Consider the following 56,134-nt stretch of genomic DNA (forward strand, 5'->3'; position numbering starts at 1 on the left):
CCGAACTTCGCCGGGGCGGTCGTGACCGGAGGGTTCGGTGCTGGTTTCAACATGACGTGACCCCTCCTTACGCGACCGGCCCGGTCGAGGGCTCGATATTGACAAGGAACGCCTTGAACTCGGGCGTCTCGATGTTGGCGTCACCCACATAGGGGGTGAGGACGTTGGCGGGGAAACCCTTGCGGGCCGCGCCGACGAAGCCCCAGTGGATGGGGATGCCGACCACGTGCACAGCCTTGCCGTCGCAGATGATGGGGCGGATGCGCTTGGTCACGTAGGCCTTGGTGTAGATGAAGCCACGCTTGGACGACACCTTTACCCAGCCGCCATTGGTGATGGACTTCTCCTTGGCGAGTTCTTCCGAGATCTCGACGAAGGATTCCGGCTGGAGCACGGAGTTCACGTGGTTGTTCTTGGTCCAGTAGTGGAAATGCTCCGTGAGGCGATAGGAGGTCGCCGCATAGGGGAATTCCTTGGACGCAGGTTCCGCGAACTGGGCGAAGTCGTCCTTGAACACGCGGGCCACCGGATTGCCCCGGACCTTGGGGGCGATCAGATTGACCATCGGGCTCTCGAACGGCTCGTAATGCACCGGGAACGGTCCCTCGCGCATCATGCCCCGGGCGAACAGGCGCGAGACGCCTTCCGGGTTCATGATGAAGGGGCCGACGTCCTGCGGCTTCGCCGTGGGGGCGATGTCGGGCACGTCGTATCCGGTCCACTTGGCCCCGTCCCACCACAGCAGCTTGCGGGTTTCATCCCACGGCTTGCCGTTGATGTCGGCGGAGGCGCGATTGTAGATGATGCGGCGGTTCGCCGGCCAGGCGAACGACCACTTCAGATACGCGCCGGTGTCGTCGGGATCGGAATTGTCCCGGCGGGCCATCATGTTGCCGTCCTCGGTGAAGGAGCCGGCATAGATCCAGCAGCCCGAAGCCGTGGAGCCGTCGTCGCGCAGGGTGGCGAAGTTCGCCATCTGCTTGCCGGCGGTCAGCAGCTTCTTGGTGGGATCGTTGGGATCGAGCACGTCGGAGACGACGTAGCCGTTGAGCTCCTTGGTGAGCTCCTCGGCGGTCGGCTCGTCCGGGTTCTTGTAGTTCCAGGACAGGTTGAGGATGGGGTCCGGCAGGGCCCCGCCTTCCTTCCGGTACATTTCCTTAATGCGCAGATGAATCTGCGACATGATCCAGGCGTCGGTGCGGGCCTGCTCCGGGGGCGAACCGCCGGGCCAATGCCACTGCAGCCAGCGGCCGGAGTTCACCAGCGAGCCCTCATCCTCCGCGAAGCAGGTGGTGGGCAGCTGAAGCACTTCGGTCTGGATGTCGGCCGACTTCACGTCGTTATAGACGCCATGGTTCTCCCAGAAACGGGCAGTCTCCGTTTCCAGCGGGTCCATGACGACCAACAGCTTGAGCTTGGACAGGGCCGCCGACAGCTTGTTCCGGTTCGGGAACGCCTGCATCGGGTTGAAGCCCTGGCAGAAGTAGAGGTTCATCTTCCCCTGCTTCATGAGCTCGAACGCGCGCAGGATGTCGTAGGCCGGGACATCCATCTTCGGCAGCCAGTCGAAAGCGAAGCTGTTCTCGGCCGTAGCGGCCGGTCCCCACATCGCCTTCAGGAAGCTCACCATGAACTTCTTGTAGTTCTGCCAGAAGCTCATCTGGTTCGGCCGCAACGGCTTGAAGCCGCGGGTCGACATATAGGTGTTGAAGTCCGGCTCCTTGTCCGTGGCCAGCGTCAGATAGCCGGGGATCATGTTGGACATGAGCCCGATATCGGTGAGGCCCTGGATGTTGGAGTGACCACGCAGGGCGTTCATGCCGCCGCCACGCACACCGATATTGCCCAGGATGAGCTGGAGCATCGCCATGGAGCGGATGTTCTGGGATCCCTTGGAATGCTGGGTCCAGCCAAGCGCGTACATGGACGTCATGGTCTTGGTGGGCGTCGAGCACTCGCCGATCATCTCGGCCACCTTCAGGAACTTGTCCTTGGGCGTGCCGGAGATGCGTTCCACCAGTTCCGGGGTGTACTGGGCGACGTGCGCCTTCAGCAGGTTCCAGACGCAGCGGGGGTGCTGGAGCGTGTCGTCCACCACGGCATAGCCGTCGGGGCCGATCTCATACTCCCAGGTCGAGCGGTTATAATCCCGCTTTTCCTCGTCATAACCCGTGAACAGGCCGTCATTATAGGCAAAGCCCTCCTTCACAACGTAGCTCGCGTTGGTGAAGGCCTTCACATAGTCCCACTGCACCTTGTCGTTCTTGATGCAGTAGTTGATGACGCCCAACAGGAAGGCGATGTCCGAACCCTGACGGATCGGAGCGTAATAGTCAGAGACCGCAGCCGAGCGCGTATAGCGCGGATCGACCACGATAAGCTTCGCGCCGCGGTTGGCTTTCGCCTCCACGACCCACTTGAAACCACAAGGATGCGCTTCGGCGGCATTGCCGCCCATAATCACGACGAGATCCGTGTTCCGAATGTCGGTCCACGAATTGGTCATCGCGCCACGGCCAAAAGTTGGGCCCAAACTGGACACCGTGGGGCCGTGTCAGACTCGCGCCTGATTGTCGAAAACCACCATACCGAGGCTGCGGACGACCTTGTAGGTGGCCCAGGCAGTCTCATTGGTCGTTGCAGATGCGGCGAGGAAACCGGCGGTGTTCCAGCGGTTCACAGTCACGCCGTCGGCGTTCTTGGCGATGAAGTTCTTGTCGCGATCGTCCTTCAAGGCGCGCGCGATCTTGTCGAGCGCAGCGTCCCAGGAGATCGGTTCGAACTTGCTCGAGCCGGCGCGCCGGTACATCGGCTGCTTCAGACGCTGCTCGGACTTCACGATATCGAGGAGCGCGGCACCCTTCGGGCACAGCGTGCCGCGATTGGTCGGATGATCAACGTCACCCTCGATATGGGTGATGTCCGCCTTCTCGCCCTTCTTCAGGTCGCCCTTGGAGAAGATGAGAATGCCGCACGCCACCGAACAGTACGTACAGGTGTTGCGAGTCTCTGTGGTATTGAAGAGTTTGAAGGGACGAATCGCAGCTGCGTACGCCTCCTCAACTCCGCCGAAGCCGAGGGCTCCAAGCGTCGTTCCCGCGAGACCCGCACCCGCCGTTCCTAGGAACTGGCGCCGCGAGAGCTCCATATTCATCGAGTTGTACTCCGACACGTTACCCCCGTGTGGGGGACCGGAACGGGTTGTCGCAGCCAGCGACAGCCTGCATTCCGGCTTGGTGCCAAATTATTTTGGAACTGGAACTATGTCAAACTGGAGCGCGACATCAGATGCACTTTTGCATCGTTCTGCAACCGTGGTTGGCGGATAAGCCAATCGCGTGTCTTCCGTAGAGGAATGCCAGTAAATGCGCGTGCGTATTTCTGCATTGCGTGCAGCTGTTTGTTGCGACGCAACTTGAGGATATCACGCCCTCGTGTTGTTGACGCCAAATGCGAGGCGGGCGTAGGTTCCGGCCGTGATCTTGAGCACCGCTCCCGAGGCTCGGGGCAGACATATGCGGAAAAGCTGTGGTGAGGCTGGTAGCGCTTCCCGCAGGCGCTTGTCCGTGCGCCTTTCACGTGGGTTGGTGGGCTTCTCCCTCCATGGTTTCGCGTTACTGTCCGCCTCGGTGCTGCTGGCGTGCAGTTTGATCCTGTGCGCATCAGCCGAAGCTGCGGATTCGGATACGCCTGCCGCCACTGCCATGCTCACGCCATTCGCCGATGATCCGGCATTCAGTTCGCACGGCGTGCCTTCTGAAAAGGCGTTTCCCGAAAGCGGGGCATCCAAGGCGATGGCGGCCCGCGCCGCCGATCTGCCGCCGCTTGCGCCCCTGCCGGTCCTCGATGCCGCGCCGCTCGATCCAGCCACGCTGAAGGGGCGGGTGGTGCTGGTGCATTTCTTCGCCACCTGGTGCGAGCCTTGTCGGGAGGAACTACCAGCTCTGACGCGGCTCGCTGCCGATCATCCTGCCGACATCGCTGTGGTGGCAGTGGATGTGGCCGAGGTGGATGTGCGCGTGCGCCGCTTCTTTGCCGAGCATCCCGTGCCCTTCCCGGTGGCGCTCGATCGCGACCGGGCCTTCACCCGTTCCTGGCAGGTCTCGGGCCTGCCTTCCACCATCGTCCTCGATCGCGCCCTGCGTCCCCGCCTGAAGGCTGTGGGCGAGGTGGCGTGGGATGCTCCTGCCGTGCGCGTGCGCCTCGGCGGGTTGCTGTCTGAACCTTTCCCCGAACGTCCCGCCGCTTCCGTGGCGGGCAAGAAGACCATATCTGGAGACCTATCCCAATGATTTCCCGCCGCCACTTCCTCTATGCGGGCGCCGCCGCTTCCGCCGCGCTCACGCTGCCGGGCCTTGCGCGCGCGCAGAGCGCCGCGAGCCCCTCCGCTGCTGCGGTCTTCGCGCCCAAGCCCGGCGACTGGCGCACCTTCCAGGTGGTGACGCGCCTGGAAGTGAAGGCTGAGGCCGGCGCGAGCCAGGCCTGGGTGCCGCTGCCCGCCTTCGCCGCGCAGGACTGGTTCAAGCCGCTCGGCAGCACCTGGACCACCAACGCCGCTTCCGTTGAGACGGTGAAGGATGCGCAGGGCGCCGAAATCCTGCATCTGCGCTGGAAGGCCGGCGAGCAGCCGCCGGTGGTGGAAGTCACCAGCCGCTTCTCCACCCGCGACCGCGCCGTTGACCTGACCAAGCCCGGCACCGTCGCGCCGCTGTCGGATGCTGAGCGCGCGCAGTATCTGGCCGCCACCGACCTCATCCCCACCACCGGCATCGTGAAGGCCACGTCAGACAAGATCACCGCCGGCAAGGAAGGCGATCTGGCCAAGGCGCGGGCCATCTATGAGTGGGTGGTGGACAATACCTTCCGCAATGCCGCCACCCGTGGCTGCGGTACCGGCGATGTGGCCGCCATGCTGGAAAGCGGCGCGCTGGGTGGCAAGTGTGCGGACCTCAACGCGCTCTATGTCGGCCTGGTCCGTGCGGCAGGCATTCCGGCGCGTGACATCTACGGTGCGCGCGTGGCCCCGTCCAAGTTCGGCTACAAGAGCCTCGGCGCCAATTCCGACATCATCACCAAGGCCCAGCACTGCCGTGCCGAAGTCTTCCTGTCCGGTTTCGGCTGGGTGCCGGCGGACCCGGCGGACGTGCGCAAGGTGGTTCTGGAGGAGCCCCCGGCCAAGCTGGAGGTGAATGACGCCAAGGTGCTCGCCGCGCGGGCCGCGCTGTTCGGCTCCTGGGAAGGCAACTGGATGGCCTATAACACCGCCCATGACGTGGCGCTGCCGGGCTCCAGCGGCCCGAAGGTGGGCTTCTTCATGTATCCGGAAGCGGAGACCGTGGCCGGTCGCCTCGACTGCCTCGATCCGGACACCTTCAAATACACCCTGCGCTCGGCCGAAATTTCGGCCTGATCTGCGTTCGCGCCGGGGTGGCTCGTCTGCCCCGGCGTTTTCATATCTGCCTTTTCAGCCCCTTGAGATCTGTCATGTCCGCATCCTCATCCGACCAGCCTTTCCGCCTCACCAGTCTTGCCCATGGCGGCGGCTGCGGTTGCAAGCTCGCACCCTCGGTGTTGCAGGAACTGCTGGCCGGCGCGCCCGCCGCGCAGCCCTTCTCGCAGCTTCTTGTGGGTACCGAAACCGGCGATGACGCGGCGGTGTGGGATCTGGACGGCGACACCTGCATCGTTGCCACCACGGACTTCTTCATGCCGGTGGTGGACAATCCCGACCATTTCGGCCGCATCGCCGCTACCAATGCCATTTCCGACGTCTATGCCATGGGTGGCACGCCCATCATGGCGCTGGCCATCCTTGGTATGCCGCTCGGCAAGGTGGACACCGCCATCGTCCGCGACATCCTCCAGGGTGGCACGGCCGTATGTGCGTCGGCGGGCATTCCGGTGGCTGGCGGCCATTCCATCGACAGCGGCGAACCCATCTATGGCCTCGCGGTCATCGGCACGGTGCGCAAGGCGGACATCCGCCGCAATGCGGATGCGAAGGCAGGTGACGCGCTGATCCTCACCAAGGGCGTGGGGGTTGGCGTCTATTCCGCCGCCTTCAAGAAGGAGGCGCTTTCCGCCGACGGTTACGAGGAGATGATCGCCACCACCACCCTTCTCAACAAGGTTGGCGCCACGCTGGCGAAGGACGCCGCCGTGCATGCCATGACCGATGTCACGGGCTTCGGCGTGCTTGGCCATGGGCTGGAAGTGGCGCGTGGCTCTGGCCTGTCGGTGGAGATCGAGGCCGAGCGCCTGCCTTTGCTGGCGCATGCGGAGGCTCTGGTGCGGCAGGGCTTCGTCACTGGCGCCTCGGGCCGGAACTGGGCCAGCTATGGCGCGGGCGTGAGGCTGCCGGCGGATTTTCCGGACTGGCGCCTGAATCTGCTCACCGATCCGCAGACCTCCGGCGGCCTGCTGGTCTCCTGCGCGGCGGACGAGGCTGACCGGCTGGTGGCCGAGATTAACGCCGCCGGTTATCCCGCTGCCTGCCGCATTGGCGCGGTGGTGGAGGGGCCGGCCGAAGTGCGGGTGATCTGACCTTTCGGAACGTATGGGCGGCAAGAGGCGTTCTTCGGCAAACGGAGGACTGCGTCATGCGCATTTTTGCGACCAAGCCGACCCTGACGGCGACCGCGCCTCTGGCGCTCATCGGCCTGTGGCTGGTGGCCGCCATCCCCATGGGTGTCACCGTCAGCCAAGCGGCGGAGCAGGGCACGTCTGCGGCCTGCGACACGTCCAAGGACGATGCGCCGGGCAACCATGCCGCAACGCCGCAGCAGACCGGCTCCAATTCCGGCACCGCGCCCGGTAATACGGGCAATACCGGCTGGACCAATGGCAACGGCGGCACGTTCGCCGGAACCTCGCCGCATGCCGAAACGCCAGGCTCTCCCACCAGGCAGCCGGAGACGGTGACGAACGCCAATCCCGGATCAGCGGAGCAGCCGCGTAAGCCCTGCTGAGCGGGTGCTCGGCAGAACTTTCACTCTTTCCGTATGGTCTTCTGCCAAGAGGTGACGACGGCCTCCGCCGCCTCGGAGTCGCGCGAGACGTCGATTTCCTGCCACGTCATGGGGCCGAGGTCATAGGTCATCTGTTCCGTGATGACGTCCGGCGTGGCATCGGATGCATCGTTGCTGCGGGCGGCCACGCGAGCTTTCAGGGTTTCAATCGCAGCGGTGAGCCAGAGGCCGAGGAACGGTCTCGTTTCGGCGATGTCTTCGATCGCCTTGCGTTCCTGCGCTCGCGCATGCACCGCGTCCACCACCACTGCCGCGCCTGCATCAAGGGCGATGCGCGCCCTGTGACGCAGGCGGGCATAGACGGCATCCGCACTGCCGGGCCCGTAGGCCGAGGGTGGCAGTCTCTCCATCTCACCCACGCCATTGATGAGCTTTCGCTCCACATCGCTGCGCAGAACGACCGCGCCGGGCGCCCTGCCGAGGGTTGGGGCCAGTCGTGCGCCCAGGCGGCTCTTGCCGGTTCCGGATAGCCCGCCCACCGCGACAAGCACTGGCGGAACGGGTGTAAGAAAGGCACGGGCGGCATCGAAATAAGCACGCACCTTGCCTTCGGCATCGGCGCGGCTTTCCCCGGTCAGATGGGCGAGGGTGGGGACGCCGACCTTGGCGCGTATGCCGGCGCGCAGTGAGATAAACAGCGGCAGAGCCGCAAGCCCCTCGTAATGCGCTTCATCGTCCATGGCCCAGAGATAGCGGTTGAGCACCAGATTGGCGTCTGCGTGCCGTTCGCGCTGCCACAGGTCCATCAACAGAAAGGCGAGGTCGTAGAGCAGGTCGCAGGTGGCAAGCTGGGGGTTGAACTCAATGGCGTCGAACAGCACCGGCCGGCCCTCGATGAGGGCGATATTGCGCAGATGCAGGTCGCCGTGGCAGTGCCGCACGAAGCCGCTTTCCTCCCTCCTTTGCAGCAGGGGGCGATAGGTGGAGAGAGCTGTCAGCGTGGCGGCTGTGAGGGCTTCGACTTCGGCCGGCGGGAAGAGATCCGGTGCAGCGGAGAAGCTGGCAATATTGTCGGCCGCGATCTCCGCCAGCGCCGCAAAGGCATCGAAGCCGTCCGGCATCGCGGGTGCGCGCCGATGTGCTTGCGCCACGGCACTGGCGAGGTCGGAAAGCGTGGCGAGGTCGAATGGGCCGGCTTCCGCCAGCCGATCGAGGGTCTGCGCCTCGTCGAAGCGGCGCATATGGACCAGCCATTCAATCACGCGACCGTTGCCGCCGATGGCGAGGTGGCCATCCGACTCGGTGACGGGGAGCGCGTCCAGATAGAGATCCGGCGCGTTGGGGCGGTTGATGGCGATCTCGCCTTCGCAAGCGGCCCGGCGTTTCTCCAGCGTGGAGAAATCCATGAAGGGAAAGTCTACAGCCCTCTTCACCTTGAAGGCGTGATCACCCGCCAGGAAGACCGCTGCGCCGTGGGTATCGATACGGGTTACAGGCGCCTCGCCGCCATGGGTGGCCGGATCGGCCAGGAAGGCGAAGACCGTGCTCTGGTCCTCAACCACATGGTCGTCGCTCATGGCCGCCTCCGCGGGAGGATCATTCATTCCCTTCTACCCCAAAGCGGAGTTCGGCGATTTGATCCGGAGCGGCCGGCCCGCCGATCCGGCATCGCTTCCGCCTCAGACGCCGGTGGGCTGTTCCTGACGAAGGGGGGCGTGCTGTGGCTCGTGCAGGGCAGGCAGACGCACGGTAAAGACTGCCCCCTCGAAGGCATTTTCCACGCTCAGCGTGCCGGCATGGTCGCGGATGATGCCGAAACTCACGGACAGGCCAAGGCCGGTGCCCTGACCCGGCGGCTTGGTGGTGAAGAAGGGCTGGAACACCTTGTCGAGCACATGGTCCGGGATGCCGCCGGCATTGTCCTTCACCGAGATGGACACCATGGGAGCGTTTGTATCACCGTGCTCCAAGGTGATTTCGATGGCAATGGCGCCCAGATAGTCCATGCCCACGGAGCGCCGACGGTCGCGGATGGCGTCACGGGCGTTCTGAAGCAGGTTGATGATGACCTGCTCCAGCTGGTCCTGCCGGCACAGCACGCGCAAATCATCGCTGGCGCCGGAGACGGAGATGGAGACGTTCTCCAGCCGCAACTGGGCACCGACCACCTGCAGCGCGCCGTCGATGGCCTCCATCGGGTCGGAGGGTTCGAGACGGAAGCCGCTCTTGCGGCCGAAGATGCGCATATGGTCGATGATCCGGCTCATGCGCACGGTCTGCTGGATGATGCGGTTGAGCTTGGCCTCCATATGCTCGTCCGGCATGTTCTTGTGCAGGCCGGTGAGCGCATTGGTAGCGGCGAGCCGGATGACGCCGAGCGGCTGGTTGATCTCGTGCGCGAGGCCGGTGGCCACCTCGCCCAGCGAGGCCAGCTTGGACATCTGGTAGAGGTTGTTTTCCTCGATCCGCTTGGAGGTCTGGTCCACGGCGAAGACCACCAGATCGCTCGGCTTCTGAGGCGCGCCCTGGGCGCCGCCGTCGATCTCCTCCAGCGGGGCGATCATCAGCTGGACCTCGAACTCTTCACCGTCCTTGGCGAAATATTCCACGCTCACCTGAGGCCCGGTGAGATTGCGGGTGGCGGCCAGGAAACGCGGGCTGGCCACATATTCGTGGATCAATTCCGGCAACACGCTGCCGGACGTGTCGCCGATCTGCCGACTTCCATCCGCCGTCACATGCACCACGCAGACGCCTGGAACGCCGGCCATGGCTTCCAGAAAGTGCACCTCGCGCTGACGCGCGCTCTCGCGCAGCACGCTGGCGCGCACTTTCTGCTGCAGCCGATGATAGCTCAGGGCCACATAAGCCAGCGCCAGCAGCACCAGCCCGAGCCCACCGGCGGTGATCCAGATGGCAAGGCGGAAATCCTCACCCTGCGAGCGGATATAGACCTTGTCATAGGCCACCAGCATGATGACCGGATATCGCTCAGAACGAACGTAGTAGCCGATGCGATCTATGCCATCGATGGCACTGACCTGCTGATAGGGCGCTTCCTGGTTTTCAAGCAGGCGGCGGAAGTTGGGTTCTTCGCCGATATTCTCTCCGAAGCTCACGGTCGCAGCGGCACGCGCGCGGACCACGCCGTCCGTCCCGATGAGAGAGATGAGGGAATTCGGATCGATGCGCAGGCGGTTATAGAAGCTGATGAAGTCGTAGACGTTGTAAGACGCCACGATGATGCCGCGCAGCTCGCCGCTGTGGTCGTACCAGGGGCGGGAAAACTGGATGGTCCAGCGCTTGGTGATGCGTCCGAGCACCGGCTTGGAGATGTAGAGGCCCTTGAAAGGGTTTGCTCCGAAATGGACGCGGAAGTGTTCGCGGTCCGCCACGTTGATGGGCGACCCACCCGGCGCGGCGATGCTGGTGGCGACGATGAAGCCTTCCTTGTCCACCACGGAAAGCTGGACGATGGGGGCGGGGATGCTCAGGGTTCGGAGGAAATCGTAGATTTCCGTCGGGGAACTGCTGGGGTTCAGCTGGTTCGCCAGATTGAGCATGAGGGATTCGACCGGCTCGATGGTCTGGTCGAAATTGTGCAGAAGAATGTAGGCGGTCTTCTGGGCGTTGATTTCCGCCTCGCGATACTCCGCCCGCGTGTTCAGCTGCGTCAGCACCCATGCAGTGCCCAGCGGAATGGCTTCCACCAGCAGGATGATCGCAATGATCTTGAGGACCCGGTCGAGGAGTGGGCCTCCCGGGAACCATTTCGTACTGTCCAGGGCCGTGGACAGGCGCATGATCATACCGGCAGGGATCTGATGGCGCGTTGCAGGGCTTCCACGGCCAGGGGCTTGGACAGGCATTCCCGCGCGCCGGCCGCCTTTGCACGATCCACGTCGATCTTGCTGCCGTGGCCGGTCACAACAATGAACTGGAGGTCGCGTCCGTCGAATTCGGATCGAGCGGCCTGGATCAGCGCGATACCATCCATCTCCGGCATCCGAATATCCGTCACCACGACGTGAATATCAGGATGGTGGCGCAGCATCTCGACTGCCGCCAACCCATTGGCTGCGGAAAAGGCTGTGAAGCCCTCGAAGGCCAGAGCCTCCAGAACTTCATCCAGATATTCTGGCTCGTCGTCGACGATCAGAAGTGGGCTCGCTGCTTTCACACGGGCGCCCCCTGGAAACGGCGAGGCCTGAGGCGAAAAAGCCGTCATGCCCATGGACAGGTATTCGTCAGTTTGTGATCTGCATATGGCGGGTGACTCAGTGAAAAAAGCGCTCCCGACATTGCAGAATCATTCTTCACCGTAGGGTTGAGAGGACCTATTCGCAGCCGCCACGTCAAGCGAGGATACCTCCAATTCGGAGCCAATGACCGCATGAGTCGTGCGGTCTCAAAAACATTCTACGCAATCAATTCTTTTGGCGCCGAGAAAAATCGGGTGCCGGAGATGTCATTCCATCGTCTCGGGCTGCAGGTCAACGGTCAGCGGCTGGTGGCCCGTTGCGGCGAGGAAGGCTGTGAGCCCCGCGGCCGACAGACCGGTGGTCTTGTCATTGGTCAGGGGATGGCAGTTGATGATGTCGGAGGCCATCAGTGCGTCGTCGATAACCACGCTGACGCGGTGCTCCGGATCGTTCATAAGCGCGAGAAGGGAGACCGATCCCGGCCGTACGCCGAGGTGCTCGTAGAGGGCTTCCGGCGTGCCGAAGGACAGGCGGCCCCGGGCCCCGATCCGGTGGCGCAGGGCCTTCAGGTCCGCCGGCCGGTCATCGCCCGGCGGCACGAGGATGCTGACAAGGAAGTAGGTCTTCTTGTCGTCGCGCAGGAAGAGGTTCTTGGTATGTGCGCCGGGAATGTTGCCGCGAAGGGCCTGGGATTCGGCGACGGTGCGCAGCGGCGGGTGAGTATGAGTCCGTGCCGCGATGCCGTGGGCATCAAGAAAGCGCAGGACATCATCGGGCGACAAGGGCATGGCAGACCGTGTGGGCGAGACGCGGCGCAGAAGGTGCCGCTCAGAGGAAGGCGTGTGTGGCCTCGGTGAGCATGTCCTGAACATACGGGCCAAGCTTCCGCGCGCACTCCACGTAATATAGCGCTTCCGGCCCCGGCCGGACCAGCACCACGTCTGCCGAGCCAAGCAGGGCGAGGGTCGCCGCGCCGGCGGGGAAGGCGTTATCCGACAGGTCGAGGAGGATAAGGTCGTTCAGGATGGCACGGGCGTTCGGGCCGGATATCTGGAAGGAGACGTTGCGTCGGCTGATCTCCACCAGCGAAGTGACCACGCCGCCAAGGTCGGACTGGATTTCCGCCACCATGTGCCGGGTTTCGGATGGCGGGGCAATCAGGCGCCACTCGTGAAGAGAGAGGTGCAGGGAGACGCGGGCGCCCATCTTGCGGCAGCTTCCCACGGGGCCGGAAAGGTCGAAGCCGCCGGCTGAGGCGGTCGGTACGGCCTCGACCCCGAAAACATGCAGGGCGAACCGCGTGGCGGGGCCAAGCGGTATGAGTTGCGTTAGGTTGGCTTCCGCAGGGGTCGGCCGAACAAGAAGCAGGGCTTCAGACATAGACTAGGCTTTCGGCTGTGCCGTTCACCGGCCGTGCATCACCCGGGAGGGCGGCGGCAGTGCCACGCACGGGGGCACAAAAGCCTGAGAGCGTGGGAGGGCGCGGGGGAAGACGCAGGGCCGGGAAGGGGCGGCTGTGGCTCGCCCGACCATTCTGCGTGCTGCGACAGCCGTGAACGGCGCGAAAAGGCGATCCGTTATCCACAGCCGCCATATTGACGGGGGTGTCATTCTTGGCGTGATAATAGGCGGTGCCCAACTGCTGGGCGCTGCTGCCGGTTGCTGCTTCCACCAAGCAGTAACGCGGCTGTACTGGCCTGGTTTGGCGCAACACATCCAGACAGGCGTTAAGGCCTCCCTTGCGGGGAGCTTTTGGCGGTGTGCGGCGCATGGGCCTCAATGTCCAGCTGCGGGGTCGCATGCTGGCGCCTGAAGCGCGGGCATGCGTGCAATGCACAAAGTGCACTGTGCGACGCACAAGTGCATCATGATGCCGCTGTCATCTCGTCATCATGCGACCTTGGCGTGGAATAAATCCGACATTTGATGTTTTACCATTCGGCTTGAGCGTCACCGAGCGGTCCCGCAGCGCGTTCGAAGGTCATGGAATACCCTGGCGCTTGGAGCGGCGACCTCAATCGGCGTAGCGGACCCCAGGTCGTCGACTCGATATCGGAGCCGAAATCCTCAAATTTGATGGGCTCGACCTCGAGCGATGTCGAACTCTTCGGAAGGCTCAGGAGCAGGGTGGCCACGCGGGCGAGGGAGGTCCGCCAGATGGACCCGAGACCATGGCACCGCCTCAGGGCGAGACCGCGCAGGGCGGCCGTGGCCAGCACATATCCGGTGGCGTGATCGAGAGCCTGGACGGGCAACGGCACCGGCCGATCGGCTCCCGCCGCGCGCATGCCGGCCTCGGCGATGCCGGTGCTCATCTGAACCAAGCTATCGAAACCACGCCGCTGAACCCACGGACCCGTCCAGCCATAGGCGTCCAGCGCCACATCCACCAAACCGGGGCGGATGTTTTGTCGCTCGGATGCGCTCAGCCCCAACCGATCCAGCGCGTCCGAGCGATAGCCATGAACCATGACATCGGCCTTCTCCATAAGGCCGATGAGCCGTGCACGATCTTTGGATAGGGTCAGGTCGAGCCGCGCCCGCCGTTTGCCAGGTGTCATGTCTGGCAGCAAAGACGGTTCGTCCCAGAAGGGCGGGTCGATCCGCAGCACATCGGCGCCATAACCGGCAAGGAAGCGCGTGGCTGTGGGGCCGGCGAGGACGCGGGTGAGGTCCAGAACCCGCAAACCCTTGAGGGGGAGGATTCCATCCGGCGTTGGCAGCGCCCCGGTGCCGAGAGCGCCATCCATATGGTGGATCAGCGGTTCCTCCGCCACCGCGCGACCCTGCGGGTGGCTCGCCCACTCTTCCGCGCTCCGCATGTGCGCCGCGCAGCCACCTGCATTCACGATGGCGCTTTCGAGGGCGGTGCCGGGCCAGCGCGCCACCGCCTCGGCGACGGCTGTCCGATCCTCTGCCGTTTCCAGCACTTTCAGGGCAGCAGCGCGATGGTGAGGCGCATTGGTGTGCAGGCGGATCCATCCGTCGGCGCAGCGATAATCGCCGGCTATGGCATCCCATGCCGGTGGAGGCGTCCAGCCTTCGCTCCGGAAGGATGAACTGAACCACAGTCCCGCCAGCCGCCGGTCGATGGTGACGTCCGGCGCCGGCCCGTCATGGGCCGCATAGTCCGCCAGCGCCAGCCCTGCCGCGCCGATGCTGGCGCAGGCAAGGTCGCTCACTGGAAACACGGATGGCAGATCGCCCACTCCCTTCAGCCGGAGGCGGCTCGGCCAGTGCTCCTCTGTGCCGAACGCTTCCGCAATGGCCGAGAGGGCGCTCGCAAGGGGCGGAGGCAGAGGAGACGCGGCGGGGGCGTGCATGGACTTCTCCGGTGCGGACATCCGAGCGGTCGGGCCTCACCTGAGGCGAATCGGCCATGCCGCTTTTTCGATGGTGAGTGTGCCTCAGCACTCGGGCACGTTCACCGCCAATCCGCCCTGGGAGGTTTCCTTGTATTTGGACTGCATGTCGAGGCCGGTCTGCCGCATGGTCTCGATGACCTGATCCAGCGAAACCGCATGCACGCCATCACCCCGCAAAGCGAGGGACGCGGCGGCGATGGCCTTGTTGGCGCCGAAGGCGTTGCGTTCGATGCAGGGGATCTGCACCAGCCCGCCGATGGGATCGCAGGTCATGCCCAGATGATGCTCCATGGCGATCTCTGCGGCATTCTCAACCTGCTCGGGACTGGCGCCGAGCACACTGGCGAGCCCGGCCGCCGCCATGGAGGCTGCAGACCCCACCTCGCCCTGGCAGCCCACCTCTGCACCGGAGATGGAGGCGTTGCGCTTGATAAGCGCGCCCACTGCGGCGGCGGTGAGCAGGAAGGTGCGCAGATCCGCCGGGCCGATGCCCTGACAGAAATCGCGGGCATAGCGCAGCACGGCCGGCACGATGCCTGCCGCTCCGTTGGTGGGGGCGGTCACAACACGGCCGCCGGCTGCGTTCTCCTCATTCACCGCAATGGCGTACACTGACACCCAGTCCATGATCTCATGCGGTGGGCGCTGGTTTCGGGCGCGGTCGGCCTCCAGCTGCTCCCGGATGTCCTTGGCCCGCCGCCGCACGCGAAGCCGGCCCGGCAGGCTGCCGCCCGTGGACAGGCCGCGGTCGATGCAGCCGAACATGGCTGTGACTATGGCGTCGAGCCCGGCTTCCACGTCCGCGCGCGGCCGCAGCGCGCATTCATTGGCCATCTGGACTTCGGCGATGGTGAGGTCCGTTCGGTGGCACAACGCCAGCAGGTCGGCGGCGCAATTGTAGACGTAGGGCACGCTGTCGACGGTCGCGTCCGCCGTCTCGCCTTCCTCCACCACGAAGCCGCCGCCGATGGAATAGAACAGGCGTTCCACCAGCAGGCCTCCGTCCGCCGCGAAGGCACGCAGACGCAGGGCATTGGTGTGGAACGGCATCATGGTCTTGAAGTCGAAGATCAGATCGCGTTCGGGATCGAACGCGGCACGTCCACCGTCCGGCGTGTCGATGGCCTTCTCGATGGCAAGCCGGGCGATCATCACCGATACGTCGTCGGGATCGAGCGAGGCCGGCGCGGCACCCAGCAGGCCAAGACAGACGGCGCGGTCCGTGGCGTGCCCCTTTCCGGTCCAGGCCAGGGAGCCGAACAATTCAGCGGTGACATGCCGTGTGCCCTCGGGGAGGGCATCGCGGAACCTCTTGCCGGCCACCATAGGGCCGACGGTGTGCGAGGATGAAGGGCCGACCCCGATCTTGAACAGGTCGAAAACGCTGATCATTACTTGTCTCTCGGCCCCCGGCAGGGCCTTCGCGTGACCGTCGGGCTTTTGCGTCGACGATCCCCCCATCGCTCTTCTAGACCGTTTCAAGCCGGGATGGGGAGGGTATTGCCGCTGCTGTCCCCTTTTGGCTGACGGGATGTGAAGAGCCGCACGCGTGACGATGGGACAGCTTGCCCGCTTTGCGTGTGGCAAAGGGCAGCATAGCATGGTGCCGGCATGCGCATGGTCCGTCTCTTCCCCCATTCCCACATCCGGTCCCGTGTGCCGGCTGCCGTGTCCCATGGCGGCCTTCGGCAAGGCCTGGTCCCCAGGGGGGAGGGGGCGGCATGAAAATGGGTGGCCCGCAGACCGTGCGGGGATCCTCGCGACGGTCGCAGGGTGGGGCGCGGCTGCGCGTGGGTTTCCTGCTCATGCACAATTTCACCCTGACCGCTTTTTCCAGCTTTGTGGACGTATTGCGGCTGGCGGCGGACGAGGGTGATCGGTCCCGGCCAATCGCGTGCTCGTGGCAGGTCATGTCGCCCGGTTGCCGGCCGGTGCGGTCATCCTGCGGCGTGGAGATCCAGCCGAATGCGGATCTCATGGACCCGGCGAACTTCGACTATGTGGTGGTGGTGGGCGGCCTGCTGCATGGCATGCCCCCTCTGCCGCGTGCGATGGCACCCTATCTGGAGCGCGCGGCGTTGGCGGGAGTGACGCTGGCGGGTGTGTGCACCGGCTCCTTCGTGCTCAGCCGGCTGGGGCTCATGGGCCAGCGCAAATGCTGCGTGAGCTGGTATCACTATCGCGATTTTCTCGACGAATTTCCCGCCCTCGTTCCGGTCGCCGACCGGCTGTTCGTGGAGGATGGCGACCGCATCACCTGCTCGGGCGGAGCCGGGGTCGCGGATCTGGCGGCGCATCTGGTGTCGCGCCATCTTGGTGCGTCGGCCGCGCAGAAGGCGCTTAACATCCTGCTGATCGACCGGCCCCGGGCGGCGGAGAGCGCGCAGCCCGCGCCCCCCATAACGGAAGGCATCGGCCCGGACGACGACCGTGTCTCGCGGGCGCTGCTGATGATGGAGCAGCATCTGGCCGAGCCACTGGCGGTGGCGCGGATCGCCGCCCGGCTCGGCCTCTCGACGCGGCAGTTGGAGCGCCTGTTCACCGCCCGCCTTGGGGAGACGCCACAGGAAAGCTATCTGGCGCTACGCCTGCGACACGGGCGCTGGATGCTGGCGCATACCGTGCTTCCGGCGGCGCAGATCGCGGTGGAATTGGGGTTTGCCGATGGCTCCCATTTCGGCCGCGCCTTCAAGGCGCGTTACGCGATGACACCCACCGCTTTCCGTCGGACCCACACCGAAACCGTTGGAGCGGGTGCTCCGGATGCGGTGCCGCGGGTCTACGGGTGATCGGGACGTTCCGCCGGTCCGGTCCAGCGCGCAATATCGAATGCCTCCAGCGGCACGTCGGTGTGCCCATCCGCCACCAACTCGCTCAGGATGGCGCCGATGGCGGGTCCCAACTGGAAGCCGTGGCCCGAGAAGCCGAAGGCGTGAAGCAGGCAGGGCGTGGTGCGGCTCGGCCCAATGACCGGGATATGGTCCGGCATCTGACCGTCTATGCCTGACCAGGAGCGGATGACGCAGGCGCCGGCGATCTCCGGCACGAGTTCTGCGGCCAGAGCCATGGCGGCGCGGGTCTCGTCAGCGCGTGGACGGGACCAGGGCACGGCGGGATCGCTGACCCCGTAGCCGCCACCGATGATGATGTTGCCGCGCGGGATCTGTCGCAGATAGACATTGCCCCCCACCACCCCGAGATTGGGCTGGATGAAATAGCGCATCGGCTCCGTCACCATCATATTGGGATTGAGCGGGCTCACGGGCACGCTTTCTCCGAATGCCTCCGCTACCGCGCCGCCCCAGAAGCCGGCGGTGTTGAGGAGCCAGCGGGCGCGATAGAGCCCATACTCGGTCTCCACCTCGAACATTTCGCCATCGAAGCGCAACGCGCGCGCCCTGGTGTTCTCGCGGATGTCGGCCCCGGCATCACGTGCAGCGCGGGCCAGTGCCGGCACCAGCAGGCGGGGATTGGCGGCCCCGTCCTCGGGCGCCAGTGAGCCTGCGATCACTTTCGGGCCGAGCCAGGGATAGTCCTCATGCAACGCGTTGCGGCCCACGAGGCGCAGCGGCAAGTCGTGCTCACGGGCGACGTCCAGATAGGCGACGAGTTCCGCCTCCTCTTCCAGCGTGCGGGCGAGCTTAAGATGGCCGGAGACGGTGAACTCCGCATCCGTGCCGACGATCTCGGTGAGGCGCTGCCAGAGGGTCATGGCGCGGCGCGCGATGGGAAGTTCGGCCGGATGGCGGCCCTGCTGGCGCACCCCGCCATAATTGACGCCCGAAGCCTGCCCGCCCACCAGCCCGCGTTCCAGTAGCACGCAAGGAATGTTTCGCTGGGCAAGATGCAGCGCGGCAGACGTGCCGGCTCCGCCGGCGCCGATGATGAGGACTTGCGTCTCGGTGAGACTCATTCTGCCGCCTCTTGCACGGTGGCGGAGGCCAGCGGCACAGGCTTCACCGGCGGCTGGCCGCGCAGGCGGCCGATGGCAGCCACGTCACGGCCGAGCGCGGTTGCCAGTATTTCCGCCCCCGCCGGCCCGCATACACGGCCCTGGCAGCGGCCCATGCCGAGGCGGGTGAAGGCCTTGGCCCGGTTCAGTTCCGGTGCGGCACCGGTGGCCGGCCTGCCACCCACCGCGCGCAGGTCTCCGGCCGAGATCGCCTCGCAGCGGCACACCAGCGTGTCGTCCGGCATCGCGCGGGCAAGGTCTGCCGGGAAGGGGAAGGCACGTTCGAGCGTGGCGCGGAAGCCGGAGAGACGGGCCAGCGCGCCGTCCAGCGTCGCGGTCAGAGGGCCGGGCACGGTGCGGCCGGCATCTTCCAACAGGGCGAGCGCTGCGCGGGCGCCGGCCATCTCCGCAGCATCAGCTCCGGCGATACCGGCGCCATCCCCCGCCAGATAGATAGCGGGAACCTTGGTGCGCCCGGTGGCATCCTTCTCCGGAACCCAATTGTGTTGTGGCTCATCAAAGTGGAAAGGCACGCCTGCCAGATCGGCGAGCTGCGCCTCGGGCTTCAGCCCCCAGCCCAGCGCTACCGCATCGCAGGTGATCTGGCGTGTAGCGCCGGAGGCGGTCTTGAAGGTGATCGCCTTCACCTCGTCGCCACTGCCTGTGATGGCGACGGGCCGGGCACCTTCGAAGACCGGAGTGCCTGCGGCGCGCACGGCGGCCATATACCAGAGCCCCTTCCAGAACACCGTTCCGCCGGGCAGCAGGGCTGCCGCATGGCGGGCTTTGTGGGCAAAGGATGTGGTGTCGATGACGGCGACGGGGCGTGCGCCATTCTTCAGATACTGATAGGCGAGCAGCCACAGCAGCGGCCCGGTGCCCACCAGCGCCACGTGTTGGCCGATGGCGCAGCCTTGGGCTTTCAGGGCGATCTGGGCGCCGCCCAGGGTGGTGACGCCGGGCCGCGTCCAGCCCGGCAGCGGGATCACCCGGTCCATGGCGCCCGTGCAGAGGATGGCGTTGTCGTAGGTCAGTGTGGCCTGCTGCCCGGCGCAGAGCGTCTCCAGCGTGCGGTTGTGCGGGTCGATATGCCAGACGAGGGTGTTGGGCCGCCAGTCGGTGCGTGATTTCAGTGCGTCCAGCGTGTCGTGCACGGCGCGGGCGCGGCCCGCTTCCATGCCGTAGAGTTGTCTGTGGTCGCGGGTGAGGCCAAGGGGCGGACGCTGGTAGATGCGGCCGCCGCCATCGGGGGCCTCGTCGATCCACACCGGGCGCAGCCCTGCCGTCACCAATTGCTCCACGGCCCGCACGCCGGCCGGGCCGGCTCCGACCACGATGGTCCTCATAGCCGCCTCACCACCATGCCGTCCGCCGCCTGCGTAGCGCAGGCACGCACGCGGCCCAAACCCTCCACCATCACCCAGCAATCCTGACAGGCGGCCATGTGACAGAAACCGGCGCGCGGTTCCTGTGCGAAGATATTGGGGGAGAGCGCGCCAGCCCCGCCCGCCAACAAGGCCGTGAGTACGGTGTCGCCGGTGAGCGCCTGCACAGGGGTGCTGTCCAGGGTCAGGTTGATCTGCGGCCGGTCGAGGTCGCGCAGCCGTTTCAGCCTCACAGCATGTCCTCCTTCTGGCAGTTCACCAGAAGCTCGGCCACGCTCGCCGTATTGGGCAACTGCACGAGGGCTTCCACCAGCAAAGCGATGTCTTCCGGCCGGCTCATGGCGGCGCGGGGCACCTTGGTGACGGTGGCGGTCATGTCCGTATCGACGAAGCCGGGGCAGAGCGCGGTGGCGCGGATGCCATGCTCCCAGCCATGCTGGCGCACCGCATGGGTGAGCGCCACGAGCGCATGCTTGCTCATGGCATAGCCCACATTCTCGTTGCGCACGCGCTTGCCTGAGAGCGAGGAGATGTTGATCACCCTGCCGCTACCCGAGGCTACGAGATGTGGCCAGGCTGCACGGATCACCCGTAGCGGCCCCATGCTGTTGATGTTCCAAAGATCATCGAACGGAGTTTCGTCCGCATCCAGAAGGCGGGCTTTGGTGTTGATGCCAGCGGCATTCACCAGCACGTCGATGCGGCCATAAGCAGCCTGCGCCTCATCTATCCAGCGCTGCGCGCTGGCGGCTTCGCCCGCGTCATAGAGGCTGGTGTGGATCCCCTCCGGCAGGTTCGCGTGTTTGAGGTCGCGTACGCCAGCGGAGATGCGGAAGCCGCTCGCCTGCAGCCGCTCGGCGACGGCGCGACCGATGCCACGTGAGGCGCCGGAGACGAGCGCAACGCGGCGGTGCGGATCAGGCATGGGGCGCCTCGGGGATCTCGGCGAGCACCGGCGGGCAGGCAAGCCGGCGGCCGGGGCCGGCATGCAGCAGTTCGGGCAGTTCTTCCGCGCAGGCCGGCAGCGCGCGCGGACAGCGGGTGCGGAAGGCGCAACCGGAGGGCGGATTGGCCGGGCTCGGCATTTCCCCCTTCAGAGGCTCGCGACGGTCGTCGACGGCGTGCATGGAGGGCGTCGCTGCCAGCAGCGCCTGCGTATAGGGGTGATGGGGGGTGGCGAACAGTTCGGCGGCGGGGGCTTCCTCCACCACGCGGCCCAGATACATCACCACCACCCGGTCGCAGAGATGGCGCACCACATGCAGGTCGTGGCTGATGAAGATGAGGCCGAGCCCGAGGCGGCTGCGCAGATCCTTGAGCAGGTTCACCACTTGCGCCTGCACCGAGACGTCCAGCGCGGAGACCGGCTCGTCCGCCACCAGCACGTCGGGATCAGTGGAGAGCGCGCGGGCGATGGCGATGCGCTGGCGCTGGCCACCGGAGAATTCGTGCGGCAGGCGGCCGGCATGGGCCGGGTCCAGCCCTACCTGAGCCAGCAGTGCCGCCACCTTCTCCTTCGCGCCCTCCCGAGTGGCGAGGCGGTGGATCAATATGCCGTCGGCGATCTGGTCGCCGATGGGGCGGCGGGGATCGAGGCTGGCGAAGGGATCCTGGAACACCAGCTGCATGCGCCGCCGCAATGCGCGTAATTCGCGCTTGGGCAGGGCACCGAGATCCTTGCCGTCGAAGGTCACGCGGCCGGCAGTGGCGGGGGTGAGGTGGAGCAATACGCGAGCGAGCGTGGACTTGCCGCAACCGCTCTCACCCACCACGCCTACGGCCTCGCCGCGCGCGAGGGCGAAGTCCACGCCGCGCAGGGCGAGCACCTCATGGCTGCGGCCGAGCAGGCCGCCGCGTCCCTTGAAGCCGCGCTTCAGCCCTTCGGCCCGCAGAAGTGGACGACGGTCCGGAAAAGCGAGGGGTGGGGAGACGTGCACGTTCATGCCACCTCCATGGGGCGGATGCAGCGGGCGGTGCGGCCGGGGCCGACCTCAACTGCGTCGGGATGGGCGGTCGCGCAGGCCTGTGTGGAGAGGGCACAGCGCGGGGCGAAATGGCAGCCCGGCGGCAAAGCGGCGGGAGAGGGGACGGTGCCGGGAATGGCCGCCAGCTCTTCGGCCTCACTTTCCGGGGCCGAGGCGAGCAAAGCGGCGGTGTAGGGATGGCGGGGATGGGCGAAGACCTCTCCCACCGGGCCTTCCTCCACGATCTCACCCGCATACATCACCACCACCCGGTCGGCGATCTGGCGCACCACTGCCAGATTGTGGGTGACGAAGAGGAGGCCCATGCCGCTGGTCTCGGCTCCGCTTTTCAGCTCCGCGAGAAGATCGAGGATCTGCGCCTGCACGGTCACATCGAGCGCGGTGGTGGGCTCGTCGGCGATGAGGAGGCGGGGAGTGTTCGCCACTGCTGCCGCGATCATCACGCGCTGCTTCTGCCCGCCGGAGAGCTCATGCGGGAAGGCATTCGCTCTCCGGGCGGGGTCGGGCAGTCCGACGCGGCGGAACAGCTCCACCACGCGGTCTCGTGCTTTGCGTGCCGATCCGCCCCCATGGGCGAGGATCGCCTCGGCCACCTGCTTGCCGCAGCGATGGACGGGGTTGAGGCTGGACGAGGGATCCTGGAACACGATGGAGAGATCATTGCCGCGCAGGCGGCGCATGTCGGCTTCCGGCAGTTGCAGCAGGTCGCTCACGGTGCCGTCGCGGCGGGTGAAACGGATGGAGCCGTCGACCGGCGTGATGACCGGCGGCAGAAGACCCATGACGGCGAGCGCGGTGAGCGTCTTGCCGGAACCGCTTTCGCCCACCAGCGCCACCGTCTCGCCGGGAGCGATGCCGAAGGAGACGTTGCGCACCACCTTGATCGGCCCGGCAGGCGTCTTCAGGCTCAGCGTCAGATTGTCGATCCGCACGAGGCCAGGCGCAGGTTCGGTGGTCGCCTGCGGCAAGGCCGCGGCGCGGGACTTGCGCAGAAAGGCGGGGATGACACCCACGGCAGCTCCGCGCGGGTCCAGTACGTCGCGCAGCCGGTCGCAGAAGACGTTGAGCAGCAGCACCGTGCCGGCGAGCGCAAGGCAGGGCCAGAGCAGCAGCAGCGGAGCCTGCTCCATCACCGAGCGGGCGGCGCGGATCATGAGACCCCAGGAAGGAGAGGGCGGCACCACGCCAAGGCCGAGGAAGGAGAGCCCGCTTTCGAGCATCATGGCCGCGGCCACCGTGAGCGAGAACTGCACGAGGAGGGGCGGGGCGATGTTGGGCAGCACGGTGCGGAACAGCACGCGGCTGGAAGTGGCGCCGAGCGCGGTCTGCGCCGTCACATAGTCCAGCGTCCGGGCGGAGAGCGTCTCGGCATAGGCGACGCGGGCATAGGCAGGCGTGAAGAGAATGGTGAGCACCAGCACCAGCGTCACCGCGCCGGGGCCGAGCAGCGTCACCACGAGGAGTGCCAGCAGCATGGGCGGAAAGCATAGGATGACTTCCGCAAGGCGTACGCTCATCAGCTCCACGATGCCGCGGAAATAGCCGCCCACAAGGCCCAGCAGCGTTCCGATGACACCGGCGCAGAATGCGGCGAGGAAGGAGACGGTGAGCGACACGCGCCCGCCCCAGATGATGCGCGAGAGCACGTCGCGGCCGTATTCGTCCTGCCCCAGCAGGTGGCCGGGAGAGGGGGCGGCGAGCCGCTGGTTCACCATCTGCTTGACCGGGTCCGCCAGCGGCAGCAGCGGGGCGGCCAATACCGTGAGTACGATCAGAGCCAGCAGGGCTCCGGGCAGCGCCAGCTGGTTGAAGCGGGGAGAGAACAGCGCCTTCATGCGTGGCGCACCCGGGGATCGAGGGCGGCGTAGGCGAGGTCTACCAGCAGGTTCAGGAAGACGAACAGCACGGAGATGGAGAGCACGATGCCCAGCACCTCGGGATAATCACGGGCCTCCACCGAACGCACCAGATAGCCTGAGAGGCCGGGCCAGTTGAATACATATTCAACTAGAACCGTGCCGCCGAGCAGAGAGCCCAGATGCAACGCCACTACGGTGAGGACGGGCGAGAGGGCATTGCGCAGCACGTGACGCAGAATGATGAGGCGAGGTCTGACGCCGCGCGCCTGTGCGGCGCGCACATGGTCGCGCCCCAGCACTTCGAGAACCGCGCTGCGGGTGACGCGGAACACCACCGCGCCGAGGCCGACGGCGATGGTCGAGGCAGGCATGAGCAGCAGAATGAAATGGCGCACCGGGTCTTGTGCCAGTGCCACATAGCCGCCGGCCGAGACCCAGCCGAGCTTCTGCGCGAAGACGAGGATGGCCAGCGTTCCCACCACGAACACCGGCACGGAGAGGGAAATGCCGGCGATCAGGCTGGCGATACGGTCTAGCCGGCCACCGGGTTTCAACGCTGCCATGGTGCCGAAGGGCAGGCCCACGGACAGGGCAATCACCGCCGCCGCGCCGATCAGCTCCAGTGTGCGCGGCAGGCGCAGGGCGATCTCGGACGCCACCGGATGCTCATCCTGGAGCGAGACGCCGAAGTCCCCACGGAACAGGCCGGCCCAGTAGTTCAGATACTGGGTATATAGGGGCAGATCGAGCCCGAGGCGCTCGCGCAGCTCCGCGACCGCAGCCGGGTCCGGCGCGACACCGCCCTGCGAGAGCAGAAGCTCGGCCGGATCGCCGGGGATGAGATGGATCACCATGAACACCAACGTGGCCACCAGCCAGACGAGCACGAGGGCGATGGCGGTGCGGCGGAGCGTGAAGGCGAGCATCGGTCACGTCCTCCTGAGGATCAAGCGAGCGGGATGAGTGCTCGTCTGCTCAACGAATGCGGAACAGTCCGCACAGGTGGGCGGCAGAACCCTCTCCCGCTTTTGGGAGAGGGGGCCTGTCGTGCCGGGGGAAGCCCCCAGCATACTTCAGCCGACGGTTGCGGTTTCGAAGGTCTGGCCGGAATAGAAGCTGAGCGCCCCCGGCATGTTCTTGAAGCCGCCCACCTCCTTGCGCATGGCGTAGCCCTGGCTGCGCAGCGCAAGACCGACCATCGGCACCTGGTCGATCGCGACCTGTTCCATCTCGTGATAGATGGCCTTGCGCTTGGTCTCGTCGAATTCCTCGCGCCCGGCCTGGAACAGCTGGGTGAGCTTGGGGATGGAGAGATTGTAGCTGCGCACGTAGGAGGGCGAGAGGCTGCCATCCACATAGCCGGACAGGCCATCCGGATCGTTGCTGTCCGCCGACGTGCCCATGATGCCGAAATCATACTGGCCGCGATTGCCCAGTGACACGCGGGTGGCCCAGTCGGGCAGGTTCAGCTCGGCATTGATGCCCACCGCCGCCAGATGCTGCTGCACCACCTCGGCGGTGTCCTTGTGCATGCCGTACTGCGCCGTGGAGAGAAGCTTGCAGGAGAGCCCGCCGCCGTGCCCGGCTTCCGCCAGAAGCTTCTTGGAGAGCTCGGGATCGTACTTCCAGCCATCCGCGAGGTCGGCGTTGAAATAGGGGCTCGCCTGGGGAATGGGCAGATGGGCGAGCGGTGCACCGCGGCCGAAGAAGGCGCTCTTCACGATGTCTTCGCGGCGGATGGCGTGCGCCACCGCCTTGCGCACGCGGGCATCGTTGAAGGGCGGGCGCGAGCCGTTGAAGACAATCGCCATGAAGGGGCCGTCCACCGCATCGAGCTTCAGCGCCGCATCCTTCTCGATGCTCGCCATGGCCTGCCACGGCACATATTCGATCAGATCCACGTCGCCACTCTGCAAGGCCGCAACGCGCAAATTCTCGTCCGCATAGACCACGACGCGGATGGCCTTCAGCTTGGGCAGGCCGGGACGGTAATAGTGTGGGTTGGGGGCGAGGTCCATGGAGACGCCGCGCTCGGCGTCCTTGAGCACGAAGGGGCCGGCGCCGATCTGCTGGGCGGCGGTGGAGGCCTTCGACATGATGGGCATGTGGTAGCTGGCCATCATCAGCGGCAGCGTCACAGTGGGCTGCTTGGTGGTGATGCGCACCGTGAGATCGTCCGGGGTCTCGATCTTCTCCACACCCTGCATCTCGGTGCGCAGGAAGGCGGTGGATTTCTCGCCGGCCACCTGTTCGATGGTCCATTTCACGTCCGCCGACGTGACCTTCTCACCATTCTGGAACTTGGCGTCCCTCAGCTTGAACACCCAGGTATTCTTGCCTTCCGAGGACCAGCCTTCCGCCAGTTCGCCCCGGATCTTGCCGTCCGGCCCGTAGGAGGCGAGACCACGATAGAGGGCGAGCTTCACGGTGGCGGAAGCGGTGCCGGCATTGGCCCAGGGCTGCACGCTCGGCGGAAAGCTGGAGATGCCGAAGGTCAGTATGCCGGGCGTGCTGGCTCGCGCGCCCGGAATGCCCAGCAGGGGCACAAAGGCACCAGCGGCGGCGCCGGCAAGAACTGATCGTCGGGTCAGCATATGGGCCATGTCCAGGTCTCCGGAAGAGTGGGGGCCGTGCCGTTCTGGCATCTGGCCCGGAAGCGAACAAAAGCGTCGTCGTCACTCGAAGGATGGCGGCACCCGCCCGGCGAAAAGCGTTCCGGCAGGGCACGCGGGGGCGCCGTATGGGCGCGTCCCTGGTCGGCGGACAATAGCGGCGGCCGGGTGCTCCGGCCGCCGGAAAAGTATCAGTAGCCGTAGACCTCCCGTGCGGTGGCAAGGTCGATCACGCCCTCGGCGATATCGAGGGCTACCGCCGCGCGGTCGCGCTCGGCAGGCGGGCCGTAGCCGCCCGCGCCGGGGCTCACCACGGCGAACCACTGGCCGGCCTTGAGGGTGAGGGCATCACGCTGGCGCACCACGCCAGGGCCGCACTCCACGCCGCCATGGCCGCCCGCGCCGCCACCGTCCAGGCCCCACGAGCGGGAGTAGAGGCGGGAGACGTCCACCCGCACCCGGCAATCCTCATCGGCACGATAGACGCGGCGCAGGCCAAGGCCGCCGCGCTGCCGGCCCACACCGCCGGAGCCATCCACCAGCTCGTAGCGGAGCAGGGTGAGCGGATACTCGGTCTCCAGCGCCTCAATGGGCAGGTTGGAGGTGTTGGTGACGTGCACGTGCACGCCGTCCAGCCCATCCTTGTGCTGGCGGGCGCCGAAGCCGCCGCCCATGGTCTCCAGATAGACCCAGATGGCGCCCGTATCCTTGCGCGTACCGATGAAGGTCGCCACCGTGCAAGCGCTGTTGGAGCAGGCTGTCACCTTATGCGGCACCGCCTGCGCCAGCGCGCCGAGGATGAGATCGGACACGCGCTGGCAGGTCTGCACGCGGCCGTTCACGGCTGCCGGATGGGTGCAGCTCACCACGCTGCCCGCGCGGGCGGTGACGGTGAGCGGCCGGGCGAGGCCGGCGTTGGGCAGGATGGTGGGGTCCACCACCGATTTCACCACGTAATAGGCGGTCGCCTGCAGCGCGGTGTGGGTCATGTTGATGCCGGCGCGCAATTGGTCCGGAGCGTCGAAATCCAGCGTCATGGCATCGCCCTTGACGGTGATCTCGACGCTGAGTGGCAGCGTGCCCTCGATCTCGGAATTGTCGAACACGTCGGCGAAGCGATAGCTGCCATCGGGAATGGCGGCGATGCCGGCGCGCATGCGGCGTTCGGCATAGTCCATGAGGGCATCGCCCGCCGCCATCACCACGTCGGTGCCGTACTTGGCGCAGAGCGCCTGGAAGCGCTGCACGCCCACGCGGTTCGCCGCCATCTGGGCGCGCAGATCGGACAGGCGCTCGTGCGGCACCTGGCAGTTGAGCAGGATGAGATCCTGCACATCCTTGTTCAACTCGCCGGCCTTGTAGAGGCGCACGGGCGGAATGCGCAGGCCTTCCTGATAGATGTGGGCGTGGCCGCGATCGGCAAAATCGGAATGGTGGGCCAGATTCACCGTCCAGGCAACGATGGCGCCATCGATGAAGATAGGTTCGGCCAGCACAATGTCCGGCAGATGGGTGCCGCCGCCGGCATAGGCGTCATTGCCCACAAATACGTCGCCGGGACGCATGTCCTCGATCCGGTGCAGCTTCATGATGTGCGGCACGATGCCGATGAAGCTGCCGAGATGGATGGGGATGTGCTCGGCTTGGCAGAGCGTGTTGCCTGCCGGGTCGAACAGAGCCGTGGAGCAGTCGCGCCGCTCCTTGATGTTGGTGGAGTAGGAGGCGCGGATCAGCGCCTCGCCGGTCTCTTCCACGATGGAGGACAAAGCGGCGCCGATCACCTCGACGGTGATGGGATCGAGCACGGGCGCGGCCTTGGCCGCGGGGGCAAGCTGGGAGCTCATGCCGTCACCTCGAGGATGAGGTTGAGGTAGGTGTCCACGCGGGCGGTCATGCCGGGCGGGACGACGGTGGTGGTGTCCATCTGCTCAACGATGGCGGGGCCGGAGAAGCGGTTGCCGGGGTGGAGCTTCTCGCGGTCATAGATGGGCGTGTTCACATAGTCCCCGGCTTCCGGGAACCACACGTCGCGCTTGCCCATGATGGCGCCGGAGGCGTCGGGGCCCGCCTCGGGCCAGGCCCTCAGCGTAGCCTTCTTCACAAGGCCGGCGGCCTCCACGCGCAAGGTGACGATCTGCACCGCTTCGCCATCGGCGATGAAGCCGTAACGCTGGCGGTGGGCTTCCTCGAAGCCCTCGGCCAGATGCTCCAGCGTGGTCTCCGTCACCGGCCCGTCGGGGAGAGGCACGGAGAGTTCGTAATTCTGGCCAGCATAGCGCATGTCCACCGTGCGGGTGATCTGGCGCGCATCGGCGGCGATCTCCTCATGGTCGAACCAGGCTTCGGCGCGCGCGCCGAGCTGGAAGAAAGCGTCCTCCACCGGCTGGAGTGCGGCCGCATTCAGCGGCAGCAGGCGGGTGGCGGCAAAATCGGCCCGCAGATCCGTGAGCAGCAGCCCCATGGCGCACAGGATGCCGGGATTGCGCGGTACCAGCACGCGGCGCATGTCCAGCTCTTTGGCGAGCCGGGCCGCATGCAGCGGGCCGGCACCGCCAAACGCCATCAGCGTGTAGTCGCGCGGATCATGCCCGCGCTGCACGGAGATGACCCGGATCGCCTTTGCCATGTTGGCGGTGACGACGGAGAGGATGCCCTGCGCGGTCTCCATGACGCCGAGGCCGAGCTTGTCGGCGAGGCGGCCGATGGCGGCCTTGGCGAGATCCTGTCGAACCGGCATGCGGCCGGCGAGCAGGTGGGTAGGGTTCAGCGTCTGCAGCACCACATTGGCATCGGTGGTGGCTGGCTCTTCCGCGCCCTTGTCGTAGCAGACGGGGCCCGGGAAGGCGCCGCAGGAGCGCGGACCGACCTTCAGGAAGCCACCGGAATCCACAAAGGCGATGGAGCCGCCACCGGCGCCCACCGTGTGGATGTCCAGCATGGGGGCTTTCAGCGGATAGCCATGGACATTGGCTTCCGAGGTGAGCTTGCACACCCCGCCCTTGAGCAGCGCCACGTCGGTGGAAGTGCCGCCCATGTCGAAGGTGATGATGTCCGGGAAACCGGCCAGTTCGCCCACCACCTGCGCCGCGACCACGCCGGTGGAGGGGCCGGAGAGGATGGTGCGCACTGGCATGGCGGCGGCGGTGGAGAAGCCGATGACGCCGCCGTTGGACTGGGTGAGGTGCGGCGTCGCCTCCATGCCCAGCGCCTTCAGGCGCGGGGTGAGCTTGTCGATGTAGGACTTCATCACCGGGCCGAGATAGGCGTTCAGCACCACGGTGGAGAGGCGCTCGAACTCACGGAACTCAGGCGCGATCTCATGGCCGGAGCAGATGAAGGCTTCCGGATATTCCTCGCGGATGATTTCCACCGCGCGGGCTTCGTGCTCGGGGCGGACGAAGCCGTAGAGGAAAGACACAGCGATGGCCTTGACGCCCGCCTTCTTCAGCGCCCTTGCAGCCTCGCGCACGGCAGGCTCGTCGAGCGGCTGGTCGATGGAGCCGTCGTGGCGAACCCGCTCGGTGACGCCCATGCGCAGCGCACGGGGCACGAGGGTGGGCGGCTTGTCGATGTCGAGGTCGTAGAGGTCGGGGCGCTTCTGGCGGCCGATCTCCAGGAGGTCGCGGAAGCCGTCGGTGGTGACGAGGCCGGTGGGAACGCCGCGATGCTGGATCAGCGCATTGGTGGCCACTGTGGTGCCGTGGCCGAAATAGGTGACGGAGGAAGCCGGCGTATCGCCATTCTCGGGGGCGACGATGCGCATACCCTGCTCGACACCCTCGGCGATACCGCGAGACGGGTCATCGGGCGTGGAAGAGACCTTCCACACTTCGACACGGCCTTCGTCTTCATCGAACAGGCAGATGTCCGTGAACGTGCCTCCGGAATCCACACCCACACGCCAGCGAGCCATGATCTCGGTCCTGTCACATTGCTTAGACTGGAACCGAAGGCTGATCCTCCTTAGAACGTCTCGCAAGCATAAAAATTCCATCCTGCGTGATTAATTCTAGATCAGTTCCGTAAGGTGGAATATATTTTTTAGAATGGCTGTTTAAATTTCATTGGATGGAATTATGTCGGACAGCTCTACAGGTGCCGGCCGTCTTTTCGCGGTGCTACGTCAGCTCGCGGCCGGCGAAAAGCAGGGTATGCGATTGAAGGATCTGGCGGCGGCGGTGGATCTGCCGCGTCCGACCGCCCATCGCCTGCTGCATGCGCTCATGGCCGAAGGGATGGTCGAGCACGATCCCCGGACGAAACTCTATCGGCTGGGGCTGGAGTTGTTCGTTCTGGCGGCACGGGCCGGCAGCAGCATGAACCTGCGCGATCTTGCCCGGCCGGGGCTGCTGCGCCTCACAGCGGCTTTGGGTGAGACGATTTTTCTCATGGTGCGCAATGGTTTCGATGCGGTGTGCATCGATCGCTCGGCGGGCCCGTTGCCCATCCGCAGCTTCACCGGAGACGTGGGCGGCACGGTGATGCTGGGCATCGGACAGGCGGCCATGGCCATATTGGCCTTCCTGCCCGACGCCGAGCAGGACGAGGTGATCCGTTACAATCTGCCGCGTATGCGGGCACTCTCCGCTTTCGACGAGGGATTCCTGCGGGCCGAGATGGCGCGGGTGAAGGCGCAGGGCTTCTCCGATGGCGCCGCCGGGCTGATCCCGGGCATGGCGGGTCTCGGTGTCCCGATCTTGGGCCGTACCGGCGAGGCGGTAGCCGCGCTGAGCGTCGGCAGCACCACGGATCGCATGACGCCGGAGCGGAACAAGGTGATTGCGGATCTGCTGAAACGGGAGGCGGCTGATATCGGCCTGCGCCTCAACCCCTTTGATCCGGCCCTGCGGAGGCCCGGCGCGGCGATCATGGGATGACATAAAAAAGGGTGCGCTATTGCGCACCCCAGACCCGACCAGCAGGAAAATTTCGTGGAAGGCTCAGATTAGCGCACGTCCGCGCAGATAGGCTTCCAGATGAACGGTGGCCGACTTGATGTCGTCCGCCGTTCCGCTCGCGGCCGCGGCCATGAGCGTGGTGTGGGAGATGTCATAGCCGTCACAGGGCTGGCCCTTGGCGTGCAGCACATCGGCTGCGTCCCAAAGACGTTCCAGCACGGTCTCGCCATCGGCGAGGAAAATGGGGCGGGTCAGAAACGCGCCCCAATTGGGAGCCCGGCGCGACCTGGTCGTTGCGCGAAGGGGCCGGGTAGCGACTTCTTTGAGCGTGCCAACGTGCAGTGTCATGTCCGTTCAACTCGCTTCAAGGCCAAAGGTTGCACCGTTGCGACAATTTTTTGCCGCGTATGGGGCATGATCGGAAAACGGTCAGTATTCCGCCAGAACGCTGCGGAAGGCATCCAGACGTCCCTTGAGGGCGAGGATCGCCTTGTCACCATCCATGCCCGCGGCCCGCGCCTGCGATGCCAGAAGTTCGGCAAGGCCGTCGCCGTCACACTCGCGGATGAAGCCGAGAGCCTCTTCCAGCGAGGACACTTCACGCTCCTGGCTGCCGATGAGGATGCGGGAAAACGGAGTGCGCGGATCGGAAAACGAGCCCATCTGGATTGCTCCCTTCATAGCGCAAGGCTGTAGCGTTGCCGGAAACCGTTGCGGTCGCCCGGATTGAAACAAACTCACTTCAAATCAAACCGTTAACGCCGTTGGGCAGGGTGTTTCACCCGCTTTCCGAATGGTGCCGCGTGCCGGTTTCCGGCAGGGCCTCCTCTCGGGGGCGTTTGATGATTTAAACCCAGCCTTCACCATAAAGGTTCCCGCCGGCGGTACCGATGCGCGGAAAAATGCGAGCTTGAGCGTTACTGGGGTGCGCGCGGCCTCATTCGTAGGCCGCATACGGCTACGCTACCGCTCAGCGCAGCATCTCGCTGATCTTGGCGGACAGATCCTCGATCTGAAACGGCTTGGTGATCATGGCCATGTTGGTGCCGAGGAAACCGGCGCGCAGGGCGGCATTTTCCGCATATCCGGTGATGAACAGGATGGGGATCTCAGGCAGATGCTGCCGGGCGATCTCGGCCAACTGGCGCCCGTTCATGCCGGGCAGGCCCACGTCCGAGACCATCAGATCGAAGCGGTGGCCCGTCTCCAGCAACTGCACGGCGGCGGACGGCTCGGCTGCCTCCATGGCCGCATAGCCCAGCTCTTCCAGCACGTCGCGCACCAGCAGGCGCACCGATGCGTCGTCCTCCACCAGCAGCACGGTCTGCCCCGAGCCCTCGATCACCGCCTGGGGGGCGATCCTTTCCGGGGGCTGAGCCTGCTGCGTGGCTGGCAGCAGGATCTGGACCTGCGTGCCAGCGCCAGGCTGCGACTTGATCCGGACCTGACCGTTTGATTGCTTGGCGAAGCCATAGACCATGGAGAGGCCGAGCCCGGTGCCTTGTCCAACGGGCTTGGTGGTGAAGAAGGGATCGAACACCTTTTCGAGCACGGCAGTGTCCATGCCCACGCCGGTGTCCGACACTGTGACCACCACATAACGGCCGGGCTTCATGCCGGGATGGGGCGTGCAATCGGCAGCGCCGAGATCGGCAGGCCGCGTCTTCACCGTCAGCTGGCCGCCATCGGGCATGGCATCGCGTGCGTTGATCGCGAGGTTGAGGATGGCGCTTTCCAGCTGATTGGCATCCACCAGAGCCGCAGGCAGATCGGGTGTCACGCTGATCCGCACATCGATGCGCTCGCTCATGGTGCGCCGGAGCAGATCCTCCAGCGACAGGACGAGGGCATTTATGTCCGTGGGGCGGCTATCCAGCGACTGACGGCGGGAGAAGGCCAGCAGGCGCTGGGTGAGGCCGGCGGCCCGCTGGGCGGAGACATAGGCTGCTTCCATGAAGCGGTCGAGGTCGTCCGTACGGTTGGCGGCGATGCGGCGGCGCATGACGTCGATGGCGCCAATGATGCCGGTGAGCATGTTGTTGAAGTCATGTGCGATGCCGCCTGTGAGCTGGCCCACCGCTTCCATCTTCTGCGCCTGCCGCAGCGCGGCCTGCGCCAACTCGCGCTGCTGGGCCTCGGCGCGCAATTGGGCGAGGGTCTCCTCCAGTTCGGCCGTGCGCTGGGCGACCTGCTGCTCCAGTTTCTGGGCGGCTCCCGCCAGTGTCTCCTGCGCGCGCTTCTGCTCGTCTATGTCCACGATCACCGCAATCGCGCCGGCGACGTCGCTGTCGGGGGTCTTGAGGGGAATGCCGCTGACGCGGGTCCAGACGTCAGGCTCGGGCGGGGCGTGATAGCGGAATTCGGTGCCGAGCACCGCTTCTCCGCGCAAGGCGCGGGCCGCGACGAAGCGTTCGCGGGTGATGCGCGTGCCGTCCTCCTCGTGGCCGATCCAGCGTTCTGGCCCGTCGGACTGGCGCGAGGGCACGTCTCCGGAAGGCAGAAACCGGCGGAAGGCCGGATTGGAGAGCAGGGTGCTTCCGTCCGGATTGATGAAGGCGACCCCTACGGGAAGATTGTCCAGCAGGGTCACGAGCCGTGCCTGCTGGGCATCGAGCTGGGCCAGGCGGTCACGCATCTCGAATTGCTTCTGACGCGCGCGCATGGCCGCGCCGATGGCGCTGATGAGCGATTCCGAGCTGAGTGGACGTTCAAGAAGAATGACGTTGATGGCGCTGTCCGGCAGCCGGCGGCGAACCGCTTCGGCGATGAACTGGCGCCTTGGCTGGCGGCCGGCCAGAAGCACGAAGGGCACATCGGACCAGGAGGGCTGGCCCTCCAGCGCGCGGTTGAGCGCGCCCAGATCGGTCGAGAGGGCTTCCTCGGTAACAAGGATTGCACCGGTGCTGTCGTCGATGCTGGTGGCCACCTCGTCCAAGGATGCACATTGCGTGACGCCGTAACCATTGGCTCCGAGAAGCGTGGCAACGCTCTCCGCATCCCGCCCATAGGGCGCGCAGATCAGGACGCGATAGCCCTCTGAAGCCGTTCTATGAGACAGGGTCGCCATCCTCCGTGGCGTGTCGGCCTTCCAGCAGCGGATTGACGGAGCCGACATATTCGGGTGTGCCCGTGAGGACGCCGCGGAAGTCAGCCAGAGGTTCGCCCACGCGCAGGCCCTGGGAGTCGATGCGCAGTTCGCGGATGGCGTCCTCATGTCCGCCGCTGCGGTTCTTCACGATGGAGATGGCCTTGCGAATGCGGCCCTGCGCTTCGAAGAAGCGCAGCAGGATCACCACGTCCGCCACGTATGATACGTTGAGCCCGTGGGTCTGCATGGTGCCGAAGAAGCCCTGCTGCGGGTTGATCAGGAAGGTCAACGCGCCGGCCTGGTTCAGATAGGAGAGAAGTTCATGCAGTTGCAGCACGAGATGCTGCTCTTGCGGCATGGCGGCCAGGTATCCGTTGAGGCTGTCGATCAGGATGAACCGAGCCTGCCGCTTCTCCACCTCCTCGCGTACCATGGCGGCGAACTGGCCGGGGGAAATCTCCGCGGGGTCGACCTGCCTCAGCACAAGGTAGCCTTTGTCCATAAAAGACTGCAGGTCGATGCCAAGCGCCTTGGCGCGCGCGATGAGAGTGCCGATCCGCTCGTCGAACTCGTAGATGGTGGCGCATTCGCCACGTTCGCAGGCCGCGGCCAAATATTGCAGCGCCAGGGTGGTCTTGCCGGAGCCTGCGGGGCCGGTGATGAGGGTGCTGGTGCCGCGCGCCGGCCCCCCATTGAGCATCGCGTCAAGCGCAGGCACGCCACTTGACACGGGCTCGCCGACGAAGGGCTTGTGATGGTCCGAGGCGATCAGGCGGGGGAAGATGTCGATGCCGCCCCGGCGGATGATGAAATCGTGATAGCCGGCGACGAAATCCACCCCCCGCAGCTTCTGCACCTGCGTGCGGCGCCGGGCGGCACCGAAGTCGAGGGTCAGGCGTTCCAGAGTGATCACGCCGTGACAGAGGCTGTGCAGATGGCTGTCGCGTTCCTCCGCGAAGCCACTCAGATCATCGACGAGCAGCACCGTGGCATCGAACCCGGCGAAGAACTGCTTCAGGAACAGTAACTGGCGCCGGTAGCGCAGCGGATCCTGTGCCAGGAGACGCATTTCGGACAGGCTGTCGAACACCACGCGGCGGGGCTTCAGGCGCTGAACTTCGTCCTTGATGAGCTGGATGGTGTTGCCCAGCTCCATTTCCCAGCTATGCAGGATGGACTGGTCTCGCCCCACGCCAAGTACCGCATCGGCGGAGGCTAGCTCGAACAGCGTGATGCCTGCCAGTTCCCAGCCGTGGGAGGCTGCCACCGCCCGAAGCTCTTCGCTGGTTTCCGACAGCGTAACGTAGAGAACGGGCTCGCCGGCTCGTGCGCCTTCCAGCAGGAACTGGAGTGATAGCGTGGTCTTGCCTGAGCCGGGCGTGCCTTCCACGAGATAGAGGCGGTTGGCCGGCAAACCGCCCCGCAGGATACGGTCGAGACCGGTTATTCCTGTGGACAGGTAAGCAGTTTCCATATCGGTCGAGGCGCTCATCACCGTCTCATCGTGCGTCATTGCAAGGGTAACGCTCGAAATCCGAAAAAGATACAAAACTGCCGTAACGTCAATTTCCGGCTTCGTTTCTCGTGTGCGGCTGATCCTCCGGAAGGATGACCGAAAGCACCGCGAAGATGCCGGCCGCGCCGGCGGCAAGCCAGAGGCTGAGCGGGCCGAGGCGGGGATAGAGGAAAGCGCCTGCGAGCGCACCGCCCGCAAGGCCACACCACAGCAGCAGATAGGGGATCCAGCCGAAGGGCTGCCCGCCCATGAGGGCTGCGGCGAGGCGCTGACCGAACTTCACCAGGGTTCCGGTCATGTAGGTGACGCCAATGGACACTTCGCCATCACGCTGGAAGACCGCATTCTCCACCCCCATGGCGGCGGCCATGACGAGGGTGGCCGCCAGATCGTGGGCCTGCTGGTCGAGGACGGCTGCAAGGGCGAGCATGACGCCCACGAGCGACAGGACGGCCGGCTTGCGGCGCGCGCGCGCGGCATTGCCGGCCATGGTGCCCAGGACGACGCCGACAACGAAGGCGAAGATCAGGCTTCCGGCGATCACCGCCACATGGGAGCCGGTAGCGAGGCCGACCGCAAGGCGGGTTGAATTACCACTCATGAAGGAGACGAAAAGGCCGCCGAGTTTGACGAAGCCGATGGCATCCACGAAGCCCGCCAATGCGGAAAGGCACGCCGCCAGAACCCAGAACCGACGCTTGTACCTGACCATCGGTGTAACCCACTTCGGCGCGTCCGTGCCGGCGGGGGAGGGCAGGGATAGCCGGACGAAACGGTAGTCAGCCATCCGGCCGGAGGCAAGACGACATCCGGTTGAAACCGACGGGGTGCGACATTCCGGCAGATGTACCCGGCAGGCATTGCGTCTGCGGGCTGCGGTATAATGCCGGCATGGTCCGAAGTGGCGGCATCCCCAGCAGCCGGTATGTCAATGGTTGTTCGGTGACGGCAAGCTTGCTAGGAGCAGAAGCAGGGGCCTGTAGCTCAATGGTTAGAGCTGACCGCTCATAACGGTTAGGTTGGGGGTTCAAGTCCCTCCGGGCCCACCACATTGGGCTCCATGATGGTCCGCGGCGATCCACTGAAATCCAATCTAAGCTGGGATATATAAAGCGTTGCGGGCTGCGGCAGTCTGCTGCGGTCCGTGCTGGGGTGTTGGTATCCAGAAAATTTGTTGGTATTTTTGATGGCATGGGCAACGCGTGCTCGGGCGAGATACCAACATGCCGCTGACGGACACCGCCGTTCGAAATGCCAAAGGCCGCGAGAAGCCGTTCAGGCTCTCAGATGGGGGCGGCCTTTTCCTCCAGGTGCAGCCTGACGGTGCGCGCTACTGGCGCCTCGCCTATCGGTTTGCCGGGAAGCAGAAGCTGCTGGCGTTTGGCACCTATCCGGTGGTGTCGCTGGCAGAGGCCCGCAAGCGCCGTGAGGCCGCAAAGGAAGTGCTGGCATCTGGCGGTGATCCGAGCGAGGCAAAGCGGGCTGAGAAGCGTGCAAATGCATTGCAAGCTGTTCGCACATTCGAGACCATTGCTCGCGAGTGGTTTGCGTCCAAAGAGCCGGGCTGGGTTCCCTCTTATTCCGTGCGCCTGATGAGCCGGCTTGAGGCAGATGTCTTCCCGCCGCTCGGTCGTCGCCCAATCAACGAGATTGAGCCGCCGGATGTGCTGGACGTCATCCGCAAGGTTGAGGGGAGGGGAGCGGTTGAGCTCGCGAAACGCGAGATGCAGGTCATTGGCCAAGTATTCCGCTTCGCTATCGCTACCGGCCGGGCAAAGCGTGATCCGACGCGGGATCTGGTTGGCGCGATGAAGTCCCCCGGCCGGCCGAAGCACCACCGTGCAATGACGCGCGATGATATGCCCGGCTTCCTGCGAGCTCTCGCAACGTATGACGGCGATCCCAAGACGCGCCTCGCTCTGAAGCTGATCATGCTCACCTTCGTTCGCACGACGGAGCTGCGCGCAGCCAAGTGGGCAGAGTTCGAAGGGCTGGATGGGGCCGAGCCACTGTGGCGCATCCCGGCCGAGCGGATGAAGATGCGCTTTGAGCATCTGGTGCCGCTGGCGCCTGAGGCCGTGGCCGCGCTGGAAGAGCTTCGTCCGCTATGTGGTCGCAGCGAACACCTTTTCCCTTCGCCGAGCAAAGAAGGGTTCATGTCGAGCAATACAATGATCTTCGCCATGTACCGCATGGGCTACCACGGGCGGGCAACGGCGCACGGCTTCCGGGGAGTGGCGTCTACGTGGCTCAACGAGCGCGGCTATCCCAGCGACTGGATCGAGCGGCAGCTTGCGCACGACGAACGCAACGAGGTCCGAGGCGCCTACAACAGCGCCCAATATCTCGCCGGGCGCCGGGAGATGATGTCTGCCTGGGCAAATCATCTGGATACGATAGGCGGCAATGCAGGCCTCGCAGCCCGGATGGGAGACTGACGGTTTAGACAAGTGGCTTGCCACGCGCGTGCAGGCGCGCGAGGCACTCTTTTCGGAGCCCTGCCCATGCACGCGCACGCGAGCATGTTTCGCAGCCAGTACGCGCGCCTGCACGTGCGCGCGAAAGCGCCATGTGGATGGCGGGGATGACTGCACAGATGAGCACGGACGCACTTGGACGTGCTAAGATTGCCGCGAACTGAGCAGCGCGAGATTGAGATGACATCTCCGGGTGAAGCCGAGGTCTGGAGCCTGCACGAAGCACTGGCTTGGGTGATGACCCGAGATATGGATTTCACGAGGCGCATCCAACCGAATTGGCTCCGGCCGGACATCAGCCTTCCCAGCGATCCGCAGTGGCCAAGCGGACTAGACCAAGATGTCGCCTGGCGCTTGCTTCACGCCGCTTGGACGAACAGCGCGCATCCAGCACTACGCGTTTCCGGCTGCATAGAAGGAGGCATCACACGGGAAGCGATACCCGCCAATCTCCTGCAATCGTGCGATTGGGCGTACACCGCTGACAGGTCTGAGGCTTTTCTGTCCATGCGCTGCGCGGTTGGACCGATTGTTCAGATCCGACAGGTGAGGTTCGTTGCCGATGAGGTGATGCGCCACTTTCCTACGTCAGATCGGATTCTTTGCCGGGCGCTCCGTTGGGAGGGCGGCCCACCTTCCGACGCAAGCCACATCTCCCTTTTTGAAGCAGCAGCGTGGATTGCAACCTCGGGCGGCCGGCGACCCGTTTTCCCCTATGATCTAGAATATTGGGAGAACGGTTGTGCGGAAGTGGTGCGGAAGGTCACGGGAGGACAGATTTCCCTCGTCGGCCGAGAAGCTGGTTCGCCCCTGTCAAACGTGATCGATGGTGTAAGGCTGGCCGGCCTGAAAATGCAGATGCCATTCGCATCTGCGGACCTAGCAGACATCCTGGGGGACGCTCCCCGTTTGGTGTTCGCAGTCAGCGACAGTGATGAACGATGGCGTGTAGAGGGCGGTGATAGCGTCACTGGCGCGCGAGGCTATGCCCTCTACTCCCACCTCCAGGTTGCAGGACCCGATGTTTCAAAAATCTGGCCCTTCTCCGATCCAGAACCGTATTCCGCCAACGCTAGAACCACCGCGGACGAACTTCGGCTGACTGCTCGGCTTGCGATAATGTTGAAAGGCGAGCCGGGTTTGGCGAAAGCTGAAGCAGCTGAAAGGCTATCTATAGGGCATAGGGAGAGGGCCTTTGAACTTCGCATCTGGCCGAACGCCCGCAAATCTGCCGGCTTAGGAGAGCGTGCGAAGGCCGGCCGAAAGAAGAAATCTGCGATTTGATTTTGCCGCGCTAATCACCGCGCCAATTTAATCGCCGCGGCTATTTCCCGTCTGCGAACCTGCGCATTTTCGTCCTCACAGACGTCAGCAAATCCGCTGTCGTTCATAGTGAGGCCCCCAAATGTTGCCCACGAACACCCTCGATCCAGCCGCCTTCGATGTCCTGAATGCAGCCCGCATCATGGGTGTCGGCCGCTCCACTGTCTTCGAAGAGATCAAGACGGGGCGGCTCGAAGCCCGCAAGATCGGCCGCAAGACGCTGATCACCCGATCTGCAATCGAGAACTGGCTCAGCAACCTGCCCGTCCGCGCCGTCGCCTGAAACGAAACGGCCCGGCGGTCAGTGCAATGACCATCCGGGCCTTAACTTCGAAAGCCCGACATGATTAGCAGCTCTCAAGGCGCGCGTCACGCGCCAACGCATCCGCTTGACCGTTTGAACAGTGAACCACCTCTCCCATCGGTTCCGTATCCCCTTCGGCTGGCGGCCCTCCGCCTCGCCGCCCGGAGCGGCGTCCCCTTCGAGATTGCCCTGGCCCACGCCGAGCAGGCTGGCCTTGGGAAGGAGGGGAACTGATGCCCGACATCAAAGCTCTAACGGTTCGCCTTCATGGCGCTGACGGCCCTCTCCTCCGGGTCAAAGGCCGCGTTGCCTGGACGCTGGATAACCTCATCCGTGCCGGCGAGCGCGGATGCACTCCAATCGACCACCCGGCACCGAGGTGGAGCGACTACGTGTTCAAGCTCCGCAAGGCTGGCGTGACCGTCGAAACTGTCGATGAAAAGCACGGCGGCGCCTACAAAGGCGAGCACGGTCGGTATGTGCTCCGCTCTACTGTCGAAGTGATTGAGGAGGTGCGCCAATGAGCACCATCCTCCGTTTCCGCAAGCCGCCCCACGTCGAGCTTTACGGCGGCGTGATCAGCGGCGGGGATCGCCCCGAACTGATCGGCAGCGTCCGCTACTTCGTTGATTATCACGACGAGGAAGGCGGTGTCGTTGGCATGTGGGATGGCGCCTCATACGACGAGGCACGCGCCGTCCTCGCGAACTTCCGCAGCGAAGGCATGGAAGCTTTCGACCGGCTCAGGGAGGCGATGTGATGTCTCTTCGCGAAGAGATCAAAGCGCAGATCTGGAAGCAGGTCCTTGGTGTCATGCGTGATGCTCAAGCCGCCGGGCTCCATCCGTTCAGCGAGGCCCAGCGTGCCTTCCCTGAAGTGCCGGGGTACATCCTCGCCCAGATCGAGGTGGACCTTTGGGACGAGGAGGAGAACGCGTGGTGGGAAGGCATCGAAAAGACGATTGATGCCGAGGTCATCCGCAAGGCGCTGACCAAGGGAGGCCAGAGCAATGGATGACATCAGCCTCACCATTGAGCAGGAGCTTCTCGGTCGCCTGCTGGACACGCCCGAGGTTCTCCCGGTCGTCGCCAATACCCTTGAGCCACGGCACTTTCAGGAGGAGGCGCACGCGCGCCTCTTCCAAGCCATGCTGAAGCGCCACGCCGCCAGCACCTCATTCACCTTCAGCACGCTAGCCGCTGATCTGAACACGGATTGGAGGGCCCCGCTGATCGAAGGGCTGAGCTATGGACAGTACGTGGCCCGACTGATGACGTCCCCGGCGCCAACCATGATGCTGAAGGCCTACGCTGCGGATCTCCGCTCGCAGTGGGCTATTCGGACAATCACAGGTGCCGCCGGCCGCGTCTCAAGCGACCAAGGCATCCCGACTGATCGCCTCCAGATGCTGATGCAGGAGATAGACGAGGTGCGGGCGGCGCTGGTCGAGAGCACGACCACGCGTGAGACGGCAGGGGAAACCGGCGCCTCGGTCGTGGAGCGCGTGAACGCTATCCGAATGGGGGAATTGGCCACAGTCGGCGCTAGCACCGGCTTCCGCGAACTGGATCGCCTGACGCTAGGCTATAGGCCCGGTGAGCTTGTCGTTGTCGGCGCCCGCCCGGGCATCGGGAAGACGACGTTTGGCAGCTCGTCGGGGCGACAGAGCGCAGCAGCCGGGAACGGCGTCGCGTTCTTCTCGCTGGAGCTTGCGAAGGATGCCATTGGTGCCCGTCTCCTCGCAGATCAGGCCTTCGACAAGGGCCAAAGACTAACGCACTCGGCCATTCGCGACGGCCATCTCTCTGACGCACAGTTTGAGCACATGATGGCCGCCGAAGCCGAGGTGGCTCGACTGCCGATGGACTGCGATTACGCGGCTCGCCTGACCGTGCCCGAACTCTCGGCCCGCGTCTCGGCGACCAAGAAGCGCATGGCCCGCTCCGGCATCCCACTCCGGGTGGTCTTCATCGATTATCTGAAGCAAGTGAGGGCTTCGGATCGCTACCGCGGCCAACGCCATTACGAGGTCGGAGAAATCACCGCCGGCCTCCACGAAATCGCCAAGCGCGAGGAGGTCTGCATTGTCCTGCTGGCCCAGCTCAATCGTGGGATCGAGGCCGAGAGCAATAAGCGGCCGGATCTCCATCATCTGCGCGAGAGCGGGGATATCGAGGCCGACGCCGACGTGGTGCTGTTCCTCTATCGGCCCGCCTACTATCTGCGGCGCACGAAGGAGTTTCAGGAAGGCGCGCCGGACGCGCTGGCCGAGGTAGAGCGCTTCGAGACCAAGCTTGAGGTCATCGTTGCGAAGAACCGCAACGGCGAGACCGGCATCGTCGATCTGTTCTGCGATATCGGCGCTTCGGCCGTTCGGAACGGCGGCACGCGATATGGGGAGCATCGCCAATGAGCAAGCTTCCCATGCTGCCCCTGTTCACCGACGCGTTTCTTGCTGATACCGGGCACCTCACCGCGCAGGAGACCGGGGCCTATCTCGTGCTCCTCATGGTGGCTTGGCGAACCGATGGGTGCTGTCTCCCTGACGACGACGTGTGCCTTGCTCGGTGGGCTCGTGTCAGCTCGAAAACGTGGGGGCGGATCAAGCCTCGAGTGATGGCCTTCTGGTCTTTGTCCAACGGCCGATGGACGCAAAAGCGGCTCACTAAAGAGCATTTGACCGCTACCAAAAAGGCAGAGGTCGCGCGCTCCAACGGGGAGCGTGGTGGTCGGCCTAAGTCATTGGAAAATCGAGACGCTCTTAACCCAGTGGGTTTGCCAAACGGAACCCAGCAGAAAGCTACTATCTCTATCTCTAATAAAACCCCTGTAGTCCCCAAACGGGGACGTGTGGAGGCGGATACAGCGTTCGAGGATTTCCGAAGCGCATACCCCAAGCGAGACGGGGGCCAGGACTGGCAGAAGGCTGCCGAGCGCTTTGCTCGGCTGGTCAAGAATGGCGTTGATCCACAGTTGCTCATCTCTTCGGCGAAGGCCTACGCCAAAGCCGAGAGCCGGATTATCGGGACCGCCTACGTCAAGATGGCAGCCACATTCCTGAGCGGCTCGTGGAGGGATTATGCCACACAGGTAACGCCGCCGCCGGTTCCGCGATATGCCAATTGGCCCGAAAACCTGCCCGATCCGGATGCCGTTCGCAACGCATGGGCCAAAGGCCACTGGCCCGGCAATTGGGGGGCGAAGCCGGATAGCCCGGCTTGCCGGGTTCCCGCGGAAATCCTGCAAAGCTGGGGAGTGGCGAAATGAGCGGAAGACCATCCGACCACATCAACTTTGCCGATCTTGTCCCCTCTGCTCAGGAGCGCAAGCGGGAGAAGCGCCGTCGCCGCCGGCAGAACGTCGCTGCCCGCGCCGCAATCTCGACATGGGCATTGGACGAGGCGGACAAATGGGAGGCGGAGGCCAAGCGGCTCGCATTGGAATGCCTTCGCCTCCAACGAGCGAGCTATTGCAGCCCACTCACCCCAGCGCAGGAATTGGCGCGACAAACACTGATGATGCAGGACGCCAATCCCATCCCCTCGGAGGAGGATTGCAAACGCTTCCTGGGACTGACGATGTTCCACTGGATGACCGCTCCCGTGGAGCTGCTGGAGGTGTTTGATCTGCATCGGGCGGTCGACATGTGGGCGAAGCAGTTGGAGACCGATGCGCGCGCCTCGGGCGAAAATTCCTGTGCAGGAACTCGTTGGCAGTAGGGCTGGCGGCGCTCCGCGACGGGTCGCAGTAGATCGGTGAAATTCGCAGTAGTCCGCTGCTCATCATCTGTCAAAGTAGAACCAAGCATATGTTATGAAATGGATTTTCGTGCGAAACTGGCGGGCAAATGGAGACACATTCCATGTTCCCCGAGAATGCCCAGTTCAGCGCACCTTCCGGCTTCATGGATGCGATCCGCGATGCTGCGAGCAAAAACTTCATGACGCAGAGCGAGTACCTGCGGCGCTGCGCCCTCCAGCAGCTCGAACGGGACGGCGTCAGCCTTCCCGCCCCGCCAGCTCCCTCCAAGCGCGCTCGGAAGGCCTGATCCATGTCAGACTTCCGCCCCCTCTCGTTCTCCTCCTTCGATCAAGGCTTCACAAACCTGCGCCAACAGGCCGAGCGGGCGCAGAACGACCTGGATATTGCGGGTGGCGTGGCCTTGCTCGGCATCACCGCCTCCGGTGCAGCCCCTCAAGGGCAAGGGGCGTCGCCGGGTGCGGCCGCCACGCCCGGCCAGCCCTCTCCGGGACTGCTGGCGGCCGTGCAGGCCGACCCGAGTAGGCTGACGCGCTTGCTATCCAGTCAGAGCCCTGGCGCGCGAGCGATGGGCGCGGCCATCGTCGAACGGCTCAATCCAACGCCGCGGCAGGGGCAGTTCTTCCAGACGGCAGACGGTGTGCTCTACGGCGACCCCAACACCCAGTCCGTGCGGCAGGTCTATCAGTCCCCGGCGAAGCCGCAGATCATCCAGACACAAGACGGTTCCGTTGTGGCGGTGGATCCCCGCGCGCAACAGGCCACGCCGCTCTTTCAGGCCGGTCCGAAAGCGCCCGCAGGCTTTCAGGCGAAGGCTGGCGGCGGTCTAGAGCCGATCCCCGGCGGTCCGGAGGATCAGGCGGCGGTCGCGTCTCGACGGGCAGAGCAGGCAATCTCGGCGGGCTATGAGCCGGGCACACCCGAGTTCAAGAGCTTTGTGTCCACCGGCAAGCTGCCGTCCGCATCCGTCATGGCGGCGGGCCAGCCAAAGCCCCTCCCTGCTGCGGCCCTCAAGATGCAGAACGAGGATCTGGAGATCATCCAGGCGGCGCAGAGCATCAATCAGCAGCTTGGGAACGCGGAAGCCCAGATCACTTCAGGCCAACTGGCACTCGGCCCCATGAGCAACTTCATCTCCGGCGCCAAGAACTGGGTTGGCAACTCCGACCAGAATTCTCGGAACTATGCCTCCTTCATCGCGACCCTCGAAAAGGTCCGCAATGACAGTCTGCGCCTGAACAAGGGCGTCCAGACCGAAGGCGACGCGGTGCGCGCATGGAACGAGCTGTTCCAGAACATCAATGATCAGAAGCTGGTTAAGCAGCGGATCAAGGAAATCACAGGCCTCAATCAACAGGCTATGGAATTCCGCCAGAACCGCATCAATCAGATCCGCACCAACTACGGGCACTCCGATCTGGACGCAGCCTCCGTCGTGCCGGGGGCTGCTCCGACGGCCGGCGCAGCCCCGCAGACATCACAGCCATCTCAGGCGCGAGCCTCCGCCGACCCTATGGAAGGCCGCACAGCGTCCGGCCCAAATGGACAGAAGCTGATCCGCCGCAACGGACAATGGGTGCCCCTCAATGGCCAGTGACCTGCCCCCCGGATTTTCGTTGGACCCGGTGCAGTCGGCCGGGCCGCCCGTTTCCTATCCGGCTCTAACCGGCGGGTCTGGCACGGCTGACCTGCCGCCCGGCTTCACGCTGGACGAGCCGGAAGGTAACGGCATCGACACGATGTCCGGTTTCAATGCTGCCTTTCAGGGGCTTCCCGACGCGCCCACGCCGCCGAAGACCGGCACTTGGAACAACGCAACGGCCGGCCTTAATGAAGCCATCTACACGGTGGCCGGCGCTCCGGTGGATTTGGCGCGTGGCGCGATTAATCTCGGCATTCGTGGCGTCAACGCCGCGACTGGCAGTGAAGTGCCGCCGCTGTATCCCGGCGTCGGGGGCAGCGAATGGTTTGCACGCCAGTTCGAGCGCGTCGGTGTGAACAATCCGGCTGATGTGCAGCCGGCAAATTCTGGAGAGCGTGTTGCTCGCGCTGCGGGGCAGGGCGTCGGTTATGCCATCGCCCCCGAAGCGGCACTTGCTGGGCTGACGCGAGCGGGCGCTGTTGCCCCAGCTGCTGGCGAAGTCCTTGGTAAGGTGTTGGGGCGCTCGGCTACGGCTGGCGACGTGGCCGCGAACGCGATTGTCGGCGGCGTGAGCGGCGCGGGTGCGGGAACGGCCGGTGAGGTTCTGCCAGAGGAGTACCGGCCCCTTGCGGAGACGGTCGGCGGATTGCTCGGCGGCGTAGCTGGAGCGGGGGCCGTCGCTCTCCCCGGCGCGGCGCGTGAGGCTGGTCGCGTGGTGGGCGAGTTCTCCGCGCCCCTTACCGCATCCGGGCGCCAGCAGATGGCGGCGAACACTCTCCGCTCTGCGGCTACGGATCTGCCGCTGGCGCGTGAGGCGCTGGAAAATGCGCCGGTCGAACTGGTGGGGGGCTCAAGGCCGACGACCTTCCAGATGACCGGAGACATGGGGTTGGGTGGGCTTGAGCGTGTGGCGGCCACGCGCGCTCCAGAGGCCTTCAATGCGCGGCGCGCCGAGCAGAACTCGGCCCGCGTTGGCGCTTTGGAAGGCATCCAGCCCGGCGGCCATGCAGAAGCGGTGGTTGGCACTCTCCGCCAGACGCTAGCCGATATCGATGCTGCCACAGGCGCGGCCGAGTCTCTCGCTCTGCGCCGGGCGCGTAGCGCAACGCACGATTTGGGCGCAACTGGAACTCCTGAGGGCTACGGCGCTGACATGGCAGCGATGGCGCAGCCCCGCGTCGATCAAGCGCGCGCGGCTGCGCAGGGCTCTGTGGACGCGCTCGGCGGACGCGGCACGCCGGAAGGCTACGGCGCACAGGCCCGTGAGGCTCTGTCATCGGCCCGGCAAGAGGCCAAGGTGCGCGAGGACGCTCTGTGGGACGCGGTGGACCCCGGCGGGACCCTGAACCTTCCGGCTGGCGGCACGCGGGAAGCGGTGATCGCTATCCTGAAAGACCGCTCGCCGGCCGGGGCTCCGTTCAGCGCCGTCGAGAAACAGATGTTCCAGACGGCTCTCCGCTTCCGGGAGGTTATCCCGTTCAAGGATATCCGGGAGTTCCGGACGTGGCTCAACAACGCCATGTCGAAGGAGCTTTCCGAGAACGGCCGGACGCAGGCCTATGGCCGCATGTCCCGCGTGCGGGGAGCCGTCGAAAATGATATCGAGGGGGCTGTCGCCGCCCGAGCAGAGCAGGAAGCTCAAGCGATTGCCTCAGGCGCGATGCGCGAGGAGGATTCCCTTCTCTCGCTCCTAACCCGGTGGCGAGATGGTTGGCAGCAGCAACAGGCGTCTTGGGGAGCAACTGGCACCGCTGTTGGACCCGATGGCACCGGGGGAGCGGGCGGCTTTTCTGGCGCACGCCGAGGAGCGAGCCAAGGCCGAGGGCAATTTTCAGATGCTGCGGGCGATCAGGGAGTATCTGGAAGGGACATTCCAGCCCAACCCGTCGAAGCCAACTTCGACGACGGAGCAGCCGGACGACTGAGCACGGCATCTGCCGCGACCCGCCAGCGTGCCCAGACTTTCGATGAAGGCTCGGTAGGACAGGCTCTCCAGCCAGGCAGCAGGCAGGACACGTATCGCCTCCGCGACGCCAACGTGCCGAGTCAGTTCTTCACCGGCGGCGCAGACAGCTTCCAGCGCATTCAGGAATTCCGCAAAGCTGCCGGCGACGGGGCCGCGCTCGTCACCCTGCGCGACTATGCGGTGTCCAGCCTGCGGCAGGCAGCGACGCGCCCGGATGGCACGCTAGACCCGAACCGCTACGCATCGTGGATGCGCCAGCACGCCAATGGCCTTCGTGCCTTCCCCGAACTGGTGAAGGAGATGGGCACTGCGGCGAAGGCCTCCCGCGCTCTCGATGAGGCGGCGCTGTTCCCGCAAGGCACGCTGAACAGCGAGGTCGGCGGTCAGGTCTTCAAGGCTGGCCCTACCGGCTACGAGGCAGCAACCCGCTTCATCAATGGCGTGGGCGACCAGCGGGCGCAGGCACTGGTTCAGGACTATGCGCTGTCTACCCTGCGAAAGGCGGCAGAGCTGCCCGATGGCACGCTAGACCCGTCCAAGGTGGCTCAGTGGCGCGCGAAGCACTCCGACGCGCTCCGGGCCCTCCCAGAGGTCGATCGGCTGCTGGCGGAACCTGTAAGGGCTGCAGAGGTCATGGCTCAAGCCGCCATCGACCGGAAAGTCGCGCTGGACCAGTTCCAGCAGGGGGCAGTGGGCAAGCTCCTCGGGATCGATGATCCGGCGGATGTGACGCGCACTATCGGCTCCTTGTTCGGCCGGCAGGACGCCGCGAAGCAAATGGCGCAACTCGCCAATCAGGTGAGGGCTAACCCGGAGGCCAAGGAAGGCCTTCGCAAAGCCGTGGTGGACTACATCAACGGCCGTTTCGTCTCGAACACAGAGGCAGGTACCAGCCAGCAGGGCTTGCTGAAGGCGGACCAGTTCCAGACCTTCGTCCGCCAGAACCGGCCGGCGCTGCGGCACGTCATGTCACAGGAGGAGATCAATCTCCTGAGCGCCATCGCCGCGGACCTTCAGCGGGCCAATCGCTCCATCACCGCTGTTGAGCTGCCCGGTCAGTCGAACACGGCTCAGGATCTGGCCGGCATGGCGAAGCAGAGCCAGCAACCCATGTCGTGGCTCGGCCAGTTCGTTCTCCATGCAAGCACCATGGCTCCCGGTGCCGCCGCCGGCACGGCGCTGTTCGGCCCGGCCGGCACGGTGCTCGGCGCCATAGGCGGAGGGGCCGCGGCCAAGACCATCGGTACCTTTCGCGCTCGCGGACTCGCTCAGGTGGATGACATCGTGAAGGAAGCGATGTTGAACCCGGAACTGGCGAAGACGCTGCTCGCACAGGCGCCGAGGAAGCCCACGCAGCGGGAGATGATCACCTTCCAGCAGAGGGTAATGCGGGCGCTTGGCGGCACGCAGGCAATCGAGGAGGACCGGTGATGGCCGCCTTGTCCAATCCGCGATGGGAGCGCTTCGCCCAGGAACTCGCCAAGGGCAACACGGCTGACGACGCCTATGCCCTTGCTGGCTATAGTCCTAACCGCCAGAACGCTCATCGGCTGATGACAAATGACGACGTGCGGAGTCGCGTGGCCGAGATTCAAGAGCGGGGTGCGATGCGCTCCGAGGTCACGGTGGCATCTCTTATCGCCGAAGCGGAGGAAGTGCGTCAGCGCGCCCTCGACGCGGGCCAGTTCGCACCGGCCATCGCTGCCATTAAGGAGAAAGGCATCCTCTCCGGCATGCGGATCGAAAAGCAGGAGCGGAAGACTGTGGCAGACCTCCAGCGTCTCACCGATGCCGAATTGGAGGCCATCGTCGCCGCCGGCCCGCAGCCCACTCCGCCCGGCGGCCTCCCCCACTGACCGCCGGAGCGAACATGGCAGCCCGCACCCGCAAGATCCGCCACGATGACGAGACCCGAGCCAAGATCCAAGCCAGTCAGCTCGTAAATCGGCTGACAGACCATGTCCTTGGAAAGGTGGACATGACCTCGACGCAGGTCACGGCCGCGCTCGGGCTGCTGAAGAAGGCGCTCCCTGATCTAGCGGCCGTCGAACTCAGCGGAGAGACGACCATCCATCACGACGTCAGCGACCGGCCCATGACTGAAGAGGAATGGGGAGCCCTTTACGGCACGCCTCATTGATTAGCTGCGCCCGCCTCCCAGGAGAGCGGGGCTCTTGTCGTGGCCTGCCCGCTTTCGCGCCATCGCCACCTATCGCTGCAACCCGCTGCACCGGTCCTGGTGGCCTATCGTGGCGGATCCGAGGGAGGTGGTGTGCCTGATCTCCGATCCGGTGGAGCCGTTGTTCCCTCAGTTTGAGGATGTCGAAAACGGGATGAGGCTGTCGGAGCGCTTGCTTTTCGTTCGCGGTGGATAATGGGGAGATAGACAATTAATGGGTTGTGCCGTCTCCTTACACACACAAAGCGCAGAACGTCAGCCATGATTCTGGTTGCACGTAATGCCCCATCACATCGCGAGGGCTCACAACGTCGGCTTGTGTGGTGACCTAGATCGATTGCTCGTGTAGGTGATCGACCCCTCCAAAAAATGCGCTCCGGAACGCGCATGGCGGAGTTGGGGTTGGGTTTAAAAATGGTCACGGGATATTCACTGCCTGTTCACGCTTTGTTCCGGCATAATGAGCTCGATGAGAAGCGTCTATCGGTGTGACGATGTGCCTTGAGGTTCTAAGAGGTGAGGAGTGGAAAATGAGGCTTTCTGTAGCGACCATCAGCGATGGATTGCATCCGCTTGAGGCGGTGGTGGGTGTGAACACCACCGAAGGAAGTCAGCGCCTGGTTGTATCTCGCCGAGCCATCAATCAAAATAGTATTGAGGTCGGTCTGATTCGAAAGGATGGGGACCGGACTTTAGTTGAACTGCCGAGAGAAACTCAGACCGGCGAATGGCGGGTTTGGGTGAACTCGTCGCAGCTGATACTTGAGAAGGTCCCAGCGTGATACTGACGGATCGAGAGATTTCCATAGCAATCAAGCGGGGGCAGATCACTATCGATCCGCCCCCGGACGAAAAGGCATTTAGCTCTACCAGCGTTGATCTGACGCTGGGGGAGACGATTGTGGAGTTTGACGTTAATCCAGGATACTTGAATGGGGCTATAGATCCCACTCATCCGGATTTTGATTTTAATACAGCTCTCTCTCAAATTTCTGAAAAAAAGACTATTTCCTCAAAGGGCTATGAGCTCGAACCGGGCAAGCTGATATTAGCATGGACGGTTGAAGAAGTGCGCTTACCAATAGATTCGCGCGTGGCGGCTAGAGTTGAAGGTAAAAGTTCTCTGGCTCGACTAGGGCTTTGCGTTCACCTTACAGCTCCTACTATCCATGCTGGATTCCAAGGTTATATTCAGCTTGAAGTTATTAATCATGGGCCGCGTAAAATTCTCTTGAAGCCCAGCATGCGGGTATGCCAGCTAATTTTTGAAACGACCTTGGGTACGCCTGAAAAAGGCTATTCGGGAAAATTCTTAGGTCAGACGAGCTGATGCTGTCAGGTCGGTCAGTTCTAAATAGACTGATCAGATTTCGCGCCTCTTACAATGACGAATAACCGGCCATTTTCTAAGGGGCGCTGCAAGAACTTGGCGTCGTCCCACGGCGCGCTCATCCACAATGCCAGTTCCTCCGGCTCGATGAGGATCACCGGCATCGCCTTGGGGTGGACGCTGGCCACGGGCTCGGTGGTGAGGAAGCCATAGAGGTCTGTGGTGACCTCGCCCTCCTTCATCTTCCGAAGGCTGGTCCAGCTGGTCCAGATGCCGCCGAAGAAGAGAGGGGCCGCTCGTATTCGACCGCAGTGCAGATGGCCGAGGGAAAATGAAGGAGTTGATTGATCAACCGGCTTTACGGGATGCCCTCCGATCATCATCATTTCATTTTTCTGCCCTCAGCCGCTTCTAACGGCGATGATCACCAGCAGACATATGACGGTTATCATTCCCCACATGTAGGGAGTTAGCGCATCCCGTATGGCTCTCGCTGAACTGCGCGGCGCCTCCGCCGTCCTTTGCAGAAGGCGGTCATCAGTGTCGGTGGTGTGCGAGTGTTGATGCCCGGCTTTGGGGCCTTCCGTTGGAAGCTGATCTCCCCAGTTGATTGCGCCCAGCTCTCCGACCACATGGGCGCTCGTCCCATGCTTGCCGGGAAGGAGATGCCAAGGTGTTCGCTCGGCATGTGGGAAGGGAGACCAAGGCGCCCACATAGCTGCGCGAACGCCGAGCGACAGAACTTGGAGCCTTCCTTCGCGATACTCCTGATCGAGCTCGCTAAAGGTCTCTGCCGGCACGTAGCACTGTAGGTACCAGCACTCGGCAGACCGAGTTTCCCAATCTGCTGCTAGCCACCCTAGATCTGAACGCCATTCAATCCGTGCTTCGCTCGCCTCGGAAGGTGGCGCAGCCTGAATGCTGACCTCAAGCTTATCCGTTCGTGCGCTCAGACCTAACACCTGAACCGTGTCGTCGATGGCGCCATGTCCACGGATTTGCGTCCTTCTGGTTGCCGTCCCGGCGTACCGGTCGAGCGAGCTAAATCTAGATAGCCCCGTCACTCGGACATGGAGTGTTTTGACGGCCTCAATCTCCAGGCTCTGCTCTTCGCCGTCGAGAAAAACCTTCCCGTCGCGAACCTCGATCTTGATCTGTCGCTGACCTGACATGCTTGACGGCTCCCACCCCTCCGACACCGCAAGATAAGCTCTAGTATGTAAACATGCCGGGTATGGGCAACGATGCCCTCTATCTTGGAGACCAGCCGGCTTCGCGCTTGCGCGGACACAATGCCTCGTGAAGTACCGCCAGGTCCTGAAGGTTGGCACGGTGGTCGGATCGGAGATGAGGCGCGGCAATGCCGCTGCTCGAAAGAAGCTGCTGATCTCGCAACAGTGTCACGGCGGTGCTCAGCATTCTTTGCATCTGCTCTTCATCCATCCCGGTGCTGAACCTCTCGGCGGCCTCGCGGATGAGGCGCATCGAAGGAGTGACATCCGCAAAGGCTCGGGCAATGACGGCCCGCTTTGTCTCCTCGGCGAGAGCAGCAAACACGTCCGCCCGCACATGCTCTCTCCTGGTGGCCAGCTTGTAAGCACCTCGCTGGAAGCGCGGATCCAAGATGAGGTTGGCGTGAGCGGCCCAGCTGGATTGGAGCGCCGCATACTCGGTTTGATCGTGGAACTGCGAGCGGAGGCACTTCTTGGCGCTTGCGATGCTGATCGTTGGAACTTGGCGGCCTCCTCTCCTGCCTTGCATCTGCACCGGCGCAACGAAGAGGTCGACGACTCCGCTTCCCTTCTCGTCGCAATCGTAGCGAAGGGCAAAGCAGCTATTTTCGCCGCACCATGTCTCGACCCAAGTCCACGCCTGGGAGACGAGGGCCAGCACTCTTTCATTGGCGCTAGAGTGGGCGCTCTCGCCCAGCTCGGTCAGCCATTCGTGAGAAATGATGGCCATCAGGTGCATGCCAACGGCGGCACCCTTCCGAAGCACAGCATGTGTTTGATCGAGATGCACGCGGTGAGCTGCGACGATGTCCAGCCCGCGGTCGCTGCCGGCAGCGGACCAAGCGATAGGAGGAATGTCCCGGACGACACGTGATCTGGCCTTCTCGTCGAGGCGCTTGCCGTGAGCTTCGGCGGCACCGAGCCCGCCATAGCCGTTTCCGAGATGTTTGAGGGGCTGACAGCGGACGCAGGTAAGCAGGGCCATGGGCATCTCCTCATTGGGGATGCCTCACGCTATGGGCCGCCGATGAAAGGCACCCGTCCTAAAATCTGGGCGTCTCCCTCAGGCCCGATCCTTCAGCCTAACTCCCGGTCCGTGCCCGTTCTGGTCGATGAACAGGACACCCGCGCCTTCAAATGCCCGCTCGATCACATCAAGCGTTGAATTCCGGGGCTGAGATGCTCCCGCCTCGAACTGGCGGACCGTCACCACGCCTACGCGCGCCGCATCCGCGAGCTGTTGCTGCGACCAATCGAGAAGCGCGCGAGCAGCGCGGCATTGAGCTGGCGTGATCATGCTGCATGCATATCACGAGCAATCGCTGATCGCCATAAGTGTCGAAAATAGATTGAAACATCCATAATCGTCGATTAACGTCACAACTGTCGAAAAACGACGGCTATGGCCTCTAGCCTGAAAAGTTAGGCAGAGCGCCGCATGGAGGTTCCCACATGGCCAACAAGCGCACCAGAGCGACTACGACCCTGCAAGTAATCGAGCCACTGGCGCTGTCTGACGTCTATGCCATGCATATTGTCAGCGTGACCGCCCTCGGCCCCCACATGAGCCGAGTGGCGTTCGGCGTCGAGGTCGACACGTTCGGTGAACGGGTGGTCGAGGTCGTGGCAAGGCTTATCCTACCCAATGAACTCGTCCCCAAGTTCGAGGTAGCCAACGCCCCCGAAAAGCTTCGCTTCGACATCTTTGAAATGACGGCTCAGTGAGGGAGGGCGAAATGGCCTCACGTCGCAACATCCTCAAAGGCGTGCTCGGGATGGCTGCGGTACCTGTCGCCGCAGCTTACGCCAGCGACGCGGACGCAGCCGTTTTAGCGTGCAAGCCGCGCCTGGACGAATTGGAAGCCGCAATGGATATGGCTTGGGAAGCCTATCAGCGAAAAGAAGCCGACGATGGAGACGACGGAACTTTGGAGGACATCTTCAATGACCGCGTCTCGATTCTGGACGAGGCGTTGGTCGAAATGCTGGTGATCCCGGCGACGACGATGGAAGGCCTGATGTTCAAGGCTGCCTACGGCCGGCACTATGCCGAGGTAGTGCTGGAAAGCCTCGCAAACGATCTACGCGCCATGCAGGGGCTTATACCCATCTACCCGGACAAGGTCTCGCCTCTTCGACGAAGACTGGCGGGTGAGCTGCCCTAAAACACTACCGGGGCGGCCATGAGCCGGCCTTATCCCATGGAGGCACAGATGGGACGCAGGGCAGCAAGGTTCACCGAAGCCGACCTCACCCGTGTGCTGAAGGCCGCGAAGAAAGCTGGCCTTCAGGCACGGGTGGACCTCATCCATTGCACCGTCGAGCTAGGCGAAAACATCGTCTCTACTGCTCTCGATCACGCATCGGATGCAGAGGCGGCCCGCCTCCAGCGGGTGAAGGGCTTGGTGCTGTAATGCCCCGCACACGCCCTCCGCATCTCGTTCGCGAAGTGAGCCGGCACGGCCGCGTCGTCTGGTATGTCCGTAAACCCGCGTCACCGCGGATCCGCTTGCGCGAAGAGCACGACACACCAGCATTCTGGGCCGAATACGAAGCGGCATTGGCGAGCCCGTCATCGACGACACAGAAGGTGACTGCGGGTTCACTCGCAGCGGCTCTCGAAATGTATCGAAAGAGCTCCGCCTGGGCGCAGCTTTCAAACGCGACGCGTCGCCAACGGGAGTTCGTCTATCGGGCACTCAGCGAGAGTGCCGGCAGCGTGGTTCTGTCGGACATCAGCGCCAGAGAGATTGTCGCCGGCCGGGAGCGGCGAGCCGCGACCCCACATCGGGCCAACGACTATATCAAGGCGATGCGCGCCTTCTTTGGATGGGCAGCGGGCGATGGTGGGTTGATCCCATCCGACCCGACAGTAGGGGTGAAGCTTCTGAAGGGGCGCAATGATGACATTGGCTTTCATACGTGGACGGAAGCCGAGTGCGAACGGTTCGAGGAGAGGTGGCCTCTCGGCTCGATGGAAAGACTGGCCTTCGACCTGATGCTTTACACCGGCCTGCGCCGAGGCGACGCTTGCCGCCTGGGGCCAGAACACCTCCACGATGGGGTGCTATCCATCCGAATGGAGAAGACGCGAGGCGTTGTTCACCTGCCCCTCCTTGCCCCACTCGGCGCGTCTATCGCCGCTACCCAGTGTGCCGGCCGCACGTTCATTGCAACCAGCCGCGGCGAGCCCTTCGTCAAGGAGAGCTTCGGCAACTGGTTCAAGCGGGCCTGTGTGTCGGCTGGGGTGCCTGGATCGTGCCATGGGCTGCGGAAGGCCGGCGCCACCCGCGCCGCCGAAGCTGGGGCCACTGAACACGAGCTCATGGCGTTCTTCGGTTGGCAGAACTCAAAACAAGCGGCAGTCTACACTCGTGCGGCTTCCCGCCAGAAGTTGGCAGCGGCGGCAGCGATGCGTCTCCTCCCTGCAAGGCTTTGACCGGAGGCATTTCATACCGCGAGGTCAGTTCAGCTCACCAATGCGAGTGCATTTGAGGGGAATGCTGATGCCGAGGATTTACACAGCCCAGACACTGGCGAGCGAATGGGGTTGCTCCGCGCAGCATGTTCGGAACCTGATTAGGGCCGGTAAGCTGGATGCGATCCGGATCGGTGAGAAACTGATCCGGATAACCGAAGACGCTGTCAGGGAATACGAGAGCAGAAACGCGATTTCCGCATCGAGCGGAGAGAGCTCGCAGCCTGCTTCTGACGACGAGCCTCCGCGGGGAGTGAGCCCATATGCCCGGTTGATTAGGGCGTAAGTGCCTTGCTCGGACGATTATGCCAGACGGCTCATTTCAATGGCCGTTACCAAATCACGGGGCGCCCTCTGGATGTTCAGCAGACTCCTCACCGTGAGAGAAGCCGCCTCCGCCTTAGGCATCAGCACCCGAATGCTCATTGGCCACGTCAAGTGCGGTGAGCTCTCTTACATCGCTGTAGGCAGTGGGACGCTACGCCAACGCCGAATGTTCGATGAGGCCGACCTTGAGGCATTCAAGGAGCGTCAACGACGTATCGAAGTGTGGCCTCCCCCCGGTCGGATACGACGGGGTGTCGCCGGCTCTTCTCTAAACGGCGAGGGCGGTG

Annotated in this window: 54 protein-coding genes and 1 tRNA gene (1 of these 55 cut by a window edge); 28 read left to right on the forward strand and 27 right to left on the reverse strand. The window is 64.4% G+C overall.

The window, feature by feature from the left end:
* Positions 1–67 precede the first annotated feature (67 nt).
* On the reverse strand, positions 68–3,154 hold the full coding sequence (gene fdnG / locus IEW24_RS23525) for a formate dehydrogenase-N subunit alpha (protein ID WP_188583325.1): 3,087 nt from the start codon (positions 3,152–3,154) through the stop codon (positions 68–70).
* Between the two features lie 322 nt (positions 3,155–3,476).
* Here fdnG and IEW24_RS23530 point away from each other — a divergent pair, with 322 nt between their 5' ends.
* The 4 genes from IEW24_RS23530 to IEW24_RS23545 all read left to right on the forward strand — a co-directional run bounded on the left by IEW24_RS23530 (position 3,477) and on the right by IEW24_RS23545 (position 6,968).
* Entirely contained in the window at positions 3,477–4,292 is an 816-nt protein-coding gene (locus IEW24_RS23530) for a TlpA disulfide reductase family protein (RefSeq protein ID WP_244644635.1), read from the forward strand.
* A complete protein-coding gene (locus IEW24_RS23535) occupies positions 4,289–5,410 on the forward strand; it encodes a transglutaminase-like domain-containing protein (protein WP_188583327.1) in 1,122 nt (373 codons plus the stop codon). The genes IEW24_RS23530 and IEW24_RS23535 overlap by 4 nt, the downstream gene beginning before the upstream one ends.
* Positions 5,411–5,484: 74 nt before the next feature.
* Positions 5,485–6,543 (forward strand): selenide, water dikinase SelD, encoded by a 1,059-nt coding sequence (gene selD / locus IEW24_RS23540; protein WP_188583329.1) that lies wholly within the window; start codon positions 5,485–5,487, stop codon positions 6,541–6,543.
* A gap of 56 nt (positions 6,544–6,599) precedes the next feature.
* Positions 6,600–6,968 (forward strand): hypothetical protein, encoded by a 369-nt coding sequence (locus tag IEW24_RS23545; protein ID WP_188583331.1) that lies wholly within the window; start codon positions 6,600–6,602, stop codon positions 6,966–6,968.
* Between the two features lie 20 nt (positions 6,969–6,988).
* Here IEW24_RS23545 and IEW24_RS23550 read toward each other — a convergent pair whose 3' ends face one another.
* From IEW24_RS23550 to IEW24_RS23580, 7 genes are all read right to left on the reverse strand, one after another.
* The gene (locus IEW24_RS23550; RefSeq protein WP_188583333.1) at positions 6,989–8,545 is read right to left on the reverse strand and encodes a bifunctional aminoglycoside phosphotransferase/ATP-binding protein; all 1,557 of its coding nucleotides are present in this window, start codon (positions 8,543–8,545) and stop codon (positions 6,989–6,991) included.
* Positions 8,546–8,647: 102 nt separating this feature from the next.
* Positions 8,648–10,771 (reverse strand): ATP-binding protein, encoded by a 2,124-nt coding sequence (locus IEW24_RS23555; RefSeq protein ID WP_188583335.1) that lies wholly within the window; start codon positions 10,769–10,771, stop codon positions 8,648–8,650.
* Positions 10,772–10,773: 2 nt separating this feature from the next.
* Positions 10,774–11,202 carry a response regulator gene (locus IEW24_RS23560; RefSeq protein ID WP_188583337.1) on the reverse strand — a complete coding sequence of 143 codons (429 nt, stop codon included), beginning with the start codon at positions 11,200–11,202 and terminating at the stop codon, positions 10,774–10,776.
* A 234-nt stretch (positions 11,203–11,436) separates the two neighbouring features.
* A complete protein-coding gene (locus IEW24_RS23565; protein ID WP_188583339.1) occupies positions 11,437–11,958 on the reverse strand; it encodes a prolyl-tRNA synthetase associated domain-containing protein in 522 nt (173 codons plus the stop codon).
* A gap of 40 nt (positions 11,959–11,998) precedes the next feature.
* Entirely contained in the window at positions 11,999–12,550 is a 552-nt protein-coding gene (locus IEW24_RS23570) for an aminomethyltransferase family protein (protein ID WP_188583341.1), read from the reverse strand.
* Between the two features lie 551 nt (positions 12,551–13,101).
* Complete coding sequence (locus tag IEW24_RS23575; RefSeq protein ID WP_188583342.1) at positions 13,102–14,493, reverse strand: CoA transferase; 1,392 nt, start codon at positions 14,491–14,493, stop codon at positions 13,102–13,104.
* 84 nt (positions 14,494–14,577) lie between these two features.
* The gene (locus IEW24_RS23580; protein ID WP_188583344.1) at positions 14,578–15,927 is read right to left on the reverse strand and encodes an L-serine ammonia-lyase; all 1,350 of its coding nucleotides are present in this window, start codon (positions 15,925–15,927) and stop codon (positions 14,578–14,580) included.
* 329 nt (positions 15,928–16,256) lie between these two features.
* Here IEW24_RS23580 and IEW24_RS23585 point away from each other — a divergent pair, with 329 nt between their 5' ends.
* A complete protein-coding gene (locus IEW24_RS23585; protein ID WP_188583347.1) occupies positions 16,257–17,324 on the forward strand; it encodes a GlxA family transcriptional regulator in 1,068 nt (355 codons plus the stop codon).
* Here IEW24_RS23585 and IEW24_RS23590 read toward each other — a convergent pair.
* From IEW24_RS23590 to IEW24_RS23635, 10 genes are all read right to left on the reverse strand, one after another.
* The gene (locus IEW24_RS23590; RefSeq protein ID WP_188583349.1) at positions 17,315–18,448 is read right to left on the reverse strand and encodes an NAD(P)/FAD-dependent oxidoreductase; all 1,134 of its coding nucleotides are present in this window, start codon (positions 18,446–18,448) and stop codon (positions 17,315–17,317) included. The genes IEW24_RS23585 and IEW24_RS23590 overlap by 10 nt on opposite strands.
* Entirely contained in the window at positions 18,445–19,833 is a 1,389-nt protein-coding gene (locus IEW24_RS23595) for an FAD/NAD(P)-dependent oxidoreductase (protein ID WP_188583350.1), read from the reverse strand. Before IEW24_RS23595 ends, IEW24_RS23590 begins: the two co-directional genes overlap by 4 nt.
* The gene (locus IEW24_RS23600; RefSeq protein WP_188583352.1) at positions 19,830–20,105 is read right to left on the reverse strand and encodes a 2Fe-2S iron-sulfur cluster-binding protein; all 276 of its coding nucleotides are present in this window, start codon (positions 20,103–20,105) and stop codon (positions 19,830–19,832) included. Before IEW24_RS23600 ends, IEW24_RS23595 begins: the two co-directional genes overlap by 4 nt.
* A complete protein-coding gene (locus IEW24_RS23605) occupies positions 20,102–20,797 on the reverse strand; it encodes an SDR family NAD(P)-dependent oxidoreductase (protein ID WP_188583354.1) in 696 nt (231 codons plus the stop codon). Before IEW24_RS23605 ends, IEW24_RS23600 begins: the two co-directional genes overlap by 4 nt.
* On the reverse strand, positions 20,790–21,815 hold the full coding sequence (locus tag IEW24_RS23610; protein ID WP_188583356.1) for an ABC transporter ATP-binding protein: 1,026 nt from the start codon (positions 21,813–21,815) through the stop codon (positions 20,790–20,792). The genes IEW24_RS23605 and IEW24_RS23610 overlap by 8 nt, the downstream gene beginning before the upstream one ends.
* Positions 21,812–23,692 (reverse strand): dipeptide/oligopeptide/nickel ABC transporter permease/ATP-binding protein, encoded by a 1,881-nt coding sequence (locus tag IEW24_RS28870; protein WP_188583358.1) that lies wholly within the window; start codon positions 23,690–23,692, stop codon positions 21,812–21,814. The genes IEW24_RS23610 and IEW24_RS28870 overlap by 4 nt, the downstream gene beginning before the upstream one ends.
* Positions 23,689–24,642, reverse strand: coding sequence for an ABC transporter permease (locus tag IEW24_RS23620; RefSeq protein WP_188583360.1), 954 nt, complete (start codon positions 24,640–24,642; stop codon positions 23,689–23,691). The genes IEW24_RS28870 and IEW24_RS23620 overlap by 4 nt, the downstream gene beginning before the upstream one ends.
* Before the next feature lie 147 nt (positions 24,643–24,789).
* Positions 24,790–26,319: an ABC transporter substrate-binding protein gene (locus tag IEW24_RS23625; protein ID WP_188583362.1), complete on the reverse strand. Its 1,530-nt coding sequence runs from the start codon at positions 26,317–26,319 to the stop codon at positions 24,790–24,792.
* A 200-nt stretch (positions 26,320–26,519) separates the two neighbouring features.
* Positions 26,520–28,172 carry a hydantoinase B/oxoprolinase family protein gene (locus IEW24_RS23630; RefSeq protein WP_188583364.1) on the reverse strand — a complete coding sequence of 551 codons (1,653 nt, stop codon included), beginning with the start codon at positions 28,170–28,172 and terminating at the stop codon, positions 26,520–26,522.
* A complete protein-coding gene (locus tag IEW24_RS23635) occupies positions 28,169–30,241 on the reverse strand; it encodes a hydantoinase/oxoprolinase family protein (protein WP_188583366.1) in 2,073 nt (690 codons plus the stop codon). Before IEW24_RS23635 ends, IEW24_RS23630 begins: the two co-directional genes overlap by 4 nt.
* Positions 30,242–30,404: 163 nt before the next feature.
* Here IEW24_RS23635 and IEW24_RS23640 point away from each other — a divergent pair, with 163 nt between their 5' ends.
* A complete protein-coding gene (locus tag IEW24_RS23640) occupies positions 30,405–31,205 on the forward strand; it encodes an IclR family transcriptional regulator (RefSeq protein WP_188583368.1) in 801 nt (266 codons plus the stop codon).
* Between the two features lie 63 nt (positions 31,206–31,268).
* Here the strand turns inward: IEW24_RS23640 and IEW24_RS23645 are convergent, their stop codons facing one another.
* The 5 genes from IEW24_RS23645 to IEW24_RS23665 all read right to left on the reverse strand — a co-directional run bounded on the left by IEW24_RS23645 (position 31,269) and on the right by IEW24_RS23665 (position 36,542).
* Complete coding sequence (locus tag IEW24_RS23645) at positions 31,269–31,445, reverse strand: hypothetical protein (RefSeq protein ID WP_188583370.1); 177 nt, start codon at positions 31,443–31,445, stop codon at positions 31,269–31,271.
* 210 nt (positions 31,446–31,655) lie between these two features.
* Complete coding sequence (locus tag IEW24_RS23650; RefSeq protein WP_188583372.1) at positions 31,656–31,889, reverse strand: hypothetical protein; 234 nt, start codon at positions 31,887–31,889, stop codon at positions 31,656–31,658.
* Between the two features lie 307 nt (positions 31,890–32,196).
* Positions 32,197–34,152 carry a hybrid sensor histidine kinase/response regulator gene (locus IEW24_RS23655; RefSeq protein WP_244644653.1) on the reverse strand — a complete coding sequence of 652 codons (1,956 nt, stop codon included), beginning with the start codon at positions 34,150–34,152 and terminating at the stop codon, positions 32,197–32,199.
* A 121-nt stretch (positions 34,153–34,273) separates the two neighbouring features.
* Positions 34,274–35,806 carry an ATPase domain-containing protein gene (locus tag IEW24_RS23660; protein ID WP_244644636.1) on the reverse strand — a complete coding sequence of 511 codons (1,533 nt, stop codon included), beginning with the start codon at positions 35,804–35,806 and terminating at the stop codon, positions 34,274–34,276.
* Between the two features lie 70 nt (positions 35,807–35,876).
* Positions 35,877–36,542, reverse strand: a complete 666-nt coding sequence (locus IEW24_RS23665) for a YoaK family protein (protein WP_188583376.1) — start codon at positions 36,540–36,542, stop codon at positions 35,877–35,879.
* Between the two features lie 261 nt (positions 36,543–36,803).
* On the opposite strand from IEW24_RS23665, the gene IEW24_RS23670 reads away from it, so the two are divergent.
* From IEW24_RS23670 to dcd, 17 genes are all read left to right on the forward strand, one after another.
* A tRNA-Ile gene (locus tag IEW24_RS23670) sits at positions 36,804–36,879 on the forward strand.
* A gap of 174 nt (positions 36,880–37,053) precedes the next feature.
* Positions 37,054–38,268, forward strand: coding sequence for a tyrosine-type recombinase/integrase (locus IEW24_RS23675; RefSeq protein WP_188583378.1), 1,215 nt, complete (start codon positions 37,054–37,056; stop codon positions 38,266–38,268).
* Positions 38,269–38,487: 219 nt separating this feature from the next.
* Entirely contained in the window at positions 38,488–39,591 is a 1,104-nt protein-coding gene (locus IEW24_RS23680) for a hypothetical protein (RefSeq protein ID WP_188583380.1), read from the forward strand.
* Between the two features lie 121 nt (positions 39,592–39,712).
* Positions 39,713–39,913, forward strand: a complete 201-nt coding sequence (locus IEW24_RS23685; protein WP_188583382.1) for a helix-turn-helix domain-containing protein — start codon at positions 39,713–39,715, stop codon at positions 39,911–39,913.
* A gap of 254 nt (positions 39,914–40,167) precedes the next feature.
* Positions 40,168–40,458, forward strand: a complete 291-nt coding sequence (locus tag IEW24_RS23690) for a winged helix domain-containing protein (RefSeq protein ID WP_188583384.1) — start codon at positions 40,168–40,170, stop codon at positions 40,456–40,458.
* Positions 40,455–40,694, forward strand: coding sequence for a hypothetical protein (locus tag IEW24_RS23695; RefSeq protein ID WP_188583386.1), 240 nt, complete (start codon positions 40,455–40,457; stop codon positions 40,692–40,694). Before IEW24_RS23690 ends, IEW24_RS23695 begins: the two co-directional genes overlap by 4 nt.
* Positions 40,694–40,951, forward strand: coding sequence for a hypothetical protein (locus IEW24_RS23700; protein ID WP_188583388.1), 258 nt, complete (start codon positions 40,694–40,696; stop codon positions 40,949–40,951). The genes IEW24_RS23695 and IEW24_RS23700 overlap by 1 nt, the downstream gene beginning before the upstream one ends.
* The gene (locus IEW24_RS23705; RefSeq protein ID WP_188583390.1) at positions 40,944–42,347 is read left to right on the forward strand and encodes a replicative DNA helicase; all 1,404 of its coding nucleotides are present in this window, start codon (positions 40,944–40,946) and stop codon (positions 42,345–42,347) included. The genes IEW24_RS23700 and IEW24_RS23705 overlap by 8 nt, the downstream gene beginning before the upstream one ends.
* The gene (locus tag IEW24_RS23710; protein WP_188583392.1) at positions 42,344–43,201 is read left to right on the forward strand and encodes a YdaU family protein; all 858 of its coding nucleotides are present in this window, start codon (positions 42,344–42,346) and stop codon (positions 43,199–43,201) included. The genes IEW24_RS23705 and IEW24_RS23710 overlap by 4 nt, the downstream gene beginning before the upstream one ends.
* Positions 43,198–43,653, forward strand: coding sequence for a hypothetical protein (locus IEW24_RS23715; RefSeq protein ID WP_188583394.1), 456 nt, complete (start codon positions 43,198–43,200; stop codon positions 43,651–43,653). Before IEW24_RS23710 ends, IEW24_RS23715 begins: the two co-directional genes overlap by 4 nt.
* Before the next feature lie 143 nt (positions 43,654–43,796).
* Entirely contained in the window at positions 43,797–43,982 is a 186-nt protein-coding gene (locus tag IEW24_RS23720) for a hypothetical protein (RefSeq protein ID WP_188583395.1), read from the forward strand.
* 3 nt (positions 43,983–43,985) lie between these two features.
* Entirely contained in the window at positions 43,986–45,290 is a 1,305-nt protein-coding gene (locus tag IEW24_RS23725) for a hypothetical protein (protein ID WP_188583397.1), read from the forward strand.
* Positions 45,280–48,732, forward strand: a complete 3,453-nt coding sequence (locus tag IEW24_RS23730; RefSeq protein WP_188583399.1) for a hypothetical protein — start codon at positions 45,280–45,282, stop codon at positions 48,730–48,732. The genes IEW24_RS23725 and IEW24_RS23730 overlap by 11 nt, the downstream gene beginning before the upstream one ends.
* A complete protein-coding gene (locus IEW24_RS23735) occupies positions 48,732–49,157 on the forward strand; it encodes a terminase small subunit (protein WP_188583401.1) in 426 nt (141 codons plus the stop codon). The genes IEW24_RS23730 and IEW24_RS23735 overlap by 1 nt, the downstream gene beginning before the upstream one ends.
* 14 nt (positions 49,158–49,171) lie before the next feature.
* A complete protein-coding gene (locus IEW24_RS23740; RefSeq protein ID WP_188583403.1) occupies positions 49,172–49,441 on the forward strand; it encodes a hypothetical protein in 270 nt (89 codons plus the stop codon).
* Between the two features lie 569 nt (positions 49,442–50,010).
* The gene (locus IEW24_RS23745) at positions 50,011–50,262 is read left to right on the forward strand and encodes a hypothetical protein (RefSeq protein WP_188583405.1); all 252 of its coding nucleotides are present in this window, start codon (positions 50,011–50,013) and stop codon (positions 50,260–50,262) included.
* Positions 50,259–50,810 carry a dCTP deaminase gene (gene dcd / locus IEW24_RS23750; RefSeq protein ID WP_188583408.1) on the forward strand — a complete coding sequence of 184 codons (552 nt, stop codon included), beginning with the start codon at positions 50,259–50,261 and terminating at the stop codon, positions 50,808–50,810. Before IEW24_RS23745 ends, dcd begins: the two co-directional genes overlap by 4 nt.
* A gap of 20 nt (positions 50,811–50,830) precedes the next feature.
* On the opposite strand, the gene IEW24_RS23755 is transcribed toward dcd, so the two are convergent.
* From IEW24_RS23755 to IEW24_RS23770, 4 genes are all read right to left on the reverse strand, one after another.
* Entirely contained in the window at positions 50,831–51,196 is a 366-nt protein-coding gene (locus IEW24_RS23755) for an SOS response-associated peptidase family protein (RefSeq protein WP_188583409.1), read from the reverse strand.
* A 15-nt stretch (positions 51,197–51,211) separates the two neighbouring features.
* Positions 51,212–51,982, reverse strand: a complete 771-nt coding sequence (locus IEW24_RS23760; RefSeq protein ID WP_188583410.1) for a hypothetical protein — start codon at positions 51,980–51,982, stop codon at positions 51,212–51,214.
* 79 nt (positions 51,983–52,061) lie between these two features.
* On the reverse strand, positions 52,062–53,027 hold the full coding sequence (locus IEW24_RS23765; RefSeq protein ID WP_188583411.1) for a hypothetical protein: 966 nt from the start codon (positions 53,025–53,027) through the stop codon (positions 52,062–52,064).
* A gap of 78 nt (positions 53,028–53,105) precedes the next feature.
* On the reverse strand, positions 53,106–53,339 hold the full coding sequence (locus IEW24_RS23770; RefSeq protein ID WP_188583412.1) for a helix-turn-helix domain-containing protein: 234 nt from the start codon (positions 53,337–53,339) through the stop codon (positions 53,106–53,108).
* Positions 53,340–53,494: 155 nt separating this feature from the next.
* On the opposite strand from IEW24_RS23770, the gene IEW24_RS23775 reads away from it, so the two are divergent.
* The 5 genes from IEW24_RS23775 to IEW24_RS29135 all read left to right on the forward strand — a co-directional run.
* Positions 53,495–53,767, forward strand: coding sequence for a hypothetical protein (locus IEW24_RS23775; RefSeq protein WP_188583413.1), 273 nt, complete (start codon positions 53,495–53,497; stop codon positions 53,765–53,767).
* Positions 53,768–53,778: 11 nt separating this feature from the next.
* A complete protein-coding gene (locus IEW24_RS23780; protein ID WP_188583414.1) occupies positions 53,779–54,207 on the forward strand; it encodes a hypothetical protein in 429 nt (142 codons plus the stop codon).
* A 48-nt stretch (positions 54,208–54,255) separates the two neighbouring features.
* On the forward strand, positions 54,256–54,456 hold the full coding sequence (locus tag IEW24_RS23785; RefSeq protein WP_188583415.1) for a hypothetical protein: 201 nt from the start codon (positions 54,256–54,258) through the stop codon (positions 54,454–54,456).
* A gap of 95 nt (positions 54,457–54,551) precedes the next feature.
* A complete protein-coding gene (locus tag IEW24_RS23790; RefSeq protein ID WP_244644637.1) occupies positions 54,552–55,481 on the forward strand; it encodes a tyrosine-type recombinase/integrase in 930 nt (309 codons plus the stop codon).
* Positions 55,482–55,878: 397 nt separating this feature from the next.
* Positions 55,879–56,134: the 5' portion of a helix-turn-helix domain-containing protein gene (locus IEW24_RS29135; protein ID WP_188583418.1), read on the forward strand. Its footprint extends 107 nt past the window's final position; only the first 256 of its 363 coding nucleotides appear in the window; its start codon is at positions 55,879–55,881; the stop codon falls past the right edge of the window.

Origin of the sequence: Azorhizobium oxalatiphilum (genome assembly GCF_014635325.1) — a bacterium.
GTDB classification, from domain to species: Bacteria; Pseudomonadota; Alphaproteobacteria; order Rhizobiales; family Xanthobacteraceae; genus Azorhizobium; species Azorhizobium oxalatiphilum.

Coding starts and splice junctions, on each gene's coding strand:
- IEW24_RS23675 (WP_188583378.1), top strand. CDS start 37,054: ATGCCGCTGACGGACACCGCCGTTCGAAATGCCAAAGGCCGCGAGAAG.
- IEW24_RS23570 (WP_188583341.1), bottom strand. CDS start 12,550: ATGTCTGAAGCCCTGCTTCTTGTTCGGCCGACCCCTGCGGAAGCCAAC.
- IEW24_RS23680 (WP_188583380.1), top strand. CDS start 38,488: ATGACATCTCCGGGTGAAGCCGAGGTCTGGAGCCTGCACGAAGCACTG.
- IEW24_RS23595 (WP_188583350.1), bottom strand. CDS start 19,833: ATGAGGACCATCGTGGTCGGAGCCGGCCCGGCCGGCGTGCGGGCCGTG.
- IEW24_RS23625 (WP_188583362.1), bottom strand. CDS start 26,319: ATGGCCCATATGCTGACCCGACGATCAGTTCTTGCCGGCGCCGCCGCT.
- IEW24_RS23710 (WP_188583392.1), top strand. CDS start 42,344: ATGAGCAAGCTTCCCATGCTGCCCCTGTTCACCGACGCGTTTCTTGCT.
- IEW24_RS23575 (WP_188583342.1), bottom strand. CDS start 14,493: ATGCACGCCCCCGCCGCGTCTCCTCTGCCTCCGCCCCTTGCGAGCGCC.
- IEW24_RS23700 (WP_188583388.1), top strand. CDS start 40,694: ATGTCTCTTCGCGAAGAGATCAAAGCGCAGATCTGGAAGCAGGTCCTT.
- IEW24_RS23760 (WP_188583410.1), bottom strand. CDS start 51,982: ATGTCAGGTCAGCGACAGATCAAGATCGAGGTTCGCGACGGGAAGGTT.
- IEW24_RS23785 (WP_188583415.1), top strand. CDS start 54,256: ATGGGACGCAGGGCAGCAAGGTTCACCGAAGCCGACCTCACCCGTGTG.
- IEW24_RS23585 (WP_188583347.1), top strand. CDS start 16,257: ATGAAAATGGGTGGCCCGCAGACCGTGCGGGGATCCTCGCGACGGTCG.
- IEW24_RS23590 (WP_188583349.1), bottom strand. CDS start 18,448: ATGAGTCTCACCGAGACGCAAGTCCTCATCATCGGCGCCGGCGGAGCC.
- IEW24_RS23695 (WP_188583386.1), top strand. CDS start 40,455: ATGAGCACCATCCTCCGTTTCCGCAAGCCGCCCCACGTCGAGCTTTAC.
- IEW24_RS23780 (WP_188583414.1), top strand. CDS start 53,779: ATGGCCTCACGTCGCAACATCCTCAAAGGCGTGCTCGGGATGGCTGCG.
- IEW24_RS23535 (WP_188583327.1), top strand. CDS start 4,289: ATGATTTCCCGCCGCCACTTCCTCTATGCGGGCGCCGCCGCTTCCGCC.
- IEW24_RS23690 (WP_188583384.1), top strand. CDS start 40,168: ATGCCCGACATCAAAGCTCTAACGGTTCGCCTTCATGGCGCTGACGGC.
- IEW24_RS23640 (WP_188583368.1), top strand. CDS start 30,405: ATGTCGGACAGCTCTACAGGTGCCGGCCGTCTTTTCGCGGTGCTACGT.
- IEW24_RS23620 (WP_188583360.1), bottom strand. CDS start 24,642: ATGCTCGCCTTCACGCTCCGCCGCACCGCCATCGCCCTCGTGCTCGTC.
- IEW24_RS23725 (WP_188583397.1), top strand. CDS start 43,986: ATGTCAGACTTCCGCCCCCTCTCGTTCTCCTCCTTCGATCAAGGCTTC.
- IEW24_RS23550 (WP_188583333.1), bottom strand. CDS start 8,545: ATGAGCGACGACCATGTGGTTGAGGACCAGAGCACGGTCTTCGCCTTC.
- IEW24_RS23545 (WP_188583331.1), top strand. CDS start 6,600: ATGCGCATTTTTGCGACCAAGCCGACCCTGACGGCGACCGCGCCTCTG.
- IEW24_RS23630 (WP_188583364.1), bottom strand. CDS start 28,172: ATGAGCTCCCAGCTTGCCCCCGCGGCCAAGGCCGCGCCCGTGCTCGAT.
- IEW24_RS23565 (WP_188583339.1), bottom strand. CDS start 11,958: ATGCCCTTGTCGCCCGATGATGTCCTGCGCTTTCTTGATGCCCACGGC.
- IEW24_RS23580 (WP_188583344.1), bottom strand. CDS start 15,927: ATGATCAGCGTTTTCGACCTGTTCAAGATCGGGGTCGGCCCTTCATCC.
- IEW24_RS23740 (WP_188583403.1), top strand. CDS start 49,172: ATGGCAGCCCGCACCCGCAAGATCCGCCACGATGACGAGACCCGAGCC.
- IEW24_RS23745 (WP_188583405.1), top strand. CDS start 50,011: ATGAGGCTTTCTGTAGCGACCATCAGCGATGGATTGCATCCGCTTGAG.
- IEW24_RS23555 (WP_188583335.1), bottom strand. CDS start 10,771: ATGCGCCTGTCCACGGCCCTGGACAGTACGAAATGGTTCCCGGGAGGC.
- IEW24_RS23605 (WP_188583354.1), bottom strand. CDS start 20,797: ATGCCTGATCCGCACCGCCGCGTTGCGCTCGTCTCCGGCGCCTCACGT.
- IEW24_RS23770 (WP_188583412.1), bottom strand. CDS start 53,339: ATGATCACGCCAGCTCAATGCCGCGCTGCTCGCGCGCTTCTCGATTGG.
- IEW24_RS28870 (WP_188583358.1), bottom strand. CDS start 23,692: ATGAAGGCGCTGTTCTCTCCCCGCTTCAACCAGCTGGCGCTGCCCGGA.
- IEW24_RS23650 (WP_188583372.1), bottom strand. CDS start 31,889: ATGGGCTCGTTTTCCGATCCGCGCACTCCGTTTTCCCGCATCCTCATC.
- IEW24_RS23660 (WP_244644636.1), bottom strand. CDS start 35,806: ATGAGCGCCTCGACCGATATGGAAACTGCTTACCTGTCCACAGGAATA.
- IEW24_RS23560 (WP_188583337.1), bottom strand. CDS start 11,202: ATGGGCATGACGGCTTTTTCGCCTCAGGCCTCGCCGTTTCCAGGGGGC.
- IEW24_RS23665 (WP_188583376.1), bottom strand. CDS start 36,542: ATGGTCAGGTACAAGCGTCGGTTCTGGGTTCTGGCGGCGTGCCTTTCC.
- IEW24_RS23735 (WP_188583401.1), top strand. CDS start 48,732: ATGGCCGCCTTGTCCAATCCGCGATGGGAGCGCTTCGCCCAGGAACTC.
- IEW24_RS23705 (WP_188583390.1), top strand. CDS start 40,944: ATGGATGACATCAGCCTCACCATTGAGCAGGAGCTTCTCGGTCGCCTG.
- IEW24_RS23730 (WP_188583399.1), top strand. CDS start 45,280: ATGGCCAGTGACCTGCCCCCCGGATTTTCGTTGGACCCGGTGCAGTCG.
- selD (WP_188583329.1), top strand. CDS start 5,485: ATGTCCGCATCCTCATCCGACCAGCCTTTCCGCCTCACCAGTCTTGCC.
- IEW24_RS23635 (WP_188583366.1), bottom strand. CDS start 30,241: ATGGCTCGCTGGCGTGTGGGTGTGGATTCCGGAGGCACGTTCACGGAC.
- IEW24_RS23685 (WP_188583382.1), top strand. CDS start 39,713: ATGTTGCCCACGAACACCCTCGATCCAGCCGCCTTCGATGTCCTGAAT.
- IEW24_RS23610 (WP_188583356.1), bottom strand. CDS start 21,815: ATGAACGTGCACGTCTCCCCACCCCTCGCTTTTCCGGACCGTCGTCCA.
- IEW24_RS23720 (WP_188583395.1), top strand. CDS start 43,797: ATGTTCCCCGAGAATGCCCAGTTCAGCGCACCTTCCGGCTTCATGGAT.
- IEW24_RS23715 (WP_188583394.1), top strand. CDS start 43,198: ATGAGCGGAAGACCATCCGACCACATCAACTTTGCCGATCTTGTCCCC.
- IEW24_RS23755 (WP_188583409.1), bottom strand. CDS start 51,196: ATGATGATGATCGGAGGGCATCCCGTAAAGCCGGTTGATCAATCAACT.
- IEW24_RS23765 (WP_188583411.1), bottom strand. CDS start 53,027: ATGGCCCTGCTTACCTGCGTCCGCTGTCAGCCCCTCAAACATCTCGGA.
- IEW24_RS23775 (WP_188583413.1), top strand. CDS start 53,495: ATGGCCAACAAGCGCACCAGAGCGACTACGACCCTGCAAGTAATCGAG.